Source organism: Variovorax sp. PAMC 28711, from assembly GCF_001577265.1.
In the GTDB taxonomy this organism is placed as follows: domain Bacteria; phylum Pseudomonadota; class Gammaproteobacteria; order Burkholderiales; family Burkholderiaceae_C; genus Variovorax.
This window is the reverse complement of sequence record NZ_CP014517.1, coordinates 2,758,412-2,813,366: the sequence shown is the minus strand read 5'-3', so window position 1 is coordinate 2,813,366 and position 54,955 is coordinate 2,758,412. Positions and strand designations below refer to the sequence as shown.

The following is a 54,955-nucleotide window of genomic DNA, read 5'->3' as shown; positions in this document are numbered from 1 at the left end:
CGGCCGCCTGCGGGCCGGTGTCGCCGATGTGGATGGTCCAGGCACGCACTTCCTTCACGCCGGCCGTGAAGTAGGTCTGCAAACCGAGCAGCTTGAAGGCCGCGCGGATCAGCCGGTTAAGGCCCGGTTCTTCCTGACCGATTTCGGCGAGGAACATTTTCTTGTCCTCGTCGTCCATGTCGGCCAGCTCGGCTTCGATCTTGGCGCAGATCGCCACCACCGGCGCGCCCTGCTTGTCGGCGTATTCGCGCAGGCGATCGAGGTAGGGGTTGTTCTCGAAGCCGTCTTCGGCCACGTTGCCGACGAACATCGCCGGCTTGGCGGTGATGAGGGTGAACGACTTCACCAGCGGCTGCTCTTCCTTCGTGAACACCAGCGCGCGCACCGGAATGTTCTCGTTCAGTGCGGTCTGGCACCGCTCGAGCAGCGCGACCAGCTTTTGCGCGTCCTTGTCGCCGGAGCGCGCGACCTTGGTGTGGCGGTGGAGTGCTTTTTCGACGGTGGCCAGGTCAGCCAGGCAAAGCTCGGTCTGGATCACTTCGATGTCGGAGATGGGGTCGACTTTCCCTGCCACATGAATGACGTTGTCGTCGTCGAAGCAGCGCACCACGTTCACCGTGGCGTCGGTTTCGCGGATATGCGCCAGAAACTTGTTGCCCAGGCCTTCGCCCGTGCTGGCGCCGGCCACCAGGCCCGCGATGTCGACGAACTCGACGATCGCCGGGACGATGCGTTCCGGCGAAATGATGGCCGCGAGTTGCGCAAGGCGCGGGTCGGGCACCTCCACCACGCCGGTGTTCGGCTCGATGGTGCAGAAGGGATAGTTTTCCGCTGCGATACCGGCCTTGGTCAACGCATTGAAAAGGGTGGATTTACCGACGTTGGGCAGGCCGACGATGCCGCATTGCAAACTCATGGAGGTCCTCTGGAATCAACCGGCGATTTTAGGTGCACAGGGTATTACCTAAGACGCAAACGTTTGCGCAAACGTTTGCTTTCCTGAACAATCGGCCCTCCCGGCGACAGACCGGCCGACCATTCCTCCAGGAGACACATCCATGAAGTTCACCCGCCGTACCCTGCAAAACGCCGCCGCACTGAGCCTGCTGGGCGCCCTCGCAAGCACCCCCGCGTTCGCGCAGGACAAGCCCAAAGTCGCGCTCGTCATGAAGTCGCTCGCCAACGAGTTCTTCCGCACCATGGAAGACGGCGCCAAGGCGCACCAGAAGGCGCATGCCGCCGAATACACCCTGGTGGCCAACGGCATCAAGGACGAGACCGACACCTCGGCGCAGATCAAGATGGTCGAGCAGATGATGGCGCAGAAGATCAACGCGCTGGTCATCGCACCGGCCGACTCCAAGGCGCTGGTGGCAGTCGCCAAGGCCGCCATCGACAAGGGCATCCTGGTCGTCAACATCGACAACCAGTTCGACGCCGCCGCGCTCAAGGAAAAGGGCATCCAGGTGCCGTTCGTCGGCCCCGACAACCGCGCCGGCGCCAAGCTGGTGGGCGACTACCTGGCCAAGAGCCTGAAGGCAGGTGACAAGGTCGGCATCATCGAAGGCGTTTCGACGACCTTCAACGCGCAGCAACGCACCCTCGGCTATCAGGACGCCATGAAGGCGGCCGGCGTGACGGTGGTCGGCGTGCAATCCGGGCAGTGGGAAATCGACAAGGGCAACACGGTCGCCGCCGGCATGATGCGCGAGCATCCGGACCTCAAGGCGCTGCTGGCCGGCAACGACAGCATGGCGCTGGGTGCCGTGGCCGCCGTCAAGGCCGCCGGCAAGACCGGCAAGGTGCTGGTGGTCGGCTACGACAACATCGGCGCGATCAAGCCGATGCTCGCCGATGGCCGCGTGCTCGCCACGGCCGACCAGTTCGCCGCCAAACAGGCCGTGTTCGGCATCGAGACCGCCCTGAAGGCGATCGCCGACAAGAAGCCGCAATCCTCGATGCCTGCCGAGGTCAAGACCGACGTGGTGCTGGTCACCAAGGCAACGAAGTAAGCACAGCTGATGCACGAGACCAGCGATGCCGCCGTCGGGAGCGGGCACTCACCGCCCGGCGCGGCGTTGCTGTCACTCGCCGACATCGGCAAGGATTACGCGGCACCGGTGCTCGACGGCGTGTCGATCGCACTGCAGGCCGGCGAAGTGCTGGCGCTCACTGGCGAGAACGGTGCGGGCAAGAGCACGCTGGCGAAGATCGTTTGCGGACTCGTGTCGCCCACGCGCGGACACATGAACCTGGGCGGAACTTCATTCCACCCGGCCTCGCGGCGCGATGCCGAACGACAGGGCGTGCGCATGGTGATGCAGGAGCTCGGCCTCGTGCCGACGTTGTCGGTCGCCGAGAACCTGTTGCTCGACCGCCTGCCGCACCGTGCAGGATGGGTGCGCCGACATGAACTCAACGTCCTCGCCTCGCGGCAGCTCGCCAAGATCGGCATGCAACACATCGACCCGGCCACGCCGGTCGCGCGCCTGGGCATCGGCCAGCAGCAGATGGTCGAGATCGCGCGCAACCTGCAGGACGACACCCGCGTGCTGGTGCTGGACGAGCCGACCGCGATGCTCACGCCGCGCGAAACCGATCATCTGTTCGAACAGGTCGACCTGCTGAAGGCGCGCGGTGTCGCGATCGTCTACGTCTCGCACCGACTCGAAGAACTGCAGCGCATCGCCGACCGCGTGGCGGTGCTGCGCGACGGCCGGCTGGTCGACGTGCGGCCGATGGCCGGCGTGCAGGAGGCCGAGCTCGTCCAGCGCATGGTCGGGCGCGCGGTGCACCAGCACGAAGACCGCCCGCGCCGCGTCGCCGGCCGAATCGTGATGCAGGCGCGTGGCCTCGGTCGCGCGCAGGCCGTGCGCAACATCGACCTCACGCTGCACGCCGGCGAGGTCATGGGGCTGGCCGGCCTCGTCGGCTCGGGCCGGACCGAACTGGTCCGCCTGCTGTTCGGTGCCGATCGCGCAGACCGCGGCAACATCACCCTGCACGCACAAGCCGGCACGCCGATGCGCGTCGACAAGGGCTGGCGCTCGCCGATGCAGGCGATTCGCGCTGGCATCGGCCTCGTCACGGAAGACCGCAAGTCGCAGGGCCTGCTGATGCCGCAGTCGATCCGCGTCAACGCGACGCTCAGCGATCTGGGCGCCGTATCGCACGCCGGCTGGCTGCAGCCGGCGCGCGAACGCGGCATCGCGGCGCGGCTCATCGAACGGCTGCGCATCCGCTCGCAGAGCGGCGAGCAGACCGTGTCCACCCTGAGCGGTGGCAACCAGCAGAAGGTCGTCTTCGCACGCTGGCTGCACCGTGAATGCAACGTGCTGCTGCTCGACGAGCCGACGCGCGGCGTCGACGTCGGCGCCCGCGCCGACCTGTACGCAGAGCTCGACAAGATGACCGATGCCGGCAAGGCACTGCTCATGGTGTCGAGCGACCTGCGCGAACTGATGGCGATGTGCGACCGCATCGGCGTCATGAGCGCCGGTCGGCTGGTGGCGGTGTTCGAACGCGGCCAGTGGACCGAGCAGTCTTTGCTGGCGGCCGCCTTCAGCGATGCAGCCCGCGCCGACGCACCCGCGGCGACTTCACCCGAGCCGGCCTGATCCCGAAAGCACAACGCATGAATCCCCTCCCCTCAAAAGTCGTGACCGAAGCGGTGCCAGAGACACAGACGCCCTCCGCCGGCTCTGTATTGCGCGGCCAGCTCGGCACCTACCTGGGCCTCGCGATCGTGCTGCTCGGCATGATCGCGCTGTTCGGCAGCCTGAGCGAGTACTTCCTGTCACGAGAGACTTTCGTGACCATTGCCAACGAAGTTCCGGCACTCCTGGTCATGTCGATCGGCATGACCTTCGTGCTCATCATCGCGGGCATCGACCTGTCGGTCGGCTCGGTGCTGGCGTTGAGTGCAGCGGCGACGGCCGCGGCCATCCTGCAATGGCACTGGAGCGTGCCCGCGGCCGCCGCGCTGGGCCTCGCGACCGGTCTGGCCTGCGGTGCCGTCACGGGCGCCGTGTCAGTGGCCTGGCGGCTGCCGTCCTTCATCGTGTCGCTCGGCATGCTGGAAGCCGTGCGCGGCGGCGCCTACCTCGTCACCGACTCCCGCACGCAATACGTCGGCGACGCCATCTCGGGCCTCGCGGCCCCCTGGATCGGCGGCATCTCGGCGGCCTTCGTGCTGGCGGTGGTGCTGGTCGTGATCGCCCAGGCCGTGCTGACCCGCACCGTGTTCGGCCGCTACGTCGTGGGCATCGGCACCAACGAAGAAGCGATGCGCCTGGCCGGCATCGATCCGCGCCCGATCCGCGTCATCGTCTTCGCGGTCACGGGCTTGCTCGCAGGACTGGCGGGGCTCATGCAATCGGCCCGGCTCGAAGCCGCCGACCCGAATGCCGGTGTCGGCATCGAGCTGCAGGTGATCGCCGCGGTGGTCATCGGCGGCACCAGCCTCATGGGCGGGCGCGGGTCGGTGATCAACACCTTCTTCGGCGTGCTCATCATCGCGGTGCTCGAGGCGGGCCTGGCGCAGATCGGCGCCAGCGAGCCGAGCAAACGCATCATCACCGGCTGCGTGATCGTCGTCGCAGTCGTCATCGACACGCTGCGCCAGCGACGTGCGGCTGCGGTTTAGCGAACAGGGACGCCGGCATGGCCACCATCAAGGACGTCGCTCTGCGCGCCGGGGTTTCAGTGACCACCGTATCGCACGTCGTCAACGAAACGCGGCACGTCAGCGTGCACGGACGCGAACGCGTCGAACGCGCGATCCGCGAATTGGGTTACGTGCCCAGCGCCGTGGCGCGCAGCCTCAAGAGCAACACGACCTGCACGCTCGGCATGCTGATCCCGAACAGCTCGAATCCGTACTTCGCGGAGATCGTGCGCGTGGTCGAGGACCGCTGCTTCGCGGCAGGCTACACGCTCGTGCTGTGCAACACCGACGACGAGCCGCGTCGTCAAAGCGTCTACCTGAAGGTGCTGGCCGAGCGTCGCATCGACGGGTTGATCGTGGTGTCGACCGGCGACGACGACTCGCTGGTGACGCAGTTGCACGGGCTCAGGATGCCGACCGTGCTGGTCGACCGCGAGATCGCCGACCCGACCTGCGACCTGGTCGAGACCGCCCACATGCAGGGCGGACTGCTGGCGGTGCGGCATCTGCTGTCGCTCGGGCACCGGCGCATCGGCTGCATCGGCGGCCCGGCGGGCGTGGCTCCCAGCGAACAACGCATCGAGGGCTGGCGCATGGCGCTGGCCGAATCGGGCAGCGCGCCGGCCGGCGACGCGCTGCTCTGGCGCGGCGGCTTCACCAGCCAGGGCGGCTACGAGGCGATGCACGCGATCCTGCGCACCGAAGAGGCGCCGTCGGCCGTCTTCGTGTGCAACGACCTGATGGCGATCGGCGCGCTCCGCGCCGCCCACGAAACCGGCATCCAGGTGCCCGACACACTCTCGATCGTCGGCTTCGACGACATCGAATTGTCTGCCTACACCAGCCCGCCGCTCACCACGGTCGCACAACCCAAGGCGCGCATCGGCGCACTCGCGGTCGACATGCTGCTCGAGCGCGTGACCGGACGCCGGCACGAGCCACGCAAGGTGGTGCTGCAGCCCGAACTGGTGGTGCGCGCGTCGACCGCACGCCGCGCATGAACGGGCCGCACGACACCGGGGCAGCGCGCATCGTGGTGCTGGGCAGCCTCAACATGGACCTCGTGCTGCGCGTGCCCCATGCACCGGCCGCGGGTGAAACGCTGCAGGGCCGTTCGATGACGCGCATTCCCGGCGGCAAGGGCGGTAACCAGGCCGTGAGCTGCGCGCGCCAGGGCGCCCGCGTCACGCTGGTCGGCTGCGTCGGTGCAGATGCGGACGGCGAGGCGCTGCTCCTGGCATTGCGCGAAGACCGCATCGACGTCGCGGCCGTGCGCAGCGACGCGACCGCTCCCACCGGCACCGCGCTCGTGATGGTCGACGACACCGGCCAGAACCGGATCGTCGTGATCCCCGGCGCCAACGCGCATGCAGACGCCGACGACGCGGCATGGGCAGCCCATCTTCAGTCGGCCGCATTCCTCGTCACGCAGTTCGAGACCCCGTGGCCGCAGGTGCTGCGCGCCATCGAAGCGGCCGGTCGCGCGCGCTGCAAAGTGCTGCTCAATCCATCACCGGTACGGGTGCTCGACCTCCCTGTCTGGCCACTGATCGACACGCTGGTGGTCAACGAGATCGAGGCCACCACGCTGAGCGGCATCCCGTCGGGCAGTCCGGCCGAAGCCGCTCTGGCGGGCGCCTGGTTTCGCGATCATGGCGTCACCCGCGTGGTGGTCACGCTCGGCGCGCGCGGCGCCGTCGCGATCGATGCGGCGGGCGCGCGCCACCATCCGGCGCCGCACGTTCAGGCGGTCGACACCACCGCGGCCGGCGACACCTTTCTGGGCGCGCTGGCGGTCGCCCTGGCCGACGACGCCTCGTTCGATGAAGCTGTGCGCCTCGGCATCCGCGCTGCGGCGCTCTGCATCACGCAGCCCGGCGCACAGCCTTCGATTCCCTTTCGCGAGGCCGTTCTGAGCAGCCGGCTGCCGCCTGACTGGACCCTCTTGTGAAACGCACATCCCTTTTGAATTCCGATCTGTCCCAGGTGATTGCAATGCTGGGTCACGGCGACATGATCGTGCTCGGCGACGCCGGCCTGCCGATCCCGGACGGACCGCGCCGCATTGATCTGGCCGTGAGCGCCAATGTGCCGCGACTGGGCGACGTGCTGCGCGCCGTGCTGACCGAAATGCAGGTCGAGCGCGTCCTGCTGGCCCGGGAAGCGCTTGACCCGCAGGCACCCGACAACCTGCCGGCTTGGTGTGCGGGTGAATTGCCGGTCGCGCCCGAAACCATCTCGCACGAAGAGCTGAAGCGCCTCAGCGCGCGTGCCAGGGCGGTGGTGCGCACGGGCGAGTGCACGCCTTATGCCAACCTTGTGCTGATCGCCGGCGTGACCTTCTGACGACTTGGTTTACCGCGCGGCCGCTCACTCGAAGCGGTAGTTGGCGCCGACCGACTGGCCGACCTTGAGCAGGTGCTCCACGCCGTCCAGCACGATGCAGTTCATGCCGAACGTGACCGCCCCGTCGACCTTCGGATTGGCGCGGTAGGTGCGCAGCATGTCGTTGACTTCGGGCGTCGACACCGCCGTGACCGGGTCGATGTCCGGAATCGGGCAGCGCGGGCAGGGCTTGGCCGGTCGCAGGCGCGCTTCGCCTTCGGTCGTGGCGATGTGCAGGGTCTCGACGCGGTCCTCGTCCTGCGCCTCGATGCCGGCGAGCACGATGTTCGGACGAAAGCGCGCCATGGTCACGGCACCGTGCTCGGCCGCCACCAGCTTGTCGTTGAGCTCGGCCAGCGACGCTTCGCTCGCGACCAGGAGCGGAAAGCCGTCGGAGAACTGGTTCGGCGCCTCCACGCCATCGGTCCACTTCATGTTCGACAACCGCTTGTGCTCGGGGTCGAAGCGCACCAGGCGCAGCACTTGCGGCTTGCCGGGCTCGGAGAGGAAATCGCTGAACCACTGCGCTGCGATGTCGCCCATGTCGTAGGCCGCGACCTCGTCCTTCCAGACCTTGGCGCGCACCGGCTTCTCGACGCGGTCGAACGCGATGTGCAGCGCCAGCATGCCGGGCGCGCGCAGCACCATCTCCATGTGCTTCATCGTCGGCTGGATCAGCGCCATGCGCGGCAGCTCGCGCTGGCTGACGAACTCGCCGGTCGCGTCGACCACCATCCAGGCGCGGTCGAATTCCAGGCCCGTTTCCGTCAGCAACACCTCCGGCAATTCGACGCCCGCGCAGGATTTGACGGGGTAGACAACCAGGCGCGCGATGATGGCTTGCAGGTCGAAGACGGGAGCGGTCACAGGGGATCCTTGCGTGGGTTCTGGCGGGAAGCGGCCGATTGTCCTGCACAGCGCGGCGACGCGGACCAACTCCTACAATGCCGCGATGGCCCTCCCTCCCGAAGTTTGCATTCGCGGCGCCGGCATCGTGGGTCGCACGCTGGCGCTCCTGCTGGCACGCGAACGCACCCGCGTCGCCCTTGTCGTTCCGCCCGCCGAATCCTCGAAAGAAGACGTGCGCGCCTATGCGCTCAACGCGGCGTCCCGCACCCTCCTCGAATCGCTGCGTGCCTGGCCCGACGCGGTTCACGCAACGGCGGTGCGCGAGATGCTGGTCAACGGCGACGAAGGCGGCCGGGTGCAGTTCAGCGCGCCGGGCCAGAAGGTCGATGCGCTGGCTTGGATCGTCGACGTGCCGGCGCTCGAGCGCCAACTGACCGACGCCGTGCGTTTCCAGCCCCGCATCGACGTCGTCACCGAGCCCGTCCCTGCTGCGCTGACCGTGGTGTGCGAAGGCAAGGCGAGCGCCAGTCGCGATGCGCTGGGCGTGCGCTACGAGGTCACCCGCTATCCGCAACACGCGGTCGCGTGCCGGCTGGAGGCCGATCAACCGCACGGCGAAATCGCACGCCAGTGGTTCAACGACAAGGGCGAGGTGCTCGCCCTGCTGCCGCTCGGCGGCGTCGGTGGACGCTCGCTCGCGCTGGTGTGGTCGGTCGACCAGTTCCGCGCGCCCGGGTTGTTGGCGCAGGGTGCCGATGAATTCGCAGCTGCCGTGCGCGAAGCCAGCCACGATGCGCTCGGCGTGTTCCGGCTGACCAGCGAGCGCGCCGCCTGGCCGCTCGCCCGCGCGATCGCCGACCGCTGGACCGGCGAGTCGGCGGACGGCCGCGCCTGGGCGCTGGCCGGCGATGCCGCCCACACCGTGCACCCGCTCGCGGGTCAGGGCCTCAACCTCGGCCTGGCCGACGCGAGTGCGCTCGCAGACGTGTTGAAGAACCGCGACTACTGGCGCAGCGTCGGCGATGCGCGCTTGTTGCGTCGCTATGAGCGCGCGCGCCGCGCCGACGTACTGGCGATGAGCCTGGCGACCGACGGTCTGCAGCAACTTTTTGCGCACAGCATGGATCCACTCCCGGCGCTCCGCAACTGGGGCATGCGCGGATTCGACCGCACGCGCTTCGTCAAGCAATGGATCACGAAACAGGCGATGGGCCTGCAATGACTTTCACCTCACCGACACCATGACACTCGCACGAAAACTTCTTGCCGCCGCACTCGGCGCCACTTTCCTCGCGAGCTTTCATGCCGATGCCGGCGAAGCCGAGATCCGGAAGAACCTGGCGGCGCGCATTCCGCAATTCGCGAAGATCGACGAGATCAGCAAGTCGCCGATGCCCGGGGTGTTCGAGGTGCGCATCAACGGCGCCGAAATCTTCTACACCGATGCCGACGGCAACTACCTCCTGCAAGGCAACCTGATCGACGTCAAGGCGCGCAAGAATCTCACCGAGGCGCGCGTCGAGAAGCTCAGTCAGGTGGCATTCGACAAGCTGCCACTGAACGACGCCTTCAAGATCGTGCGCGGCAACGGCAAGCGGAAGCTCGCGGTGTTCGAAGACCCCAACTGCGGCTATTGCAAGCATTTCGAACGCGACCTGACCAACGTCGACAACGTCACCGTCTACCTGTTCCTCTACCCGGTGCTCGGACCCGATTCGGGCGTGAAGTCGCGCGACATCTGGTGCAGCAAGGACCGTGCGAAAAGCTGGACCGACTGGATGACCAGCGAGGTCAAGCCTCAGACCGCTGCCAGCGGCTGCGACACCGCCGCCATCCAGCGCAACGTGGAGTTCGGCCGCAAGTACAACATCACCGGCACGCCGACGCTGATCTTCAGCGACGGCACGCGCACCCCCGGCGCGATTCCGGCCGCGCAGGTCGAAAAGCAACTCACCGCTGCAGCCAACTGATGGCGGCGCAGCGCCCTGCCCCTCGCCGCGACGACGCCGCAGGCGTCCATTACCGCGTCGACTGCGCGAACTGGCACGCCCACCTGTTCGCCGTCTCTCTGACCATCGACCGCCCGGCACCGCACCAGCGCGTCTCGCTGCCGGTGTGGATTCCGGGCAGCTACCTGGTGCGCGAGTTCGCGAAGAACCTGCAGGGCTTGCGCGCACAGCAAGGCCGTCGCCCCGTCGATGTGCAGCAACTCGACAAGCACACCTGGGAAGTCGACTGCGCGCCGGGCCAACCGCTGATGTTGCGCTACGAGGTTTGCGCTTACGACAACTCGGTGCGCACGGCCTGGCTCAATGCCGATCGCGGTTTTTTCAACGGCACCAGCCTGTGCCTGCGTGTCGAGGGACAAACCGACACGCCACACACGATCGACATCGTGGCGCCCGCCCCGGTCGCCGGCAGCGCCCGCTGGTCCTGCGCGACCGCCCTCGTGGGTTCTAAGATCGACAGGCAGGGCTTCGGAAGCTACCGTGCCGCCGACTACGACGAACTCGCTGATTCGCCGGTCGAGATGGGTTCTTTCTGGAGCGCCGAATTCGAAGCCTGCGGTATCCCGCACCGCTTCGTGGTGGCCGGTGCGGCCGCATCGTTCGACGGCGATCGGCTGATCGCCGACACCAAGGCCATCTGCGAAGCCGAAATGCGTTTCTGGCACGGCGACAAGGTCGGCAAGCGCGGCGGGCCCAAGCTGCCGTTCGACCGCTATGTCTTCATGCTGAACGCCGTCGACGACGGCTACGGGGGCCTCGAACACCGGCACTCGACGGCGCTCATCTGCACGCGACGCGACTTGCCCCAGATCGGCGTGAAGAAGCAGCCGGAGGGCTACACCACGCTCATGGGCCTCATCAGCCACGAATATTTCCACACCTGGAACGTCAAGCGGCTGCGGCCCGGCGCGTTCGCGCGCTACGACTACGGCCAGGAAAACTACACGCAGCTGCTGTGGCTCTTCGAAGGCTTCACGAGCTACTACGACGACCTGCTGCTACGACGCGCCGGACGCATCGACGATGCGACCTATCTGCGCCTGGTCAACAAGACGATCAACCAGGTGATGCAGACGCCAGGCCGCCTCGTTCAGTCAGTGGCCGACGCCAGCTTCGATGCCTGGGTCAAGTACTACCGGCAGGACGAACAGACGCCGAACGGCACTGTCAGCTACTACACCAAGGGGGCGCTGGTCGCGATGTGCTTCGACCTGACCTTGCGCCAGGAGGGCCACGGCACGCTCGACGACGTGATGCGCCTGCTGTGGACGCGCAGCAACGGCGGCCCGATCGACGAAGCCGACGTGGCGGCTGCGCTCGAGACCATCGGCGGGCGTTCCTATGCGCAGGAAATCGCGAACTGGGTCCACTCGACGCAAGAACTGCCGCTGTCGGACCTGCTGCGCGCGCATGGCGTTGCCGCGCTCGACGACCCGGCGCAGCGTGCGCAGGAACTCGGCCTGCGCGTGGCCGAATCCAGTGGCAGCGTGCAGGTGAAGGTCGTGTTGCGCGGCGGAGCGGCCGAACGCGCGGGTTTCTCGGCCAACGACGAATGGATCGGCATCGAGCTGCCGGTGCGCAAGGGCCAGCTGGTGCAGGCCTGGCGCCTCACGAAACTCGACGACCTCGCGCTCTACCTCGGCGCCCAGAAAAAGATGACGGCCATCGTCGCACGCGACCGGCGACTGCTGCGCCTGCCGCTGACGCTGCCCACGGGCGTGACCACGTGGCGGTTGTTCGCGCACGATGCGGCGAAGGTCGCGCGCTGGCTGGCTTGAACACGACGGTTTTTCTTTCCAGGAGACACACATGAACTACGAAAACATCGAAGTCCGCATCGAGGGCGGCAAGGTCGGCGTCATCACGCTGAATCGTCCGAAGGCGCTCAACGCGCTGAACGACGCGCTCATGACCGAACTGGGCGCGGCGCTCAAGGCGTTCGACGCTGACGAGGCCATCGGCTGCACCATCATCACCGGCAGCGAACGCGCGTTCGCTGCCGGCGCCGATATCGCGGCGATGGCGAAGTACAGCTTCGTCGATGCGTACAAGGGCGACTACATCACGCGCAACTGGGAAATCATTCGCACCATCCGCAAGCCCGTGATCGCCGCGGTGGCCGGCTTTGCGCTCGGTGGCGGCTGCGAGCTGGCGATGATGTGCGACTTCATCATCGCCGCCGACAACGCGAAGTTCGGGCAACCCGAAATCAAGCTGGGCGTGATCCCGGGTGCGGGTGGCACGCAGCGCCTGCCGCGCGCGGTGGGCAAGAGCAAGGCCATGGACATGGCGCTGACGGGCCGCATGATGGACGCGACCGAAGCCGAGCGCGCCGGACTCGTGAGCCGCGTCGTGCCATTCGAGAAGCTGGCCGACGAGGCGCTCGGCGCCGCGCTGGTGATTGCCGACTTCTCGCAGATCGCGGTGATGGCGGCCAAGGAATCGGTGAACCGCGCTTTCGAAAGCGGCCTCTCCGACGGCGTGATGTTCGAGCGCCGGTTGTTCCATGCGCTGTTCGCGACCGCCGACCAGAAGGAAGGCATGGACGCCTTCGTCGCCAAGCGCAAAGCCGACTTCAAGCACGCCTGAGGCACGTCGCGCCGGGTCGTCAGCGCGGCGGTTCGGTCGTTGGTTCGGGTGAAGGCGTCGGCACGGTCTCGGGTGGCGGGGCGCTTTCCGATGGCAACCCGGTCGCCGGCGGCACCGGCGACGGCACTGTCAATGGCAACGGAAGTGGCGCCACCTCCGGCGGCGGCGCCATCAACGCTTCCAGCGCATGTCGCAGCGCCTCAAGCGCACCGGCCGAGGGCCGGCCCGTGGCCGAAGGCGTGTTGCCTTCGCGCCAGCGAACCTGGTCGGACGCGATCTCGAACACCGCCAGCACCTTGCCGTTGCGCTCCAGTGTCAGGCGCCATTCGGCCCGGCCTGACAGTCGCCGGGCCTCGACGGCGGAGATCGCTGCGGAGCCCAGCAAGGGCAACAGTTCACGGGCCTCGGCACGCGACACGCTGCGCGATTCGCCGCCGCTCTGCGCAATCGTCAGCCGGGTCCACTGCGACAGCGCGGCGAAGGTCGGCGGGTCCATGGCATCGGTCCGCTCGCTCGACGCGGAAGGCGTACGCGCTGCTGCCGGCGGCACCGGTGCGGCGCGGTTGTCGGCGAGGGCACCCGGCAGCACCGAAGCCTGTTCGCGCGCGCGGTCTGGCAGCAAGCCTTGCGCGCCCGCCGTCGGTGGCGCGAGCGGTGCCGGTGCCGGCGCGGCGACGGGTGGCGGTGGGGATGGCGCAACCGCCTCTGCCACCGCCTTGGGCGTCGACGGGGGCACCTCGTCCGCGGCGCCCAGCTTCTTTTCGCGTTCGGCCTGGGCGACGGTGCTTTCGGCGCTGGGCGCCACTGGCGCTGGCGGCTCCGCCGATTTCGCCGCGGGCGTGGCAGCCGCTTCCGCCTCCGCTGGCGGCGCCGCCGGCGCAGGCACAGCCGGCGTGACTTGCGCGGCCGCGGGAGGTGGGGCGTCGGCGGGAGCTGCGGGTGCCTCGGGCGCAGCAGGAATGACTTCGCTGTCGAGCCGCGCGCCCGGCATGGGTTCGCGCTCCCACAACACAGTCACCAGCACGGCCACGACCACCGTGGCGAAGGCGGCGCTCCAGGGCATGCCGCCGCCGTCGCGCGAGCCCATGGCGGTCCAGAGCCGCTTCCACCAGGGCACGCCCAACTCGGCTTCGACCGACGACGCCATGTCGACCGCTTCTCGCGCCTTTTGCTGGATGGCCTTGCGGATGCGCCAGTCGGGCGCGACCGCGTGATCGGGCGCGTGCTCGAGCGCCCGGCGCAGCGCGGCGCCGCTGAATGTTTCCTCGGGCGTGAGCTTGTCTTCGGTCGGGTCGCTCATGCGCGCCCCCTCAGCACCGACAGATAGCGGTCCATGCAGACGCGCAGTTTTTTCAGGCCGTAGCGCAACCGGCTGCGGACGGTCTCGAAGTTGGTGTCGAGCGCATCGGCCAGGGCTTCGACGGTGAAGCCGTCCTCGTTGTGCATGAGAAATACCGCGCGCTGGTCGTCGGGCAATTCGTCCAGGCACGCGAGCAGGCGGCGGCCGGCGGCGCGCCAGAACGCTTCTTCTTCGGCCGACGGATGCGAGGCGTCCCCGAGCGACGCGCCTTCACGCAAGAGCCCGCGGCTGAACAGGTGCGCCGCGTCCATGCCGTCGCCGTCCTCGTCGTGGGCATAGAACTGAACCTCGCGGCCGCTGACCCGAAGCCGGTCCATGGCGAGGTTGTGCGCAATCGTGAAAGCCCAGGTGCGCCATGCGGCCCCCTGCGGCGAGAAGCTGGCGCGTGCGGCGACGATGCGCAGCCAGGTGTCCTGGAAAACCTCGTCGGCCTCGGCCGCCAGCCGCAGGCCGAGCAGCCGCTTCACGAAACGGTAGAGCGCCGTTTCGTGGCGCCCGTAGAGAACGTCGAAGGCGGCCGCATCGCCGCCCGCATAGGCGAGCATCAACTGGTCGTCTCCGACGGGTTCGGGATCGACGCTTCGGTCGGGGGGGGCGGCGGTCGGCGCGAGCATCGGATGATTTTCACCTGTGCTTGTACGAGCGGCGGCGGCTTGAGGGGTCGATTGATTGTTGGCCGAAGTGGAGGCTATAATCTTTGGCTCGGCTCTTTAGCTCAGTCGGTTAGAGCGATGGAATCATAATCCACAGGTCCGCGGTTCGAATCCGTGAAGAGCCACCAAACGGAAAATGCCTTGCAAGTCAACGACTTGCAAGGCATTTTGCATTTCCGGTACCGCGAAGACCGCGCGGCCACCGCGCTAGGGTTTGTCGAATCCGGTGGTGCCGAAACCGGTGGTGCCGAAGCCCGTGTTCCCGTAGCCGGTGAGCCGTCCCCCCTGATTCACCTCGGCGCCCTCGCCTTGCCGGGTCGACAGCAGGAAGACGCCGATGGTCAGCACCGCCACGACCGCGAGTGCCCACGGCCCCGCGATGTAAACGAGTGCAGCCGGCAAGAGGACGATCATCAAAAGGAAGAGGGCTCTGAACATCTCCCCAGTGTGCCTCCGAACCGCGTGAAACCGTGTGATGGAAATCACGCTCGACCCCGTCGGCAGTTCGGATCATTCGACGAAATGGCGAAAGGTGCGTCGCTCAGGCTCGACGCCTACCGCGGCAAGCGATGTCGACGCACGCGCGGAGTGCCCCGACGGCTCGAACCTGTGGCTCACGATGAATCCACTTGTCCAGATCGTCTGCACCGCGCTCGCCTTGCTGGGCTGCATCGGCGTGCTGTTGCTCGGCCAGTGCCGCACCCTGTGGCTGCCGGTGATTGCGCGCACGGCAGTCCGGGCGCGCCAGCCGCGGGTGCCGCTTCCCGCGCATGCTGCGCCATGAACGCTCCCACGATGCCCGGTGTGGAAGCAGGCGTTTGGGGCATGCAAGTGAATGTCGCATTCACCGGCCTGGGCGGCACCCGATACCATGCCGACCTGTTTCGCCAGGGCGACTGGGTGGCGCGCATCGCGATGGCCCAAGCATCGCCGAACCACGCGGCGGCGGAGCGCATCTTGTCGGAGCGGTGCCGCGACTGGATCGCGCGGCATGAGGAACGCGAGCGCACCGGCGACACCTCGTTCCAGATCTTGCGCGACTGAGTCGATCAGCTCAGCGCGACCCTCAAGCCCTTGCCTGCTCGCGCAGGCCCTCAGGCCGTTGTCCTAAGCCCTGGTCGATGCCACAGCCGCGCCGGTCGGCACCGGATGCCCCGACGCCGTTCTCGGCAGATGTTCCGCCCAGTGCAGCACCTGCAGCGTGCCGTCCGAATGCTCGGCGAGCGCCGTCAGGCTCTCGACCCAGTCGCCGTCGTTGCAGTACAGGATGCCGTCAATGTCGCGCATCTCGGCATGGTGGATGTGGCCGCACACCACGCCCTGCACGCCGCGCTTGCGGGCTTCGCGCGCCACGGCGACCTCGAAGTCGCCCACGTAGCTCACCGCCCGCTTCACCTTCTGCTTCAGGTACTTGGACAGCGACCAGTACGGCAAGCCCATGCGCGCACGCATCGAGTTAAGATGCCGGTTGAGCTTGAGCGTGAATTCGTAGAGCGAATCACCGACGTGGGCCAGCCACTTGGCGCATTGGATGACGCCGTCGAACAGGTCGCCGTGAATGATCCAGAGCTTGCGGCCGTCGGCGGTTTCGTGAATCCATTCCTCGGCCACCTCGATGCCGCCGAAGTTGTGGTTCAGGTACTTGCGCGCGAACTCGTCATGGTTGCCGGGAATGAAGATCACGCGCGTGCCGTTGCGCGCCTTGCGCAGCAGTTTCTGCACCACGTCGTTGTGCGTTTGCGGCCAGTACCAGTGCCGCTTGAGCTGCCAGCCGTCGATGATGTCGCCGACCAGAAACAGCGTCTCGCACTCGGTGTGCTTCAGGAAGTCGAGCAGCGCGCGCGCCTGGCAACCGGGCGTGCCGAGGTGCAAGTCGGAGATCCACAGCGTTCGGTAACGCTGCCGCGGCCGCGTCGCCTCGTCTGATTCAGGGAGGGCGGTGTCGCGCCATGCGCGGAGGAAAGCATCGTCGCGTTGCATGGACCCCGAGGTTCAGCGTGCGGCGTGACGGCACGATGGCAGCGCCGTGACACCCGCATGACGCTCAGCCCGCGGTGCAGCGCTGGACCTCGATCGTCGAGTGGCGGATTTCCTCGTGCATCGAGAAGCACGCGCGCACCGCATCGGCGTCGAGCGTCGGCGAGTGTGTGACGACGGTCACCGCGCAAGCGTACGCACCGCTGCCGACCCGCCACACGTGCAGGTCTGCCACCCGTGTTTCGGAATCGGCCAGCGTCGCTTCGATGCCTTCACGGATTTCGTCGGTGACCGGATGGTCCATTTCCCGGTCGAGCAACACCTTGCCGGTCTGCAACAGCAAGCCCCGGGCCCAGACCGCCACGAGCACCGCGCCGACGATGCCCATCGCCGGATCGAGCCAGGCCCAGCCATAGAGCCAGCCGCCGACCAGCGCCACGATCGCCAGCACCGAAGTGGCTGCATCGGCCAGCACATGCACGTAGGCCGACTGGAGGTTCAGGTCCTCGCCGTGCGCGTGGTGATGGTCTCCGTGGCCATGGGCGTGTCCGTGCTGCGCACCGCCAAGCAGGCGCGCGCAGACGAGATTGACGATGAGCCCCAGCACGCCGACCACGATCGCTTGGCGGTAGTGGATCGGCTCCGGCATCCAGAGGCGCTCGAGCGAGCCGACCACCATGAACGCCGCCACGCCGAGAAGGAAGAGCGCACTCGCGAAACCGCCGAGCACTTCGATCTTCCAGGTGCCGAACGCGAATCGCGAGTCGTGTGCGTAACGGCGCGCCGCGGCATACGCAAAGGCACTCAGCCCGATCGCGACAGCGTGCGAACTCATGTGCCAGCCGTCGGCCAGCAGCGCCATCGAGTTGAACCACCCGCCCGCGCCGATCTCGACCACCATGGCGACCGCGGTGATCCACATCACCAGGCGGGTGTTGCGCTCGGCGGTCGGGTTGACGTCGCCGAACTGGTGATCGTGACGCCACTCGGCGAGGTCGTGCGTGTGCATCTCAGGCTCCGAACATGTCGCCGTCCCGCGTGGGCGGCGCGACGCCGAGGTGGCGATAGGCGGCCAGCGTCGCAATGCGGCCGCGCGGGGTGCGTTGCAGGTAGCCCTGCTGGATGAGGTAGGGCTCGATCACGTCCTCGATGGTGTCGCGCTCCTCGCCGATGCTGGCCGCCACGTTGTCCAGTCCGACCGGTCCGCCGTCGAAGCGGTGGATCACGGCTTCGAGCAGCTTGCGGTCCATCAGGTCGAGACCGTGCGGATCGACGTCGAGCATCGCCAGCGCCTTGTGCGCGATGTCCACGTCGATGTGGCCGCTGCCCTTGACCTGCGCGTAGTCGCGCACGCGGCGCAGCAGCCGGTTGGCGATGCGGGGGGTGCCGCGCGAGCGCCGTGCGATCTCGAAGCCGCCGGCCTCGTCCATCGGCACGTTGAGCAGGCCCGCGCTGCGGCGCACGATGCGCGCCAGTTCTTCCGCCGTGTAGAACTCCAGCCGCGCGACGATGCCGAAGCGGTCGCGCAGCGGGTTGGTGAGCATGCCGGCCCGCGTGGTCGCGCCGACCAGCGTGAACGGCTGCAGGTCGAGCTTGATGCTGCGTGCCGCCGGCCCCTCGCCGATCATGATGTCGATCTGGTAGTCCTCCAGCGCGGGGTAGAGGATTTCCTCGACCACCGGCGACAGGCGGTGGATCTCATCGATGAAGAGCACGTCGTTGCGCTCGAGATTGGTCAACAGCGCCGCGAGGTCCTTCGGCTTTTCGAGCACCGGGCCCGAGGTCTGGCGCAGGTTCACGCCCAGTTCGGCCGCGATGATGTGGCTGAGCGTGGTCTTGCCCAGGCCGGGCGGGCCGAACAGCAGCACATGGTCGAGCGCCTCGTCGCGCTTTTTCGCCGCGCTGATGAAAATCTCGAGCTGCTCGCGCACCTTGGCCTGGCCGACGTATTCGTCGAGCAGCTTGGGGCGCAGCGCCCGCTCGATCGCCTCTTCATTGGGCGAAGCGGGCGCCGCCGACACCACGCGTTGCGGGGCCGAGGCGAAGTCGTCGGTCTGGATGGTCATGTGCCGATGGAGTTTATGCCGGTCGATCCGCGCGAGCGGCGGGCTCGCACAATCGGGGGCATCGACCGACATCGAAGAAAGAGACGCCATGACGCCCGACGACCGCGCCCTTTGCACCGCCACCGGCAGCCTGCTGCGCGGCCATGGCGCCGTCGCCGCATTGGGCCTCGCGCTCACCGGCATCGGGCTCGGCGTGCTCGCGTTGACCGGGCGCTCGCTCTCGCTGGTCGCATGCATGGGCTTCGGCGCGGTCGTGCTGATCGGCGTGCTGGAGCGCTATCTGTGGCTGCGCCTGAAGCTCGATGTCGGCCTGTTCGAGGCGCTCGCCTCGGGCGCCATCGAATCGCTGCAACGACTCGACGGCGCATTGCAACGCCTGTCGGTGCGTGACGCGGCCGAGGCGCCGCGCAACCTCGACGCGCGCGTCGCCGGCACGCGGCAGCTGATGCAGCGTCACGGCGTCGTCGTGGCGTGCCAATGCGCGATGTTCCTGCTGGCTTTGCTCACGCAAGACATGCGGTAGTCGACGGCTCGTTTGTCAAGTGTCAGACAGACGTGCCTGCGGCATGCCCCTATCGTTGAGTCACTGTCACACACAAAGGCTTCCAATGATGACCGGAGTTTTTGGAGGAGGCACCGCAGAAACGCAGCGGTCGCTTGCACGGTCGGTCGGCAAGGCCGCCTGCGTTTACGGCTATCCGCTGGTCGAATTGATGCGCATGTGCCGGCTGCAGACGATGTCGCGCTTCAACGCGATTCCGTCGGGCCGCGCACCCGTCGACACGTTGCATCACAGCGACCACCCGCCGACCGATCGGGGCGGCGAAAGGGCCGGGGGCCTCTACACCACCGCCTGGATCTATCTGGGCGACGGCCCGCGCCACCTCCATTTTCCGGCCGGCTGGCTGCATCCCGGGCATCGGCTGTGCGCCAGGCTCTACAACGCCCACACCGAGAAAATTGCCGAATTCGGCCCCGACGCCCTGGTCTGCAGCGGGGCGGATGTTCTCCTGCTGGGGCCGAGCGCCGACGTGCCCGAAACGCTCGACGGGCGAACCGCTGTCAGGGCGAGCACCGACATGGTCTGGCTTGTCGTGCGCGTCGATGGCAATGACAACGACCGAGAGGGCGCCGACGCGCTGCGCGCTGAAATCATTCTGGACGCGCCGGAAGGCACGCTGAAACAGCGCCGCCCGCCGGCCGTCGACCTCTGGGAAGGCGACGGCAGCGATGCCGTTGTCGATCTGCTGGAGAGAGGGGAATCCGCCTCAAGTGTCGCGCCGGTTTTCTACAGCAACCTGTGCCGTGCGCTGGCCCATGCCCGCGCCCGACCCGAGGACCGGCGGCTCGTCGCCAGCTTCCGGCAGGTCGGCCTGGCGCCCGGTGCCTCGCTTCACTGGGGAAGCCTGATGCCCGCGCTCCGGACGGGCCTGGTGGAGGGTTTCGAGGACGCGGCCGAATACCTCTGCATGGGCACGATCGATCGCGAGCGACAAGCGCTCGTCGATTCGACGATGCGCCTCGAAATACGCAACGATCGCGCGGCGCCCTACTTCGCGAGTGCGCGCAACGCCAGCTTGATGCCTTCACTGACCTCGACGTCCTTCGGCAGCGCCTTCAAGGCGATGGCGGCTTCCTTGTCGCTGTAGCCGAGGGCGACCAGCGCCTGGAGGATGTCGCCCTGCGCGTCGCTCGCGGCGTGGGCGGCGCCCCCTTGCAGCGCGATGTCGGCACCGAGCTTGCCCTTGAGTTCGAGCAGCAGTCGCTCGGCCGTCTTCTTGCCGATGCCGGGAATCTTCACCAGCCGACCCGCGTCCTGGAGCGTGACGACCTGGGCCAGTTCCGCCACGCTCAACCCGGACAACACGCCAAGCGCCATGCGCGGGCCGACACCCGATATCTTGATGAGTTGCCGGAACGCGGCGCGCTCTTCGGCCGTCGCGAAACCGTAGAGGATTTGCGCATCCTCGCGCACCACGAAGTGCGTGAGCAGCGACACGCGCCCGCCCGTCTGGGGGAGGTTGTAGAACGTGCTCATCGGCACATCGACTTCGTAGCCGACGCCGTTGCAGTCCACCACCACTTGCGGCGGATTGCGTTCGGCGAGGATGCCGGTCAACTTGCCTATCATTCGAGCCTTCGTTCCTTGTCTTTCGAGCCGGAATTATCCCTTTGATCATTCGCCACACTTTCAAACCCCTCAACAACACCCGTCTCGTCAACCTTTGCGGCCCGCTCGACGAGCACCTGCGCCGCATCGAAGAGGCTCTGGACGTGAAGGTCGCGCACCGGCACGAGCAATTCAAGGTCGAAGGGCCGAAGGCGAAGGCCGAGCAGGCCATCGAGGTGCTGCAGGCGCTCTACGAAATCGCCGAGCGCGCCATCGATCCGGCCGTCGTGCAACTCACGCTGGCCAGCGACTCCGGAATGACCGAGGAAGGCGAAGTCGGCCCGATGCTGGTCACCCGACGCGCCGACCTGCGCGCGCGCACCCCGACGCAAGCCACCTACCTCGAGAACATCGCGAGCCACGACATCACCTTCGGGATCGGGCCGGCCGGCACGGGCAAGACCTACCTCGCGGTGGCTTGCGCGGTCGATGCACTGGAACGGAGCGCGGTGCAGCGCATCGTACTGACCCGGCCGGCGGTCGAAGCAGGCGAGCGACTCGGTTTCCTGCCCGGCAACCTGACCGAAAAAGTCGACCCCTACCTGCGCCCGCTGTACGACGCGCTCTACGAGCTGATGGGCTACGACAAGGTCATGAAGGCCTTCGAGCGCAACGCGCTGGAAATCGCGCCGCTGGCCTTCATGCGCGGCCGCACCTTGAACAACGCCTTCGTGATCCTCGACGAAGCACAGAACACCACGCCCGCGCAGATGAAGATGTTCCTCACGCGCATCGGCTTCGGCGCCAAGGCGGTGGTCACGGGCGACGTCAGCCAGATCGATCTGCCCAAAAGCCAGCTCAGCGGCCTGATCGATGCGGAGCGCGTGTTGCGCCGCGTGAAGGGCATCGCGACGACGCATTTCACGAGTGCCGACGTGGTGCGGCATCCGCTGGTCGCGCGCATCGTCGATGCTTACGACGGGCCACGCAAGCGACGCGCCACCGGCGCCGCAGCACGCTGACATGGCACTGGCAGAACTCTCTCTCTCGCTGCAATTCGCGCGCTTCCAGGGCGTCGAGCGCCACCGCGCTGCGTTGCCGCGCCACGGCGTGACGCGCTGGATTCGCCACGCGCTCGATGCCGACGGCGAGATCACCGTGCGGATCGTGGACGCCGACGAAGGCCAGCGTCTGAACCGCGAGTTCCGCGGCAAGGATTACGCGACCAACGTACTGACTTTCGATTACGCGCAGGCGCCGCTGGTCATGGCCGACCTGGTGCTGTGTGCCCCGGTCATCGCCCGCGAGGCGAAAGAACAGCGCAAGACGCTGGTTGCGCACTACGCGCACATGGTCGTGCACGGCACGCTGCACGCCCAGGGCTGGGACCATGAAACCGGCGAGGCCGACGCCGAAGAGATGGAAGCGCGCGAGATCGAGATTCTGGCCGGGCTGGGGATTCGCAACCCGTACTGAGCGCCGTGAGTGCCGTGAACGCCGATCCGCGCGCCTACGAAAACGACAGCGGGATGGTGACCGGCCCGTCGTTCACCAGGTGCACCTGCATGTCCGCCGCGAACACGCCGGTGGCGACCGCCGGATGCACAGCGCGCGCTTTCGCGACGAACAATTCATAAAGGCGCCGGCCCTCGTCCGGCGCGGCCGCGGCCGTGAAGCTCGGCCGGTTGCCGCCGCTCACATCGGCGGCCAGCGTGAACTGGCTGACGATCAACAAGCCGCCGCCGATGTCCTGCACGCTGCGATTCATCTTCCCGGCCTCGTCGGCGAAGATGCGCAGCTTCAGGAGCTTGGTGAGCAATCGATCGGCCAGCGCATCGCTGTCGCCTCGCTCCGCGCACAGGAGCACGAGCAGGCCGGCGCCGATCGCGCCCACCGTGTCACCCGCGATGTCGACGCGTGCTTCGGCGACGCGCTGCAGCACCGCTTTCATGCGTTGGGCGCGAGTTGCACGGCGCGCGCTTCCATTCCCAGCGGCAGCAGCTGGATCGTCACGCGCAGGCCGGGGACGGCGTCCATCAACGCCTGCTCCAGCGCATCGCGCAGGCCGGCGGCGCGCTCCAGCGTCCAGTCGCCCGGCGCGTGCATGTGCAGGTCGGCAAACAACCGCTGGCCGGCGCTGCGGGTCACGAGGTCATCGAACCGCAGCTGTGCGCCGTCGGGGGACTGGGCAGCAAAACGGTCGAGCGTGGCCTGAACGGCGGCCCGTGACTCGGGCGGCAAGGCAGCGTCCATCAGCCCTTGCGACGAACGCCAGACGAGGTGCGCGCCTTCCCGCAAGATGTTGAGCGCCACCCCGATCGCCAGCACCGGGTCGAGCCAGAGCCAGCCGGTGAAATGCACGGCCACGATGCCCACGACGACGGCAACGGACGTCCAGACATCGGTCACCAGATGGCGGCCATCGGCCTCCAGCGCGATGGAACGATGCACTTTGGCCGCACGGAACAGGACCCAGGCCAGCGCCGCGTTGAAGCCCGAGCTGACGATGGACAGCAACAGGCCCCAGCCGATCTGCTCGATGGGCTGCGGCGACCTCAGTCGCACGATCGACACCCAGAGGATGGCGAGCGCCGCGCCGACAATCAGGATGCCTTCGAAGCCGGAAGAAAAGTACTCGGCCTTGTGATGACCATAGGGATGGTTCTCGTCGGCCGGGCGGGCAGCGATGGTGACCATCGCGAGCGCGAACATGGCGCTCGCGAGGTTCACGAACGATTCCATGGCGTCTGAAATCAAACCCATGGAATTTGTCACGTAACCCGCGATTCCCTTGAGGACGATTGTCACGAGCGCAACAGCAATCGATAACTGGAGCAACCTTTTGGGTGTCATGCGATCACAAAATGCAAGGGTTGCGTCGGAAGGTGGCACAGAGCTCGAATTATGGCGGGCCAGCCTTTTTTGAATGACGCTCGTACAGGGTGACTTAACATCCCCGCACCGGAAACGATGAGATCAGAGGAGCCCAGAATGAGATTCAGAACATGGACAAGCCTTTGCGGGCTGATGCTCGCAGCAGCATTCGCTTCCGCACAAAGCGCAGCACCTGCTGCAGCCGCGCCGTCGCTTTCCGAGCACGCCGGCTTCGTCAAGAACGTTCGTGGCGATGTGCAGTTGCTGAGCGCGAACGGGGCGATGCGCCCCGCGTCGGCGGGTGACGTGGTGGCGCCGATCGAGCGCATCGTGACTGGCAAGGATTCCGCTGCGAGCGTGGTGCTGCGCGACGGCACGACGCTGGTCGTGGGGCCGTCCTCCCGGCTCGACCTCAAGGAATTCAGCTTTGACGCCACCACGCAGGACGGCGGCATGGTCATCGCATTGCTGCGCGGCACGCTGCGCATGATCACCGGCCTGATCGGCAAGACCCACCCGGATGCGGTCCGCATCGAAACCCAGACCGTCACCATCGGCATCCGGGGAACCGACTTCATCGTGCAGGCAGATGCTCAATGAGGTTGTGGCACCGGTTGCCCGCCTGGGCCATCGTGGTGGCGACGCTCTTGCTGACGGCCTGCTCGACGCCCGCTACGCGGGTCGTGCTGCTGCCACAGGAAGACGGCCGTGCCTCGGCCGTGGTGGTGAGTTCCAGGGGCGGTGAAGAGCTCTTGAACAAACCCTATCAACGCGCGACCGTGCCGACAGGTGCGGCGGGTGCACCCGTTGTCGACCAGGCCGACCCGGCGCAGGTCCGTGCCGACAACAAGACACTGTTCGATCTCGCGCCGCAGCGCGCACAGCGCTACACCGTCTATTTCGACGGCGGCGGCGTGATGCTGACGACCGAGTCGCAGCGCACGATGACGGAAGCGCTGGTTGCAGCGGAATCGCGCAGCGGCGGCGACATTGTGATCACCGGCTACACCGACACGGTCGGTACGGATTTGCAGAACGATGCGTTGTCGAGCCGCCGCGCGCAGCAGGTGCGCCAGATGTTCATCGAGCGCCGCTTCCCGCCGTCACGCATCGAGGCCGTGGGCCGCGGCGAACGCGACCCTGCGGTGCCGACGGCGGACGAAACCGACGAACCACGCAATCGCCGCGTGACGGTCGAAGTCAGGTAGACAGCGTCACGCGCGCGAACTTGCGCTTGCCGACCTGAACCACGTAGGTCCCGGCCGCCAGCTTCAGGCCCTTGTCGGTGACCACCACCGAATCAATGCGAACCCCGCCGCCATCGATCAACCGGTTGCCCTCGCCGCTTGACTCCGCCAGTCCGGCTTGCTTGAGCAATTGCCCGATGCCGAGCGGCGCGCCGCCGACGCTGCGGTCCGGAATCTCGTCCGGCACGCCGCCCTTGCTGCGGTTGATGAAATCCTGCTCGGCCGCCTCGGCCGCCGCCGCGCTGTGGAAGCGGGCGGTGATTTCCTTGGCCAGCGCGACCTTCGCATCCTTCGGATTCCGGCCAGCGGCGATGTCGGCCTTGAGCGCCGCGATCTGCGCGAGGGACTGGAAGCTCAGCAGCGTGTACCACTTCCACATCAGCGTGTCTGAAATTGACAGCACCTTGGCGAACATCGTGTTGGGGTCTTCGCTGATGCCGATGTAGTTGTTCTTGCTTTTCGACATCTTCTCGACGCCGTCGAGACCTTCGAGCAACGGCATCGTGAGGATGCACTGTGGCTCCTGGCCGTACTCCTGCTGGAGATGGCGGCCGACCAGCAGGTTGAACTTCTGGTCGGTGCCGCCGAGCTCCAGGTCGCTCTTCAGCGCGACGGAGTCATAGCCCTGCATCAGCGGGTAGAGGAATTCGTGCACCGAGATCGACTGGCCCGCCTTGAACCGCTTGGTGAAGTCGTCGCGCTCCATCATTCGTGCCACTGTGTACTTGGCGGCCAGCTGGATCATCCCGCGGGCGCCGAGCGGATCGCTCCACTCGGAGTTGTATCGAATTTCCGTTTTGGCCGGGTCGAGCACCAGGCTTGCCTGCTTGTAATAAGTCTGCGCGTTCGCCTCGATTTGCTCGCGCGTGAGTGGCGGACGCGTCGAGTTGCGGCCGGAGGGGTCGCCGATGGTCGTCGTGAAGTCGCCGATCAGGAAAATGACGGTGTGGCCCAAGTCCTGCAGCTGACGCATTTTGTTCAACACGACGGTGTGGCCGATGTGGATGTCCGGTGCGGTGGGATCGAGCCCGAGCTTGATGCGCAGCGGCTGGCCGGTCGATTCCGAACGCGCCAGCTTGTTCACCCATTCGTCCTTCGGCAGCAGCTCATCAGCGCCGCGGAGGGAAATTTCGAGGGCGCGTCCTACACCATCGGACAGATCTGGGGATGTAACAAACTCGGCATTCATTGGTGTTTTTGGCTGATTTTCGTAGGGCCGAAGCTATACTCAGCCCGACTTTCCAAGCGCCGGATTCTAATCGGCGCTTCTTTCCGCACCGTGTTGCCGCCTTCGTCTCGAGGCCCTCTGCATCACGGACTCGCTGAACCTGATCTGGATTTTGACGATTGATTGACAAGATTCTCGCTGCCGAGGAGCTGCTGGCTTCCCGGGTGGCCCACACGTTCCGGACCTACCCCAAGCAGATCACCGCCGCGATCGGCGCGGTGCTGATGTGTGCCGGTGGTGGTGCGTTCGCCGTGGCGTCGCTCGGCCCCGACGCCGCCGACCTGCCCGTCAAACAAGTGCTCGAAGCGGTCAAGCCGCTGCCGGTCACCGCACAAACCGATGCGCTCGACGCCCACAGCTTCACGCTCTTCCGCAGCGAGAACACACGCGCCAGCGACACGGCCGAGGCCCTGCTGCAGCGTTTGGGCATTGCCGACCCGGCCGCTGCCGCCTTCGTTCGCGGCAACGGCGAAGCCCGCGCAGCGCTGTTCAACCGTGTCGGTCGCACCGTCACGGCCGAGGTGTCCCAAGAAAACCGCCTGCAAAAGCTCAGCGCCCGCTGGATTCCCGATGGCGATGGAGGCTTTAGGCGCGTCGTGGTCGAAAAAACGGCCACTGGTTTCGCGCTTCGCAGCGAAACCGAAACGCTAACGACAGGCAGCCGACTGGCGAGCGGCGTCGTGCGCAGTTCGCTCTTTGCAGCGACCGACGACGCCGGCATTCCCGATGCCGTGGCCAGCCAGCTGGCCGACGTCTTCTCCGGCGACGTCGACTTCCGCCAACTGCGCCGCGGCGATCGCTTCGCCGTGGTCTACGAAACTTTTGAAGCCGATGGTCAGTCGATGCGCACCGGCCGCGTGCTGTCTGCCGAGTTCGAGAGCAACGGCAAGATCCATCAGGCGCTGTGGTTCCAGGAACCGGGCAAAAAGGGCGGTTATTACCGTCCGAACGGAGATAGCCTTCGCCACGCATTCCTCACGTCGCCCGTCGAGTTCTCACGCATTTCCAGCGGTTTCGCGATGCGCATGCACCCCATCCTGAACAGCTGGCGCCAGCACAACGGCGTCGACTTCGCTGCGCCGACCGGCACGGCAGTGCGCGCCGTCGGCGACGGCACGGTGGAGTTTGCGGGCCAGCAGAGCGGCTACGGCAACATCATCATCGTCAAGCACCGGAACAACCAGGAAACGGTGTACGCCCACCTGAGCCGGGTCGACGTGAAAGTCGGCCAGAGCGTGAGCCAGAGCCAGTTCATCGGCGCCGTCGGCGCGACCGGTTGGGCCACCGGCCCGCACCTGCACTTCGAATTCCGCGTCAACGGCGAGTACACCGATCCGTCGACCATTGCGCAGCAAGACGGCGGAACACCGATTACCGCCGCGTCGCGTCCGACCTTCGAAAAGTTGGCACTCGCCACCCGCACCGAACTGGCAGCGGCGTTCTCCGTTGTCCAGGCGAGCGCCGACTGACCCAGACCCGGTTCCGCTCATGACGGAACGCTACATTGGTCTGATGTCGGGCACGTCGCTCGACGGCGTCGACGGTGTCCTCGCAGACTTCTCGGACGGCGGCATCCAGGTGCACGGTCACGCGGTGGCGCCTTTCTCGATGGCGCTTCGCACCGAACTTCTGTCTCTGAACAACCCGGGCGGCGTCGACGAGCTGCACCGCGCGGCACTGGCCGGCAGCGCGCTCGCACGCGTCTACGCGGAAGTCACGCGCGAACTGCTCGCGAAAGCCGGCGCTTCGCCCCGGGACATCATCGCTGTCGGGGCTCACGGTCAAACAGTGCGGCATCGCCCCGGCGAGTTCGACGACACCGGCTACACGCTGCAGATCAACAACCCCGCACTGCTCGCCGAACTGACCGGCATCGACGTGGTCGCGGAGTTCCGCACGCGCGATGTGGCCGCCGGAGGTCAGGGCGCACCGCTGGTGCCGGCGTTCCACCGCGCACTCTTCGCGCATCCGGACGAAGCGGTTGCCGTGCTGAACCTTGGCGGCATCTCGAACCTGAGCCTGCTCCCTGCAACGCGCAATGACGCCCAGACCATCCTCGGATTCGACTGCGGCCCCGGCAATGCGCTGATGGACCACTGGACCCAGAGTCATCTTGGCCAGTCCTACGACGCCGGCGGCGCATGGGCTGCAGGCGGGTGCGTGCTGCCCGGGTTGCTGGCGCGCCTGTGCGCCGACCCATACTTCGCCAGGCCGCCGCCCAAGAGCACCGGACGCGATCTTTTCAACCCGCCCTGGCTGATGGCGCACCTGCAGGAACACGCGCATGCCGGCACAGCCGACGTTCAAGCGACGCTGGCCGAACTGACCGCGGTCACGTGCGCGGCGGGCGTCACGCGCCATGGAAGCGACAGCAAGACGCTGATCGTTTGCGGCGGGGGCGCACTCAACGAGCACCTGATGGGGCGCCTTCGCGCCCTGCTGCCGGACGTTGAGGTCGTGTCGTCGGGCGAGCGCGGCCTGCCGCCCCAGCAGGTCGAGGCGGCGGCCTTCGCCTGGCTGGCCCGTGCCACCATCCGCCGGGAGCACGGCAACCTGGCCAGCGTGACAGGCGCCCGCGGCGGCCGCGTGCTGGGGGCGATCTACCCGGCATGAGCCCGACCAGGTTGCGAGGTCAGCCCTGCCCGGACACCTCGGGCTGCTCCGGCTGCACCGCACGCGCTTCCGGCGGCAGGTGCCAGAAGATCAAGGCCGACGCCACCGTCACCAGCCCCATGCCGGCAAACGTGGCCTGGAAGGCATGCAGCGTGTCGAGCGGCGTCGCCTTGCCGAAGAGATCGGTGAAGCCCGAAAGCACCGTGCTGGCGGCAGCGACGGCCAGGCTCATGGCCAGCATCTGCACCATCGAAAAAAGACTGTTGCCGCTGCTCGCCATGTCGGGCGAGAGATCGCGCAAGGTGACCGTGTTCATGGCCGTGAACTGAAGCGAATTGAAGGCGCCGAACGCCAGCAGCTGGACCACCAACCAGACCATCGACTGGGCGGGCGCGGCCAGCGCGAAGGTCGCCATCGAGGCGCCGACCAGGATGGTGTTGATCACCAGCACGCGCCGGTAGCCATAGCGTGTGATGAGCGGTGCGGCGGCGCGCTTCATGGCCATGCCGGCCAGCGCGATGGGCAACATCGTGAGCCCGGCGTGCAACGGCGAGAACCCCATCGACACCTGCAACAGGAGCGGCACCAGAAACGGCATGCACCCGCTGCCAAGGCGCGAGAACAGATTGCCGAGCAGGCCCACGCTGTAAGTCGGAATGCGCAGCATCTCGGGCGAAAACAGCGGCTCGGGCCGACGCGCCGCGTGCAACCAGTAAGCGACCAGGCTGGCGAAGCCGAACACCATGAGCAGCAGGACGCCGACCTGGCGCAGACCGAGTCCCGAGACGCCGTCGAGCGCGAGCGACACTGCGACCATGCCGAAGGCGAGCAGCGCGTAGCCCGTGCCGTCGAAGCGCTTCAACACGGCCGCCCGCAGGTCCGGCATGAACCTCAGCGTGGCCAGGCAGCCGCAGATGCCGACCGGCACGTTGATGAGAAAGATCCAGTGCCATGACGCGTACTGGACCAGCCAGCCACCCAGCGTGGGGCCGAGCAACGGCCCGATCAGCCCCGGAATCGCGACGAAACTCATCGCCTGCACGAACTCGCTGCGCGGCACGGTGCGCAACAGGGCCAGGCGCCCGACCGGCAGCAACAGGGCTCCGCCAGCCCCCTGGAGGATGCGGGCAGCCACCAGCTGACCGAGGCCGTGCGACGCGGCGCAGGCCAGTGAGCCGGCGACGAACAGCACGATCGCCGAAAAGAACACCCGTCGCGTGCCGAAGCGGTCGGTGATCCAGCCCGAAGCCGGAATCAGCATCGCCATCGTGAGCGCATAGGCAACGATCACCGACTGCATGCGCAGCGGACTCTCGCCCAGGCTCGCGGCCATGGCAGGCAGCGCCGTGTTGATGATCGTCGCGTCGAGCGTCTGCATGAAAAAGCCGACGGCGACCAGCCAGAGCAGGCTCTTGCGGTACGTGGGCGAAGGAACAGCGTCAGGCACGGTCATGAGAAACGGGAAAGGCAGGCAGCAAAAAGCCGCCCGGAGGCGGCTTGTCTGGACACCGTGATCAGCAGCAACTGATCAGGCCGAGAAGCTCGAACCGCAGCCGCAGGTGCTGGTCGCGTTCGGGTTCTTGATGACGAACTGGGCGCCTTGCAGATCTTCCTTGTAGTCGATCTCGGCACCCACCAGGTACTGGTAGCTCATTGCATCGATCAGCAGCGAGACACCGTTCTTGGTCATCGTGGTGTCGTCCTCGTTGGTGATCTCGTCGAAGGTAAAACCATACGAAAACCCGGAGCAGCCGCCGCCTTGCACGAACACGCGCAGCTTGAGTTCGGGGTTGCCTTCTTCGGCAATCAGATCGGCCACCTTCAGTGCGGCGCTGTCGGTAAAAAGAATCGGCTCGGGCATTTGCGGCGCGGGCGTCGGGGTCTGGATATTTTCGGCTACGGCACTCATTGAGAGGACTCCTGTGGGGTGGGCCGTGGTGCGGCCAATGGGGAATGCTACTGCACCCAACAAAAAACCGCCCGAAGGCGGCTTTTTGGCAATGCAGGCAGTAAGCCCAAAAGCGGATTAACGCTTGGAGAACTGCTTGCGGCGGCGTGCGGAGTGCAGGCCGACCTTCTTGCGCTCGACTTCACGCGCATCGCGCGTCACGAAGCCAGCCTGGCTCAACACCGGCTTGAGCGTTGCGTCGTAGTCGATCAGCGCACGGGTGATGCCGTGGCGGGCAGCGCCTGCCTGGCCGGATTCACCGCCGCCGGCGACGTTGATCATGATGTCGAACGCTTCGACGTTGTTCGTCAAGAACAGCGGTTGCTTGGCGATCATGATGGACGTTTCGCGGCCGAAATAGGCCTGGATGTCCTTGCCATTGATCGTGATCTTGCCGGTGCCTTTTTTCATGAACACGCGGGCGACGCTCGATTTGCGACGGCCGGTGCCGTTGTTCCATTCACCGATCATGATTTGGCGGCCTCACGTTGAGCGTTGGTGGACAAGCCTGCGATCTCCAGCACCTTCGGCTGTTGGGCGGTGTGCGGATGTTCCGCGCCGCCGTAGACCTTGAGCTTCTTGATCATCGCGTAGCCAAGCGGACCCTTGGGCAGCATGCCCTTGACGGCCTTTTCCAGGGCACGGCCCGGAAACTTGTTTTGCATGTCGCGGAAGTTGGTGGCACTGATGCCGCCCGGGTAGCCCGAGTGACGGTAGTACACCTTGTCGATCGACTTGGCGCCGGTGACGCGCAGCTGGGCTGCATTGATGATGACGATGAAATCACCAGTATCGACGTGAGGCGTGTAAATGGCCTTGTGTTTGCCGCGCAAACGGAGAGCAACTTCGCTGGCTACTCGTCCGAGGACCTTGTCGGTCGCGTCAATCACAAACCACTCGTGCGTCACGTCAGCGGGTTTGGCGCTGAACGTTTTGGTCATGAGTTTCTCTTTGAAAAGAGGGGTTTGCTGGGCCCTTTTACACGGTCGGCGTTCCTCTGATGGGAATCTCTTAGGTGGGATCTGACGCCCGCCGAAACGGTTGTCGTGCCTCGCCGCGGGGCCACTAAAGCGCTGCGAAGCCTTCGATTATATAAAGAAACGGCGCCAGCGGGTACCATCGACCCTATGTTCAGTTACCGCCACGCCTTCCACGCCGGCAACCACGCCGACGTGCTCAAGCACACGGTGCTGATTGCCACCCTCGAGTATTTGCTCGAAAAAGACGCCGCGCTCACCGTCGTCGACACGCACGCTGGCGCCGGCCTGTACCGGCTGGACGGCGATTACGCCGACACCAGCGGCGAGGCCGCCAACGGCGTGTTGCGGTTTTTTGCCAAGGCGAAGACCGACGTCCCGCTGGCCGACGCCATCGAGCGGTACCTTGCGGTGATCCGCGATTTCAATCCGCGTGGCGGCGCCAAGATTTATCCGGGCTCGCCCTTCATCGTCCAGCACCTGCTGCGCGATCACGACAAGCTCAAGCTCTACGAACTCCATCCGACCGACGCCAAGACGCTGGACGCGAACATCGCCCAGCTCGATGCCGGCCGGCAGATCGCGGTGCTGCGCGAAGACGGTTTTTTGAGCGCCACCAAGTTCCTACCGCCGCCGTCGCGCCGTGCGCTGGTCCTGATGGACCCGAGCTACGAAATCAAGAGCGACTACGGGCGCGTGCTCGACTTCGCGGGCGAGGCCCTCAAACGCTTCGCCACCGGCACCTACGCGGTCTGGTACCCCATCATTCCGCGGCCCGAGGCGCACGACTTGCCGCGCCGCCTGAAAACGATGGCGACCAAGGCCGGCAAGTCGTGGCTGCACGCCACACTCACCGTCAAGTCGAGCAAGGTCATCACCGAACCGACCGGAGAAGTGAAGCGGCCGGGATTGCCGGCGAGCGGCATGTTCCTGATCAACCCGCCGCACACGCTGAAGGCGAAGCTGGCGGAGGCGCTGCCCCAGTTGGTAGAACGCCTGGCTCAGGACCGCAACGCCAGCTTTTCACTGGACGCGGGCGGCTGACGTTCAGCGACGGCGCTTCGGCGCGGCCTGACGCGCGCTCCGCTTCGGCGCAGAAGCCGGCTCTGCTGCCATCGGCGCGGCGTCCAGATTCGCCACCGCCCCGCCGCAACGCTGGTCCTTGCGGTCGATCACCGACAACGCCACCTGCTTGATGCCCATCGCGATCAGGCCGATCTGGTCGGCCGCAGCGCGGCTCAGGTCGATGACGCGCCCCTGCGCATAAGGCCCGCGATCGTTGATCCGCACCAGCACTTCCTTGCCGTTGACCAGGCTGCGCACGCAGACGCGCGTGTTGAAGGGCAGCGTCTTGTGGGCCGCGGTGAAGGCGCCCATGTCGAAACGCTCGCCGTTGGCCGTCTTCTTCTGATGGAACTGGATGCCGTACCAGGAAGCGCCGCCCCGCTCGAACACATCGCGCGAGGCACCGTCGCCGGGCACGCCATCGTCGGGGGGCAGGTCGTCGCTGCCAGTGCCCGGCACGCTGAGGTCGTAATTGACGCCTGGCACCAGGGAGCGCGGTGCGGCCCCCGCCGGCACCGCGAGTCCGCGTGCGAGCGGACTCAGTCGGGCGATCGACACCTTGTCGGCGGCATCGGGCGCCGCGCCGTCAACAGGAGCGGGCGGCGTGGTGCAAGCTGCTAGCGCACAGCACAGCCCGCTCACCAGCGCGGCGCGCAGCCCTTTCACCCCAGGCGCTCCAGCACCCCCAGCGTCGCTTGCGCCTGGTTCATCGTGTAGAAATGCAGGGCCGGGGCGCCACCCGCGCGCAGACGCTGGCAGAGGTCGGTCACCACATCAAGCCCGAAGGCCTTGATCGAGGCGATGTCGTCGCCATAAGACTGCAGGCGCAACCGGATCCAGCGCGGGATCTCTGCGCCGCACGCGTCAGAAAAGCGCATCAGCTGGGTCGAGCTGATGATCGGCATGACGCCCGGCACCACCGGCACATCGAGCCCCAGCTTGCGGCTCTCGTTGACAAAGCGGAAGTACGCCTCAGCGCTGAAAAAATACTGCGTGATGGCCGAATCGGCGCCAGCGCGCACCTTGGCGGCGTACGCCTGCAAGTCGGCTTCCGGCGACTTCGCCTGGGGGTGCACTTCGGGGTAGCAGGCCACCTCGATGTGGAAATCGCGTCCGGTCTCGTCGCGAATGAACCGGACGAGATCGCTTGCATAGTGGAACTCGCCGCCGATGCCGTAGCCGCTCGGCAGGTCGCCCCGAAGCGCGACAATGCGCTTCACGCCCATGGCCTTCAGTTCGGCCAGCTGCGTGCGCACCGTTGCCTTGGTGGCGCCGATGCATGAAAAGTGGCTGGCCGCGTCGACCTCCTCTTCGAGGATTTCGCGCACCGCGTTGAACGTGCCGTCGTGCGTGGAGCCGCCGGCGCCGTAGGTGACCGAGCAAAACTCGGGCTTGTGCACATAGAGCTGCTGGCGCACTGCGCGCAGCTTGACCGCGCCTTCAGGCGTCTTGGTCGGAAAAAATTCAAAGCTGAGCGGCAGACCCATCACTGGCTCCCGGGGGCACCGTCCTGGCGAACGGCATGAATGAAAAACTCGTGGTTGCCGTCGCCCCCTTCGATCGGGCTGTCGAACCATCGCACCACGCGAAGTTGCAACGCAGCGCAGGCCTCGCGCAAACGCGTTTCGACGATGGCGTACATCGCCTCGTCGCGCACGATACCGCCTTTGCCGACCTGGCCCGGCTGCAGTTCGAACTGTGGCTTGACCAGCATGAGCAAATCGCCGCCGGCCGACAAAAACGGCACGACCGCGGGCAGCACCAGCGTCTGTGAGATGAACGACAGGTCGCCGACGATCAGGTCGAAGCGCGGCTCGAAATCCAGATCCAGCGTCGCCGGATCGTCCGCCTCGTCGACGCTGGCGGCGAGCAGATCCACCGCGGTCAACGCGCGTGCATTGACCTTTTCGATCGCGCTGACGCGCTCGTCGTCTCGCAGCCGCTGGTGCAGCTGGCCATGCCCGACATCGACCCCGACCACATGCGCAGCGCCATGCTGCAGCAGGCAATCGGTGAAGCCGCCAGTCGACTGGCCGATGTCCAGGCATTGCTTGCCGGTCGGGTCGATGCCCGCGCGCTTCAACGCGCCTTCGAGCTTCAGCCCACCGCGCGACACATAGCGCGATTCGCCCGCATCGAGCAGTTCCAGCTCTGCGGTTTCGGGCAGGTCATCGCGGTTCTTGACCACGCTTCGCCATGCGTCGGCCGTGCCCGCATCGCGCCAACGCAACCCCCCGGCGATGAGCCGGACCGCCTGCGAACGCGATGCGGCCAGGCCGCGCTCCACCAACAATTGATCAGCGCGCATGAGCGCGGCGCCGGGCCGTCCCAAGCAAGCTCGCACCGGAGTGCGAAGCACGAAGGTTTTTCACTTCGCTTCGATCAGTAGCGGTAGGTGTCGGCCTTGTACGGGCCTTGCTTAGGCACGCCGATGTAGGCGGCCTGTGCGTCCGACAGTTCGGTCAGCATCGCGCCGACCTTCTTCAGGTGCAGGCGGGCCACCTTCTCGTCGAGGTGCTTGGGCAACACATACACCTTGCCCGACTCGTAGGCGTCCGGCTTGGTGAAGAGCTCGATCTGCGCGATGGTCTGGTTCGCGAACGACGACGACATCACAAAACTCGGGTGGCCGGTGCCGCAGCCCAGGTTCACCAGGCGGCCCTTGGCCAGCAGGATGATCTTCTTGCCGTCGGGGAACGTGATGTGATCGACCTGCGGCTTGATCTCTTCCCACTCGTACTTCTCGATCGACGCGACGTCGATCTCGTTGTCGAAGTGACCGATGTTGCAAACGATCGCCTGGTCCTTCATGGCGGCCATGTGGTCGTGCGTGATGACCGACAGGTTGCCGGTGGCCGACACGAAGATGTCGGCCTTGTCGGCGGCGTACTCCATCGTCACGACCTTGTAGCCTTCCATCGCGGCCTGCAGTGCATTGATCGGGTCGACCTCGGTCACCCACACCTGTGCCGACAGCGCGCGCAGCGCCTGGGCCGAGCCCTTGCCCACGTCACCGTAGCCGGCCACGACCGCCACCTTGCCGGCGATCATCACGTCGGTCGCACGCTTGATCGCATCGACCAGCGATTCGCGGCAACCGTACAGGTTGTCGAACTTGCTCTTGGTGACCGAATCGTTCACGTTGATGGCGCGGAACATCAGCGTGCCCTTGGCCGACATCTCGTTCAGGCGCAGCACGCCGGTGGTCGTCTCTTCGGTCACACCGATGATCTCGGCCGACTTGCGGCTGTACCAGGTGTTGTCGACGGCCAGCTTGGCCTTGATCGCTGCGTACAGGATGCGTTCTTCGTCGCTGGTCGGGTTGGCCAGCGCGCTCGGGTCTTTTTCAGCCTTCTTGCCCAGATGCATCAGCAACGTGGCATCGCCGCCGTCGTCCAGGATCATGTTCGGGCCTTCGCCCTTCGAACCCTTGGGGCCAAAGTCGAAGATGGCATGGGTGTAGTCCCAGTAGTCGGTCAGCGTTTCGCCCTTGATGGCGAACACCGGCGTGCCGGCGGCGGCGATGGCCGCGGCGGCGTGGTCCTGCGTCGAGAAGATGTTGCACGAGGCCCAGCGCACGTCGGCGCCCAGCGCCTGCAGCGTCTCGATGAGCACCGCGGTCTGGATGGTCATGTGCAGCGAACCCGTGATGCGCGCGCCCTTGAGCGACTGCGCCTTGGCGAATTCCTGGCGAATGGCCATCAGGCCGGGCATTTCGGTTTCCGCGATGCGGATTTCCTTGCGGCCCCAGGCGGCGAGGGACAGGTCGGCGATCGCCTGATCGGGGGAAACGATGGGGGTGGGCTTGAGAACAGCGCTCATGAGGAACTCCAACAAAACGAGTTTGAAAGGTGCCGCTGTCAGGGAAAGTCGTCCGGAAATCAATCGACTCACCGCGGGAACAGCGGATGAGCGTGGTTGCGAAGGTGTCCGAGCCTCACGCCTATGTCGGCGCTGCAACGCTCCTCGGACCGGCGATTTTAGCTGACACCCCGGATGCGCGCCAAAGGCGTAGATTGACCCCATGAACCAACCTACGAAATTGCTGCGCGCAACATTCCTTGCCGCCACCCTCGCCAGCGCCACCACGTTGCCTCTCCTTGCCCTGGCACAAAACGCGGCGCCGTCGCCCATGGTGAGGATCCGCGGCACCGTGGTGTTCGCCGACGCGCGGCAGGTCATCGTCAAGGACCGAGGCGGCGAAGTGGTCTCGCTGGCACGCGTTCCGGACATGCCGGTCTCCGAGGTGTTTGCGATCAAGCTCGCCGACATCAAGCAGGGCAGCTTCATTGGCACGGCCGCGATGCCGCAGGCCGACGGCTCACAGAAGGCGCTCGAGGTGCTGGTGTTCCCCGAAGCCGCGCGCGGCACCGGCGAAGGCCATTTTCCGTGGGACCTGCAGCCACAGAGCACCATGACCAATGCGACCGTGGCCGACCTCGCCGCTGCCACGTCCGACGGGCGCGGCGGCCAGCAAATGCGACTGAGCTACAAGGGCGGCGAGAAGACGCTCTTTGTGCCGCGCGGCACGCCGGTGGTCACGTTCCGTCCGGGCACCGATGCGCTGCTCGTGCCCGGCGCCAAGGTGCTGGTCAACGCGCAAGAGCGCAACGGCACACCGACCGCTCTGCGCGTGCTGGCGGGCCGCAACGGCTTCACGCCGCCGATGTGAGCTGAATCCGAGGGAAATCCCGCGCGGGATTTCGTCGGTGCGGCGTATCGTGGCGACGGACTTTTCGTCGCTACCTTCAACCTCCAGGAGACACCGCACCATGGCCACTGCCAAGAAAGCCGCCCCGAAGACCACCGCCAGCAGCAGCAAGGGCGCCAGCGCCGACGCGATGTTCAACCCGCTGAAAGGAATGACCGAGCGCCTGCAGAACCTCAACCTCACCGACGGCGCCGGCAAGATGCTCGACAGCGGGCGCAAGGACCTGCAGGCGCTGATGCAGGCCAACGAGAAGTCCTACCAGGGCCTGCAGACGGTGGTGCAGCGCCAGACCGAGATGATCAAGAACGCCATCACCGAATGGCAATCGGCCGCGCAATCGATGCCCGGCCAGAACCCGAAAGAGAATCTCGCCAAGCTCGACGAGCTGGGCCGTGCCTCGTTCCAGCGCGCTGTGGACGATATCAAGGAGCTGGCCACGCTGGCGGCCCAATCGCAGAAGGACGCCTTCGAAGTGGTGCGCGGGCGCATCCAGTCGAACGTCGACGAGGTGACCAAGCTGCTGCAGCGCAAATGAGCCCCGAAGGGCATTGAGCGCCGGTGCGCCAGCCGCTGCAGGGCCGCCTTCTAAAATCGGGCGATTCCCTGTAGCAGATTGCGCACCTTGTCTTTTCTCTCCGAAACCCGCCGCCGTCGCACCTTCGCGATCATTTCCCACCCCGACGCCGGCAAGACCACGCTGACCGAGAAGCTGCTGCTGTTCTCGGGCGCGATCCAGATCGCCGGCTCCGTCAAGGCGCGCAAGGCGACGCGCCATGCGACCTCGGACTGGATGGAAATCGAAAAGCAGCGCGGCATCTCGGTCGCCTCGTCGGTCATGCAGATGCTGTACCGCGACCATGTGATCAATCTGCTCGACACGCCCGGCCACAAGGACTTTTCGGAAGACACGTACCGCGTGCTGACCGCGGTCGACTCGGCGCTGATGGTGATCGACGCGGCCAACGGCGTCGAAGCGCAGACGCGACGGCTGATCGAGGTCTGCCGGCAACGCGACACACCGATCATCACCTTCGTCAACAAGATGGACCGCGAGGTGCGCGAGCCGCTGGACATCATGGACGAGATCGAGCGCGAGCTCGGCATGCCCTGCGTGCCGATGACCTGGCCGGTCGGCCAAGGCAAATCGTTCGGCGGCATCATGAACCTGCGCACGCAGACCATGACGGTGTTCGACTCGGGCAAGGAGCGGCTGCCGCAGGAGTTCGAGACGATTGCACTCGACAACCGCGCAGAGTTGCTCAAGCGTTTCGGCCATGAGTTCGAGACCGCCGAGCAGAGCATGGAGCTCGCGGCCGGCGCCTCGCCGACCTGGGACCGCGAGGCCTTCCTCGCCGGCAAGCAGACGCCGGTGTTCTTCGGGTCGGGCGTCAACAATTTCGGCGTGATGGAAGTGCTCGATGCACTCGTCGACCTCGCGCCGTCGCCGCAGTCGCGCACCAGCACCACGCTGGTCAATCGCCAACCGGTGGTGAAGGAGATCCAGCCGGAAGACAAGGACTTCGCCGGTGTCGTGTTCAAGGTACAGGCCAACATGGACCCGTCGCACCGTGACCGCATCGCCTTCGTGCGCATGGCGTCGGGCAAGTACACGCCGGGCATGAAACTCAAGGTGCAGCGCACCGCCAAGGAGCTGCGCCCGACCAGCGTCGTCACCTTCATGAGCCAGCGCCGCGAGGCGGTCGAAGAAGCGTATGCGGGCGACATCGTCGGCTTCACCACACACGGCGGCGTGCAGCTCGGCGACACCATCACCGACGGCGCCAACCTCCAGTTCACCGGCCTGCCCTTCTTCGCGCCCGAACTGTTCATGACCGTGATCCTGAAGAACCCGCTGCGCACCAAGCAGTTGCAGCAGGGGCTGGCGCAACTCGGCGAAGAAGGTGCAATCCAGGTGTTCCGTCCCGAGATCGGCGGCCCGATGCTGCTCGGCGCGGTCGGTCAGCTGCAATTCGAAGTGGTGCAGCACCGCCTGAAGGGCGAGTACGACTGCGACGTCCGTCTCGAAAGCTGCCAGTACACCGGCGCGCGCTGGATCACCGCCGACACGCCTGCCGAGTTGCGCGACTTCGTCAACGCGTACCCGGCGCGCATGGCGCTGGACGCGGCCAACACGCTGGCGTACCTCTGCACCTCGCCGTACGACGTGCGCCTCGCGCAGGAGCGCTTTCCGAAGATCCATTTCCATCCGCTGCGCGAGCACGCAGGCCTCGCGCTGCAGACGGCCGGCTGATGGACGGACGGATGCGCCCGCTCGCGGAATGGCCCGCCGAAGCGCGGCGCGGCCTCGTCGGCGTCTTCACCGACATCGACGACACGCTCACCAGCGTCGGCGCCATCACCCCCGACGCGTTGCAGGCGCTGGTCGATCTGAAGGCCGCAGGCCTGCATGTCGTGGCGATCACCGGTCGACCGGTCGGCTGGAGCGAGCCGTTCGCGGCCGCGTGGCCGGTCGACTCGATCGTCGCGGAGAACGGCGCCGTGGCGCTGACCGCCGCGAACGGCGCGCTGTCCAAACGCTACCAGCAGGACGCGGACACGCGCGTCGTCAACTTCGCGCGCATGCAGCGGGCGCTCTCGCGCGTCGAGCGTGAAGTGCCCGGCGCGGTGCGCGCCACCGATTCAGCGGGCCGCGAGTGCGACATCGCGATCGACCACAGTGAGTTCGTCCACCTGGACCAATCGCAGATCGCGGCCGTGGTGGCGCTGATGCGCGACGAAGGCCTGCACGCGACGGTGAGCAGCATCCACATCAACGGCTGGTACGGCGCGCACAACAAGCGCGAGGGCGCGCGCTGGATCGTGCGCGAACTGTGGGGCCGCGCGCTCGACGCCGAGATGGACCGCTGGGCGTATGTGGGCGATTCGACCAACGACCAGCTCATGTTCCAGCACTTTGCGCACAGCATCGGCGTGGCCAACATCGCGCGCTTCGTGCCGCAGCTGGCGCATCTGCCGAGCTACGTGACGCCAAGCGAGCGCGGCGCGGGATTCGCCGAAGCGGCGCGGGCGATCCTGGCCGCGCGCTGACCTCGCCTCAGCGCGCCGGCGACGCCCGGCCGGCGTTGCGCAGCGCGAACCATTGCAGCACCGCGCCGATGCTGCCGAGCACGAGCAACACCAGGGCATAGCCGCGCACCGTCTGCAACAAGCCGAACGGTGCGATCAACAGCCCGGCGGCCATGGCCGGGACGCTGAACGCGAGGTAGCTCATGACGTAGATCGAGGCGAACAGCTCCGCCCGCTCATGCGAATCGGCCAGCGGCGCCAGGATCTGGATCTGCGCCGAGAACGCCGTGCCGAAGCCGACGCCGCCCACCGCTGCGCCGATGAAGAACAAGAGGAGCGACGCGTTCGAGAAAGACGCCGTCATCGCGCCGATGCCGAAGACGATCACTGTCATGCCGAAGGCGCCGGCGCGCGCCGGACCGAAGCGCGACAAGAGCATCGGTGCGAGCGCGCCAAAACCGAACAAGGTGGCGATGGCCGAGCCATTGACGACACCGTCGTGCACGCCGAACACGTCGCGCAACAAGGACGGCACCAGGGAGAGGAACAGTCCGCCCAGCGCCCAGGTCGTCACCAGCGCAGGCGCGGCGCGCAGGAACGGGCCGCGAGCCCGCACCGGCACGGCCATCCGCGGCACCAGCGAACGCCATGCGCCCGGGCGCGGTGCAGCGGTTTCAGGCACGAACAGCACACCGACCGCACCCAGCACCACGACCGCGGCAAGGGTGCCGAACACCAGCGGCACCGCATGGCCGACCAGCTTGACGGTGATGCCGGTCAGCAGCGCGCCGACCGCCAGCCCGGCGAGCGGCGACACGCTGCTGATGAGCGCGCCGAGCCGCTTCTGCGACGTTGGCGCGGCCTCGACCACCGCCGCGGTGAGGGCACCGCTGGCCAGCCCTGTCGCGATGCCCTGCACCACCCGCGCCGCGATCAGGCCGCCGATGCCGCGCGCCCACAGGAACATCAGCATGGCGAGCGTCTGCATGAACAGCGCCACCAGCATCACCGGGCGTCGGCCGATGTGATCCGACAGCGACCCCGCGACCAGCAGCGACAGCAGCAACGCAATCGCGTAGATCGCGAAAGCGACCGTCAGCAGCGACGACGAAAAGCCCCACTGCTGCTGGAACACGATGAACAGCGGCGACGGCGCGCTGGCCGCCATGAAATAGGCGAAGAGCACGGTCGCCAGCAGCGGGAATGCGGCGGCGGGCGGCAGGCGCCGGCGCTGGCTAGGAACCGGGTCCAGGACTACTGCCCCTTCGCCAGCCCCAGCTTCTCGATGACCACCTTCTCGCGCGCCACGGTGTCCTTGGCGAACTGCGTGTACTGCGCCGAGCTCTTGTAGTCGGGCAGCATGTCGTACTTGCCGAGCGCAGACACGTAGCTCGGCTCTTCCATGGCCTGCTTGAAGGCGTCGTGCAGCTTCTTAACGACTTCGGGCGGTGTGCCCTTGGGCGCGCCGATGCCGAAAGGGGAGTTCTGCACGATGTCGTAGCCCAGCTCTTTCAGCGTGGGCGCATCGGGGAACTTGGCCAGGCGCTTGTCGCCCCAGGTGTTGAGCACGCGCAGCTTGCCGGCTTCGACCAGCGTGGCGAAGCCGGTGCTGTCGGCGCCCGCCATGAGCTGCCCGCTCTGCAGCGCGAGCATCAGGTCGGCGCTGCCTTTGTACGGGATGTGCTGAAGCTCGATGCCGGCCTTCTGCGCGACCAGCTCGGTCGTGAGGTGCGGGCTGGTCAGCGTGCCGGTCGACCCATAGCTGAGCTTGCCGGGATTGGCCTTGGCGTAGGCGACGAAATCGGCCCAGTTCTTGAACGGGCTGTTGGCAGGCACCACGATGCCGAACGCATAGCCGGTGACGTTGATGACGTAGCTGATGTCGTTGATCGGGTCCCAATTGATCTTGGTGGTGTAGCCGAGGCGGAATACGCCGAGCGGGATTTGCGCGACGGTGTAGCCGTCGGGCTGCGAGGTCTGCAGCGCCTGCGCCGGCAGCGTGCCGCCCGCGCCGGGCTTGTTGTCGATGATCACCGGCTGGCCGAGGATTTTCGAGGCGTTTTCGGCGAGCTGACGCATCGTGATGTCGGTCGGTCCGCCGGCGGGGAAGGCGATCACGAGTTTGACGGGCTTGGCCGGAAAAGCCTGCGCGAATGCGGTGAGCGGCAGCGCGGCAGTCAGGGCACAAAGCGCCGTGGCGCGCAGCAGCTGGGAACGGGAAAACATGCGGGAAGACTCCTGGAGTTCGGAAAAAGGATCGACCGGCGATTGGGCCCGGTCAGCTCGCGGTCAGCAATCCGTAGTGTCCCGTGCTTTTGTCAGCGCGCAGCCTGCATGAAGCCTTCGAGCACGTTGACGGCGTTCACGCCGACTTCGGTGACCGCGTAGCCGCCCTCGAACACGAACACCGTCGGCAAGCCGGCGCGCGCCAGGGCGTCGCCGATGGCGAGGTAGTCCGCGCTCTGCAAGGTGAAGCCGGCGATCGGGTCGCCCGCAAAGGTGTCGAGCCCGAGCGAGATGACCAGCGCGTCCGCACCGAACGCGGCAATGCCCTGGAGCGCCGTGCCGAGTGCCGCACGCCATGCCGCGAAGCCGGTGCCGCGTGGCAGCGGCAGGTTGCGGTTGAAGCCAAGCCCCGCGCCAGCGCCGTCTTCGTCTGCATAGCCGAGGTAGTAAGGGTATTCGGTGTGCGGATCGCCATGCAGGCTCGTCACCTGCACGTCGGCGCGCTCGTAGAAGAGGGCCTGCGTGCCGTTGCCGTGGTGGTAGTCGATGTCGAGCACCGCGACGCGCGCCATGCCGGCATCGCGCAAGGTCTGCGCCGCAATGGCGGCGTTGTTGAGAAAGCAGTAGCCGCCGAAGAAATCGGCGCCGGCGTGGTGCCCGGGCGGCCGCGTCAGCGCGAACGCGGCGCGCTCCCCGGCCACCAGGCTTCGTGCCGCCGCGATGGCGCAGCCCGCGCCCGCATGCGCAGCCGTCCAGGTGCCAGCGGTGAGCGGACTGCCCGCGTCGTACGAGAAAAGCCCCATGCGAGCCGCGAAGCTCGCCGGCAGCACGTCGCTGCGAAAAGTGCGGATCGGCCAGTACGACGGGAACGCATCGCGTTGCGCATTGGCCGGGTCGAGCGCCACCCACTCGTCCCATGCGCCGCGCAGGAAGTCGACGTAGCGTGGCGCATGCACCCGCGCGATCACCCCGTCGTCGAACGCCGTCGGCGTCTCGACCGTGCCCAGCGCGCGCCGCTTCAGTTCGTCGAGCACGAAATCGGCGCGCGCCGGAACTTCGAAGCACGGCACCAGTTCGCCGCGGAACATTTCGAGCTTGCCGTGGTGCAGGGCGTGGCGGTCGTTGTAGAAGGTGTGCATGTCAGCCTGCGGCTTCCGCCAACGCCTCCGCCTGCCGCAGCACCAGTTCGACTGCAGCATCCTGCTGATCCGGCGGGTACTTGTACTTTCTGAGGATCCGCCGCACCAGAAGCCGCAGCTTGGCGCGCACGCTTTCGCGTTTCGACCAGTCCACGCTCAGGTTCTGTCGGAGGCTCTCGGTGAGCTCGTGCGCGATCTTCTTGAGCACTTCGTCGGTGAGTTGGAGCACTGCCGACTCGTTGCTGGCCAACGCGTCATAGAAACGCACCTCGTCTTCGGTCAACCCCAGTGTTTCGCCACGCGACGCCGCTTCGCGAAACTTCTTCGCCATCGCGACCAGTTCCTCCATCACCTGCGCGGTCTCGATGGAGCGGTTCTGGTAGCGCTTGATCACATCCGCGAGCAGCTCCGAAAACTTGCGGTCCTGCACGATGTTGCCGGCGAAGCGGCTCTTGATCTCGCCTTCGAGCAGCCGCTCCAGCAGTTCCACCGCCAGATTGCGTTCCGGCAGCCTGGCCACCTGCGCCAGGAAGTCGTCGTCGAGCAAACCGATGTTGGGCTTGTCGAGTCCCACGGCGTCGAAGATGTCGACCACGCTCTCCGACACCACGGCCGAGCCGATGATCTGGCGAATCGCCATCTCGCGCTGTTCGTCCGTTCGTTTCTTCGCCGTGAGTTCTTTCTTGGTCAGGATCACCTTCACGCCCTGGAAGAAAGCGACCTCTTCGCGTACGGCCTTCGCCTCGTCGAGCGTGCAACACAGCGTGAAGGCCTTGCTCATGGCCAGCGCCACATCGGCGAAGCGCCTCTTGCCGTCCTTGATGCCGAGCACATGGTTCGCCGCACCCGCCAGCGTCTTGTGGCCGCCCGTGAGAAAGCCGCCGTAGTCGAAGCCGTGCAACATGGCACGCAGCACATCGATCTTCTCCGCGAGCAGGCTGTAGGCCTCGTGCGCATCGACCGTCGGCCGGCCACGGCCCTGGCTGGCGGTGTACTCCTTCATGGCGGCCTTCAGCTCGTTGCCGATGCCGATGTAGTCCACCACCAACCCGCCCTGCTTGTTGCTGAAGACCCGATTCACCCGTGCGATCGCCTGCATCAGGTTGTGGCCCTTCATCGGCTTGTCGACGTAGAGCGTGTGCACGCAGGGCGCGTCGAAGCCGGTCAGCCACATGTCCCGCACGATCACCATCCGCAGCGGATCGGCCGGGTCCTTGAAGCGCTTTTCGAGCCGCTTCTTTACCTGCGCGCTGTAGATGTGCGGACGCAGCAGCGCCTTGTCGCTGGCGGAGCCCGTCATCACGATCTTGATGGCGCCGTGTTCCGGATCGACGTCGTGCCACTCGGGGCGCAGCCTGACGATCTCGTCGTAGAGGTGCACGCAGATGTCGCGGCTCATCGCGACCACCATCGCCTTGCCGGTCTGCGCCTTGTTGCGCTCCTCGAAGTGCGCCACCAGGTCGGCCGCCACGCTCGTCACCCGCGGCCCGGCACCCACCACTTTTTCCAGCGCCGCCCATTTGCTCTTGAGCCGGCTCTGGTCGCTTTCTTCTTCGTCTTCGGCCAGCTCGTCGACCTCTTCGTCGATCTGTGCGAGATCGGTTTCATTCAGCCGCAGCTTGGCCAGACGCGACTCGTAGTAGATCGCCACGGTGGCGCCGTCTTCGCGCGCCTGCTGCATGTCGTACACGTGGATGTAGTCGCCGAACACGGCCCGGGTGTCGCGGTCTTCGCTGCTCACCGGCGTGCCGGTGAAGGCCACGAAGGTCGCATGCGGCAACGCGTCGCGCAGGTGCTGCGCGTAGCCGACCTGGTAGCGCGCCACAGTGCCCGCGCCATACGTTGGCGGCGCAAAGGCCACGTGGTGCGGCGTCGGCGCTCCGTCGCCGGTCGCAAGCGGTGCCGATGGCGACCGCCGCGTCTTCAACTTCGCCTCGAAGCCGTATTGCGTGCGGTGCGCTTCATCGGCAATGACCACGATGTTGTGCCGCGCCGACAGCTCGGGGAAGCTGTCTTCGTCTTCGCCCGGCATGAACTTCTGGATGGTCGCGAAGACGATGCCGCCGGACGGCCGATTCGCTAACAGCGTGCGCAACTCCTGCCGGGTGCGCGCCTGCACCGGCTGCTCGCGCAGCAGGTCCTGCGCCAGGCTGAACACGCCGAAGAGCTGGCCGTCGAGGTCGTTGCGATCGGTGATCACCACGATGGTCGGGTTGGCCATCGCCGGCTCCTGCATCACGCGTGCGGCGAAGCAGGTCATGGTGATGCTCTTGCCGCTGCCCTGCGTGTGCCACACCACGCCGCCCTTGCCCTGCACGCCGCTCGCGGCATCGGGACGGGAAGCGGCCACCACCTGCGCAATGGCCGCGCGCACCGCGTGGAACTGGTGGTAGCCGGCGATCTTCTTGACCAGCGTGCCGTCGTCCTCGAACAGCACGAAGTAGCGCAGGTAGTCGAGCAGGTACGCCGGCGCCAGCACACCGCGCACCAGCGTCTGCAGCTCGTTGAACCCGCCCAGCGGGTCGAGCGTGACGCCGTCGATGGTGCGCCACGCCATGAAGCGCTCGCCATTGGCCGAGAGCGAACCCAGCAAGGCCTCGGTGCCGTCCGAGATCACCAGCAATTCGTTGTACTGAAAGACGTCGGGGATCTGTTCCTTGTACGTCTGCAACTGGTCGTAGGCCTTCCAGACGTCGGCATTGGGGTCGGCCGGATTCTTGATCTCGAGCAGCACCAGCGGCAAGCCGTTGACGAACAGCACGATGTCGGGCCGCCGCGTGTGGTGCGGCCCGCGGATGCTGAACTGGTTGACCGCCAGCCACTCGTTGCCAGACCCTTCGCCGGAAGCATCCGCCCAATCCACCAGCCGCACGAAATCGCCGCGCGTCTCGCCGTCCTTCTGGTACTGCACCGGCACGCCCGTCACCAGCAGCTTGTGGAACTGACGGTTGGCAGACAGCAGCACCGGCGTGCCGAGCGCCAGCACCTGCTTGAGCGCGTCGTCCTGCGCCGCAGCCGGCACGTCGGGGTTCAACCGGTCGATGGCCGCGCGCAAGCGATCTGCCAGCACCACCTGCCGGTAGCTCGCCCGCTCCGGCGTCGGGCCGTCATGCGCGATGTCGGGGCCGTAGCGGTGCGTGTAGCCCACGTCGAACAGCCAGGCGAGCGCTTCCTGTTCGAGTTGGTCTTCGGTCATGGCGTCAATCCGTCAGCAGCGCGATATAGCGCTGATAGCTGAAGTTGCGATTCGTCTTCTGCCCCGTGCGCTCGGCCACGATGCCGAGGTCTTCGAGCACCTTGACCGCTGCAGTCGCCGTCGGGAAGCTCGTCTGCAACTGCTGGCGCACACGCTCGATGGTGAAGCGCGGCATCAGCGGCAGCATTTCGAACAGGCGGTAACTGGCCGGTCCGGCCTTCGGCGATTCGAGCAAGCGGCGTCGGTCGGCCGTGACCAGGCTGGCCAGCGCCACCACCCCGCGCTCGGCCTGCTGCGCCGACTCGGTCACGCCCTCCAGAAAGAAGGCCAGCCAGCCCTCCCAATCGCCATCGGTGCGCACGCGCGCGAGGCGCCGGTAGTACTCCGCCTGGTGCTGCTTCAAGTAGCCGCTCAGGTACATCAACGGCTCCGGCAACAAGCCCCACGATTCCAGCAGCGCGGCAATCAGCAGACGACCGATGCGGCCGTTGCCATCCAGAAACGGATGAATCGTCTCGAACTGCACATGCACCAGCGCAATGCGCACCAGCGGCGGCAGTGTGGGTGCCTTGTCGTGGATGAAGCGCTCCAGCGCGCCGAGCAGCACCGGCACCTGGTCGGCCGGCGGCGGCACAAACACCGCATTGCCCGGCCGCGTGCCGCCGATCCAGTTCTGCGACTTGCGCAGTTCGCCCGGCTGCTTGCCCGCGCCGCGTGCGCCATCGAGCAGCAGGCGGTGCGACTCGCACAGCAGCCGAATGCTGATGGGCAAGCCCGTGGGGTTGGCCAGGTTGTCGCGCACAAGACGGAAGGCGCGCAGGTAGTTGGCGACCTCCTCCACATCGTCGGTGTTGGTCACGGCCAGCCCAGCCTCTTCGTCGAACAAATCGACCAGCGTCGCCTGGGTGCCCTCGATCTGCGAGGTGAGCAGCGCCTCCTTGCGAACGGCGCTGTAGAGCAGCCAGTCGACCGACGGCACCAAACCCGACACGCCGGACAGACGGGCGAGCGCCAGTTCGGCATGGCGATTGCGCTCGACGAACGACTCCGCCGCCAGCGCCGGTTTGCTCGGCGGCAGCGCATGCGGCACGAACGCCTGAACGGCTTCGCTCAGCGTGGTCGTGGTGACGTAGGTGCCGGTGCTGCGCATGAGATGAACGCGGGTTTGAATGCCTTGACTGAGAATTAAAGCATTCTTTAATTGGATGCGCTACCGTTAAAGCGCTTTTGCGGACGTCCGGCTCGCATTAAAACCCCATTCGCATACAAAATTACTTGCGATTTTGCGATTGCAGTGCAAAATCAATAGACATTTTGTTTGAATGCCATGTTGATCGAGTTTCGCGTCACAAACTTCCGCAGCCTGCGCGACGAACAGGTGCTCAGTCTCGTAGCGTCCAAAGACAAGACGCTGCAGGACACGCACACCGCAGCCACGGGCCTGAAAGCAGCGCCGCACGTGCTGCGCAGTGCCGTTATCTATGGCGCGAACGCCAGCGGCAAGTCCAACCTGATCAAGGCCTTGCAGTACATGCGTGGCGTCGTGGCCGAGTCGGCCACGATCCAACCGAACCAGTCCTTCGCGGTTCAGGCGTTCCGTCTGGATCAGGCGTCCGGTGAAGCGCCAACCGAGTTTGAAATCACCTTTCTTGTGGACGGCATCCGCTACCAGTACGGCTTTGCCATGACACGGCAGCGAGTCGTCAGCGAGCATTTGCTGGTTTACAAGACCTCCAAGCCGCAGCGCTGGTTCGACCGTCGCTTCGATGTCGAAACAGGCAAGGACATCTACGAGTTCGGCACCGGCCTCAAGGGCGCGAAGAACCTCTGGGAAGGCGCCACCCGGCCCAACGCGCTGTTCCTTTCGATGGCCGTGCAGCTCAACAGCGATGTTCTGCGTCCCGTGTTCGATTGGCTCATCAACGAGTTGGTGATCTTCAATGAGCGGGCTGCACTCAACCCGCAGATTTCCATCCAGATGCTCAAAGAGCCCGACGGACGCCGGCGGCTCTGCGATTTCCTGTCTTCGGCCGACATCAGCATCGACAACATTGAAGTTGTCTCGCGCAAAGTCCCCGCGCAAACGGTGCACTTCGACATGAAGGCGGGAAAAACCGAGGTGCGCAACGAAGAGCAAGACCAGGATCACCTGCAGTTCTTTCATGCCACACCGCAGGGCAAAGCCACATTCGAACTGATGGACGAATCCAGCGGCACGCGCAACCTGCTGTTCATCGCGGGGCCGGTGCTGGACATCCTCGAAAAGGGGCGGACGCTGGTCATCGACGAACTCGACACCAGCCTTCACCCCATTCTCGTGCGCGAACTGGTGCGCCTGTTCCACCGCCCCGAGGTCAACACCGGCGGCGCCCAACTGATCTTCACGACGCACGACACGTCCTTGCTCGACGCGCCCGACCTGTTCCGGCGCGATCAGGTCTGGTTCGTTGAGAAAGACGCCGACCAGGCTTCCGCGCTGGTCGCGCTCTCCGAGTTCAGCCCCCGCAAGAACGAGGCACTCGAACGCGGCTACCTCATGGGCCGCTATGGCGGTGTCCCGTTTCTGCGCGACGCACTGGCGGTGCAGCCCTGATGGCGCGCGACCGCGCCCCGCAGGAGCGCCAGAAGGAGCAGCTCCAACGCAAGATCGGTCGTCGCGCCAGTTACGACCGCATCCTGATTGTTTCGGAGGGAAGCAAAACCGAGCCCAACTACTTCAACGAAATTCGCACCGCGCACCGCTTGCACACGGCCAACGTGCAGGTGCGGTCCAGCGAGTTGGGTACGGCGCCGATCCAGGTGGTGCAGCACGCCAAAAGCCTGTTCGAGCAAGGTGATCGACACCGAAAAATCCAGTCTCGCGCGTTCGAGCAGGTCTACGCCGTGTTCGACCGAGACGACCATCCAAGCAATGTCGAAGCATTGCGTCTGGCCGAGTCGTTGGACGGCAAGCTGAAGAACGACGAAAAGCAAATGGTGCGCTTTCGCGCCATCGCCTCGGTGCCCAGCTTCGAGCTGTGGCTGCTGCTGCACTACCAGGACATTCAGGCGCCCATGCACCGTGACGAGGTGATGAGGCGCCTAAAGCAACACATTCCCGGCTACGAGAAGGGCGCGTCGCGCACCTTCGCGAGCACGAGCGACCGCCTTGACGTGGCCATCGCACGAGCGGATGCGCTCGCACGCCGATTCACCGCGGACGACGCCCCCGAGCCCTACACGGCCATCCATGAATTGGTCGGGCTGCTGACGAAGCTGCGCGCTTGATCGGGCCATGCAGGCCGAGCGCTTGACCGCTCAACTGGGCTGAGCTTCGATGTCCGTCACGGCTTCCGGCAGTCGTAGCTGCCCGGAGATCAGACGGGGGAGCAGGGTGTCGCGGAGGGCGGCGAGGGTTTGGGCAGTTTGAGTGGCCGCTTTCATGTGCGCGAACAACGGCTCGACGACTTCTGTAAAACGCAGTGCGACATCTTCCGTCGGGACGACGACGGGGTAGTCGGCCAAGTCCGACCAATTGACCCGTGGCATCTTCGCGCCGTTCGACAGCCGTTCTGCGTAGCCAACCAACGCATCGCTGAAAAGCTGCATCGCCACAAAGCCCTTGAATGCAGGTTTGATTGCCTGACACACCAAGACATCCGTGGAGCAGACGCCATCAAACGGCGCGATGACGACCTTGTGGAAGTAGGGACGGAGCTTTCCGAAAAGAACATCACCTTCACGGAAAGCGGCTTTGGCGCTTTCCAGCCCATCCGCAGTCGCCCACTCGACAAGGCTCAACGACTTTCGCGGCATGTGCTCCAAACCGACATAGTGCAGCCCCGCGTGAAGCTCCGACGGTTGAAGTTGCTTCCGAACCGTTCGTGCCACTTCGCCGAGGTGGCCGCTGCGCCACCCCTTCGGCACCAACCCCAACTCCGACTCCCCGAACCCATCCGGAAACAGCGCCGCCGTGGCCTCGTCCATGCCTTCGGGGGCGCGGCATGCCATCTTGGCGCGCACGGGGTCGAAGTCGACGAACCACGATTTGAACAGCGCCTGGGCGATGGCTTCGAGCGTGGCGTTGGTTTCGCGCAGGAGGGTGATGCGGTCGTCGAGAGCTTGAAGCACATCAACGATCTCGTTCTGCTCGGCCCTCCCGGGCACCAGTACAGGGATGGAGTAGATGAAATTGCGATTAAGAGATGGTTGCGCACTCCCAGAGTTGTAGCCCGCGAGAGCAAGCGTCTGCAGGAGGTAGTAGGCGAATCGCGGATGGTTGCCAAGAAAATCCGTTACGTACAGGCAGGTGTTGTGCGGCCAATAGTCCACGTCTGAGAAATGAACTCGCCCAACAGAAGCACCGCTACGGCCAATCACCACACCTGGACCAGCAGCCAGAGACTCAGCATGAGTGCCGTTCTGGCCGGCCGATCCCATTACCGGAAACAGCCCAGGCCGCTGCTCCGCTGCAGTCAGGTCGTGCCCTCGCTGCAGCCGGACGAACTCACCAAGAGTGCGCTTCGCCCACTCAGAACTCATACCCCAGCCCCCCCAGCTTCTTCCGGATCAGCGCATCCAGTTCCGCGCCCTTCGCCATCTGCTCGCCCAGCGTCTCGGTGAGCTTCTGCATCTTCTCGGCGAAGGCTTCGTCGTCGTCCTCGACCGCTTCGGCGCCGACGTAGCGGCCCGGCGTCAGCACATGGCCGTGCTGGGCAATCTCTTCCAGCTTTACGCTGCGGCAGAAGCCGGCCACGTCTTCATACGCGGGCGCTGATGCATCGCCGCGCCAGGCGGCCACGGTGTTCGCGATGCGATCGATCACCGCATCGGTCAGCTCGCACTGCACGCGGCTGATCATGGTGGCGAGCTTGCGGGCGTCGATGAAGAGCACTTCGCCTTTGCGCGCGGGCGCTTTCTTCTTCGCCAGGAACCACAGGCACGCGGGGATCTGCGTGTTGAAGAACAACTGGCCGGGCAGCGCGACCATGACTTCGACCACGTCGGCCTCGACCATCGCGGCGCGGATCTGCGCCTCGCCGTTCTGGCTGCTGCTCATGCTGCCGTTGGCCAGCACGATGCCGGCGCGGCCGGTGTCGGGCTTCAGGTGGTGCAGCATGTGCTGCAGCCAGGCGTAGTTGGCGTTGCCTTGCGGCGGGTCGCCGTACACCCAGCGCGCGTCGCCTTCCAGGCTGCCGTGCCACCAATCGCTGATGTTGAAGGGCGGGTTGGCCAGCACGAAGTCGGCCCGCAGGTCTTTGTGCTGGTCGCGCACGAAAGTATCGGCCGGCTCCTTTCCCAGGTCGAAGTCGAGACCACGAATGGCCATGTTCATCGCGGCCAGGCGCCAGGTGGTGGGGTTGGCCTCTTGCCCGTAGATCGACACGTCGCCGCGCTTGCCGCCGTGCGCCTCGATGAATTCTTCGCTCTGCACGAACATGCCGCCCGAGCCGCAACACGGGTCGTACACCTTGCCGTGGTGCGGCGCGAGCACGGCGACCAAGGTCTTGACGATGCTGCGCGGCGTGTAGAACTGGCCGCCGCGCTTGCCTTCGGCGTTGGCGAACATGCCGAGGAAGTATTCGTACACCTGCCCGAGCACGTCACGCGCCTGGGCGGCATCGACGCCGAAGCCGATGGTCGACACCAGGTCGATCAGCTCGCCGAGCTTGCCGTCGGGCAACTGCGCGCGGGCGTAGCGCTTGTCGAGGATGCCTTTGAGGCTCGGGTTCTCGGCCTCGATGAGCGTGAGCGCCTCGTCGATGCGCTTGCCGATGTCGGGCTGCTTGGCGGCGGCGCGGATGCTCTCCCAGCGCGCGGCCTCGGGCACCCAGAAGACGTTGGCAGCGCGGTAGTAGTCGCGCTGCTCCAGTTCGGCGGCCAGGTCATCGGCCGTGGCATCGGCAAAGTGGTACTCGTCGGCCGGGTCGGCAAAACGCGTGACCAGCTCGGCCCGGCGTGCGGCGAAGGTGTCGGAGATGTACTTGACGAAGATGAGGCCGAGCACCAGGTGCTTGTACTCGGCGGCATCCATGTTGGCGCGCAGCTTGTCGGCGGTGGCCCAGAGCGCCTTTTTGAAGGTATCGATCATCGGCGGCGAGCGTAGCAGGCACTGCATCGTGCTCGATACGGTCAACCCGCGGCACTCGCTGCCGCCCCGAGCATCTCAGCGCTGTTGCCGCCGCCGTGGTTGCGCCGGCTCGGCGCCCAGCCCCAGCGGGTTGAACGGCCGGCCGTTGACCGTGATGGCGCCTGCGGCGTATTTCAGCTCGGCAGTGACATCGGCGGCGCCCTCGACCAGCCACCCCTGGGCAGTGAAGTTTCCGAGCAGCGCCTTGGCCGAGGCGATCGATTCGGCCGGCTTGTCGCCCGCGCCCGCGAAAAGCGGCACCCACGATTTCGGCATCTTCATCGAGGCGTTGCCCTCAATCTGTTGCGCCAGCGCGAGCATGAGAAAGGCTGGCGGCAGATCGGCGGGCGCGGGCGCCGCGCCGGTGGGCAGCGTGACACCGAGGCTGAACTCGCCCGTCTCGACACCGATGGTCGCCTTCAGTCTGCTGCGAAACGAGGGCCCGGCTTGCACCACTGCGTTCAGCGCCTGCGCGATGGCGGCACTCTGCGCGTCGGTCGGCGCTTCGGCCGCCGGTGTTGCCGACGCTTTGAACAGCGCCTGCTCCAGCGCTTTCAGTGCCTCGCCATTGAGTTGCGTCAAGGCCATCGCGTAATCGAAACGGTCGATCGGTTTGCCCGCCAGGGTGCCGCGACCGGTGGCGGTTTGCTCGACGTCGAACAGCGCTCCGGTGGCGCGGGTGGTGCTGGCGAGCTGGACGCCGTCGAGTTCGAACATCGCCTTCGGCGCATCTCCGCGGGCCATGCTGAGGTGCTTGATCGTGCCGGAAGAGGTCCCGGCGCCGAACGCGGCCGTTCCGTTCACGGGCACCTCGGAATCGAAGCGGGCGGTCATGCCCTCGATCTGCAAACGGACGGCATCGCGAGTGCGCGCACCGGCGGCTTCGTCGGCATCGGTTTTGGGCGCTGCTTCGATGCTCAGCTGCGGCCAGTCGAAATTGCCTTCGACATGCCGGCCGTCGCCCGCACCATTGAAGCGGAAGTCGAGTTGTTGCCACTTGGCCCGACTCGCGCCGTCGGCGAATTCGCCCGCCGGCAGCACGAAGGTCCCGTCGTAGCCGCCGCCGAAATGGACCACGGTGCGCAGGCGCGGCGGCTCGACTTTGTCGAACACTGCGCGCTGTGCCGGCGTCCCGGCGTCGATCTTGCCCAGACGCGACGCGATCAGTGCGATGGCAGGCCACCAGCCGGCCAGGGGGCCGTGCTGGATGTGGTTGTCGATGGTGATGACCAGCGGCTTTTGCAGCGCTGGCGGCGTGGGCGGCGCAGCTTGCGCATCGGGGTCCGCTTCCGCTTCGGCCGTGGGTGGCGAGGGAACGGTCAGGGTGATCTGCGCCTCGGAGGTGAACATACCGCGCTGGTAGCTGCGCGTGATCTGGGTGCCAGGCTGCAGCGACCCGATGGCGGACAGTTGCTGGTCGAGTGCTGCGTTGTAGCGTGACTCGATCTGCCCGCCCAGCCAGTGGCTGGTGCCGGCGTAGGCCAGCCCCGCGACGAGGACAACGGCGACAACAGGAACGACAGGTTTTGATTTGCGCATGGCTCGAGCTTAGTTGAAAGCTGCGTGCCAGATGCTATCGAAACAATAGCTGTATGCGCCCGTCCCACGGGCGCTACAGCCCTTTTTGCTTGAATTTTTCTCAGCGCGCCAGCACCGGCGCCAGCGCCACGCCAGTGTGCGTCCCCAGCCGCACCACTTCTTCCGGCGGTGCCGCGGCCACGATGCGCCCGCCGGCGTTGCCGCCTTCGGGGCCGAGGTCGAGGATCCAGTCGGCTTCGGCGATCACGTCGAGGTCGTGCTCGATCACCACCACGCTGTGGCCGCCGTTCACCAGCCGGTGCAGCACATGAATGAGCTTCTCGACGTCGGCCATGTGCAGGCCGACGGTCGGCTCGTCGAGCACGTACAGCGTATGCGGCGGCTTCTGGCCG

The 54,955-nt window shown here is 66.2% G+C and carries 56 protein-coding genes, 1 tRNA gene and 1 riboswitch (2 of these 58 cut by a window edge); of the genes, 28 read left to right on the top strand and 29 right to left on the bottom strand.

Annotated features, from left to right (window positions below):
• Positions 1-916: the 5' portion of a redox-regulated ATPase YchF gene (gene ychF / locus AX767_RS13650; RefSeq protein ID WP_068631839.1), read on the bottom strand. Its footprint begins 176 nt before the window's first position; 916 of the gene's 1,092 nt are visible here — the first part of the coding sequence; its start codon is at positions 914-916; the stop codon falls past the left edge of the window.
• 142 nt (positions 917-1,058) lie between these two features.
• Between ychF and AX767_RS13645 the strand changes: the two genes are divergently transcribed.
• The 6 genes from AX767_RS13645 to rbsD are packed head-to-tail and all read left to right on the top strand — an operon-like array spanning position 1,059 to position 7,012.
• Positions 1,059-2,012 carry a substrate-binding domain-containing protein gene (locus AX767_RS13645; RefSeq protein WP_068631838.1) on the top strand — a complete coding sequence of 318 codons (954 nt, stop codon included), beginning with the start codon at positions 1,059-1,061 and terminating at the stop codon, positions 2,010-2,012.
• A gap of 9 nt (positions 2,013-2,021) precedes the next feature.
• Positions 2,022-3,617, top strand: a complete 1,596-nt coding sequence (locus AX767_RS13640; RefSeq protein ID WP_068631837.1) for a sugar ABC transporter ATP-binding protein — start codon at positions 2,022-2,024, stop codon at positions 3,615-3,617.
• Between the two features lie 17 nt (positions 3,618-3,634).
• The gene (locus AX767_RS13635; protein ID WP_156481042.1) at positions 3,635-4,645 is read left to right on the top strand and encodes an ABC transporter permease; all 1,011 of its coding nucleotides are present in this window, start codon (positions 3,635-3,637) and stop codon (positions 4,643-4,645) included.
• Between the two features lie 17 nt (positions 4,646-4,662).
• Positions 4,663-5,667 (top strand): LacI family DNA-binding transcriptional regulator, encoded by a 1,005-nt coding sequence (locus AX767_RS13630; protein WP_068631835.1) that lies wholly within the window; start codon positions 4,663-4,665, stop codon positions 5,665-5,667.
• Positions 5,664-6,617 (top strand): ribokinase, encoded by a 954-nt coding sequence (gene rbsK / locus AX767_RS13625; protein WP_068631834.1) that lies wholly within the window; start codon positions 5,664-5,666, stop codon positions 6,615-6,617. The genes AX767_RS13630 and rbsK overlap by 4 nt, the downstream gene beginning before the upstream one ends.
• Positions 6,614-7,012 carry a D-ribose pyranase gene (gene rbsD, locus AX767_RS13620; protein WP_068631833.1) on the top strand — a complete coding sequence of 133 codons (399 nt, stop codon included), beginning with the start codon at positions 6,614-6,616 and terminating at the stop codon, positions 7,010-7,012. The genes rbsK and rbsD overlap by 4 nt, the downstream gene beginning before the upstream one ends.
• Before the next feature lie 24 nt (positions 7,013-7,036).
• Here the strand turns inward: rbsD and AX767_RS13615 are convergent, their stop codons facing one another.
• A complete protein-coding gene (locus AX767_RS13615) occupies positions 7,037-7,918 on the bottom strand; it encodes an MOSC domain-containing protein (RefSeq protein WP_068631832.1) in 882 nt (293 codons plus the stop codon).
• 85 nt (positions 7,919-8,003) lie between these two features.
• Between AX767_RS13615 and AX767_RS13610 the strand changes: the two genes are divergently transcribed.
• From AX767_RS13610 to AX767_RS13595, 4 genes are read left to right on the top strand one after another with little or no spacing between them, the layout of a single operon-like run.
• Positions 8,004-9,122 (top strand): FAD-dependent monooxygenase, encoded by a 1,119-nt coding sequence (locus tag AX767_RS13610; RefSeq protein WP_068631831.1) that lies wholly within the window; start codon positions 8,004-8,006, stop codon positions 9,120-9,122.
• A gap of 19 nt (positions 9,123-9,141) precedes the next feature.
• Positions 9,142-9,870, top strand: a complete 729-nt coding sequence (locus AX767_RS13605; RefSeq protein WP_068631830.1) for a DsbC family protein — start codon at positions 9,142-9,144, stop codon at positions 9,868-9,870.
• Positions 9,870-11,687 carry a M61 family metallopeptidase gene (locus AX767_RS13600; protein ID WP_068631829.1) on the top strand — a complete coding sequence of 606 codons (1,818 nt, stop codon included), beginning with the start codon at positions 9,870-9,872 and terminating at the stop codon, positions 11,685-11,687. Before AX767_RS13605 ends, AX767_RS13600 begins: the two co-directional genes overlap by 1 nt.
• A gap of 31 nt (positions 11,688-11,718) precedes the next feature.
• Positions 11,719-12,498 carry an enoyl-CoA hydratase gene (locus tag AX767_RS13595; RefSeq protein WP_068631828.1) on the top strand — a complete coding sequence of 260 codons (780 nt, stop codon included), beginning with the start codon at positions 11,719-11,721 and terminating at the stop codon, positions 12,496-12,498.
• Positions 12,499-12,517: 19 nt separating this feature from the next.
• On the opposite strand, the gene AX767_RS13590 is transcribed toward AX767_RS13595, so the two are convergent.
• Positions 12,518-13,798: a hypothetical protein gene (locus tag AX767_RS13590; protein WP_068631827.1), complete on the bottom strand. Its 1,281-nt coding sequence runs from the start codon at positions 13,796-13,798 to the stop codon at positions 12,518-12,520.
• Positions 13,795-14,472, bottom strand: coding sequence for a sigma-70 family RNA polymerase sigma factor (locus tag AX767_RS13585; RefSeq protein ID WP_068631826.1), 678 nt, complete (start codon positions 14,470-14,472; stop codon positions 13,795-13,797). Before AX767_RS13585 ends, AX767_RS13590 begins: the two co-directional genes overlap by 4 nt.
• 90 nt (positions 14,473-14,562) lie before the next feature.
• Between AX767_RS13585 and AX767_RS13580 the strand changes: the two genes are divergently transcribed.
• Positions 14,563-14,639, top strand: a tRNA-Met gene (locus AX767_RS13580).
• A gap of 79 nt (positions 14,640-14,718) precedes the next feature.
• On the opposite strand, the gene AX767_RS13575 is transcribed toward AX767_RS13580, so the two are convergent.
• Complete coding sequence (locus tag AX767_RS13575) at positions 14,719-14,925, bottom strand: hypothetical protein (protein ID WP_068631825.1); 207 nt, start codon at positions 14,923-14,925, stop codon at positions 14,719-14,721.
• A gap of 61 nt (positions 14,926-14,986) precedes the next feature.
• Between AX767_RS13575 and AX767_RS13570 the strand changes: the two genes are divergently transcribed.
• The gene (locus tag AX767_RS13570) at positions 14,987-15,295 is read left to right on the top strand and encodes a hypothetical protein (RefSeq protein ID WP_068631824.1); all 309 of its coding nucleotides are present in this window, start codon (positions 14,987-14,989) and stop codon (positions 15,293-15,295) included.
• Complete coding sequence (locus AX767_RS13565; protein WP_068631823.1) at positions 15,292-15,555, top strand: hypothetical protein; 264 nt, start codon at positions 15,292-15,294, stop codon at positions 15,553-15,555. Before AX767_RS13570 ends, AX767_RS13565 begins: the two co-directional genes overlap by 4 nt.
• Positions 15,556-15,618: 63 nt before the next feature.
• Here the strand turns inward: AX767_RS13565 and AX767_RS13560 are convergent, their stop codons facing one another.
• From AX767_RS13560 to ruvB, 3 genes are all read right to left on the bottom strand, one after another.
• Positions 15,619-16,491: a UDP-2,3-diacylglucosamine diphosphatase gene (locus tag AX767_RS13560; protein ID WP_068631822.1), complete on the bottom strand. Its 873-nt coding sequence runs from the start codon at positions 16,489-16,491 to the stop codon at positions 15,619-15,621.
• A 64-nt stretch (positions 16,492-16,555) separates the two neighbouring features.
• Positions 16,556-17,497, bottom strand: a complete 942-nt coding sequence (gene dmeF, locus AX767_RS13555) for a CDF family Co(II)/Ni(II) efflux transporter DmeF (protein WP_068631821.1) — start codon at positions 17,495-17,497, stop codon at positions 16,556-16,558.
• A gap of 1 nt (position 17,498) precedes the next feature.
• A complete protein-coding gene (gene ruvB / locus AX767_RS13550) occupies positions 17,499-18,554 on the bottom strand; it encodes a Holliday junction branch migration DNA helicase RuvB (RefSeq protein ID WP_068631820.1) in 1,056 nt (351 codons plus the stop codon).
• Between the two features lie 88 nt (positions 18,555-18,642).
• Here ruvB and AX767_RS13545 point away from each other — a divergent pair, with 88 nt between their 5' ends.
• Positions 18,643-19,077 (top strand): hypothetical protein, encoded by a 435-nt coding sequence (locus tag AX767_RS13545; RefSeq protein WP_068631819.1) that lies wholly within the window; start codon positions 18,643-18,645, stop codon positions 19,075-19,077.
• Positions 19,078-19,162: 85 nt separating this feature from the next.
• A complete protein-coding gene (locus AX767_RS13540) occupies positions 19,163-20,203 on the top strand; it encodes a DUF1254 domain-containing protein (protein ID WP_068631818.1) in 1,041 nt (346 codons plus the stop codon).
• Here the strand turns inward: AX767_RS13540 and ruvA are convergent.
• The gene (ruvA, locus tag AX767_RS13535) at positions 20,104-20,685 is read right to left on the bottom strand and encodes a Holliday junction branch migration protein RuvA (RefSeq protein ID WP_068631817.1); all 582 of its coding nucleotides are present in this window, start codon (positions 20,683-20,685) and stop codon (positions 20,104-20,106) included. The genes AX767_RS13540 and ruvA overlap by 100 nt on opposite strands.
• 41 nt (positions 20,686-20,726) lie before the next feature.
• On the opposite strand from ruvA, the gene AX767_RS13530 reads away from it, so the two are divergent.
• Positions 20,727-21,686, top strand: coding sequence for a PhoH family protein (locus tag AX767_RS13530; protein WP_068631816.1), 960 nt, complete (start codon positions 20,727-20,729; stop codon positions 21,684-21,686).
• Position 21,687: 1 nt separating this feature from the next.
• Positions 21,688-22,140, top strand: coding sequence for an rRNA maturation RNase YbeY (gene ybeY / locus AX767_RS13525; RefSeq protein ID WP_068631815.1), 453 nt, complete (start codon positions 21,688-21,690; stop codon positions 22,138-22,140).
• A gap of 34 nt (positions 22,141-22,174) precedes the next feature.
• Here ybeY and dtd read toward each other — a convergent pair whose 3' ends face one another.
• Both dtd and AX767_RS13515 read right to left on the bottom strand, forming a co-directional pair.
• Positions 22,175-22,615 (bottom strand): D-aminoacyl-tRNA deacylase, encoded by a 441-nt coding sequence (dtd, locus tag AX767_RS13520; RefSeq protein WP_068631814.1) that lies wholly within the window; start codon positions 22,613-22,615, stop codon positions 22,175-22,177.
• Positions 22,612-23,517, bottom strand: coding sequence for a cation diffusion facilitator family transporter (locus AX767_RS13515; RefSeq protein ID WP_068631813.1), 906 nt, complete (start codon positions 23,515-23,517; stop codon positions 22,612-22,614). The genes dtd and AX767_RS13515 overlap by 4 nt, the downstream gene beginning before the upstream one ends.
• 138 nt (positions 23,518-23,655) lie before the next feature.
• Here AX767_RS13515 and AX767_RS13510 point away from each other — a divergent pair, with 138 nt between their 5' ends.
• Both AX767_RS13510 and AX767_RS13505 read left to right on the top strand, forming a co-directional pair.
• The gene (locus AX767_RS13510) at positions 23,656-24,138 is read left to right on the top strand and encodes a FecR family protein (protein ID WP_068631812.1); all 483 of its coding nucleotides are present in this window, start codon (positions 23,656-23,658) and stop codon (positions 24,136-24,138) included.
• Complete coding sequence (locus AX767_RS13505; RefSeq protein WP_068631811.1) at positions 24,135-24,746, top strand: OmpA family protein; 612 nt, start codon at positions 24,135-24,137, stop codon at positions 24,744-24,746. Before AX767_RS13510 ends, AX767_RS13505 begins: the two co-directional genes overlap by 4 nt.
• Here AX767_RS13505 and tyrS read toward each other — a convergent pair.
• Positions 24,739-25,974: a tyrosine--tRNA ligase gene (gene tyrS, locus AX767_RS13500; protein WP_068631810.1), complete on the bottom strand. Its 1,236-nt coding sequence runs from the start codon at positions 25,972-25,974 to the stop codon at positions 24,739-24,741. The genes AX767_RS13505 and tyrS overlap by 8 nt on opposite strands.
• A gap of 158 nt (positions 25,975-26,132) precedes the next feature.
• Here tyrS and AX767_RS13495 point away from each other — a divergent pair, with 158 nt between their 5' ends.
• Together AX767_RS13495 and AX767_RS13490 are read left to right on the top strand one after the other, a co-directional pair.
• The gene (locus AX767_RS13495; protein ID WP_068631809.1) at positions 26,133-27,482 is read left to right on the top strand and encodes a M23 family metallopeptidase; all 1,350 of its coding nucleotides are present in this window, start codon (positions 26,133-26,135) and stop codon (positions 27,480-27,482) included.
• A 19-nt stretch (positions 27,483-27,501) separates the two neighbouring features.
• Positions 27,502-28,626: an anhydro-N-acetylmuramic acid kinase gene (locus AX767_RS13490; RefSeq protein ID WP_068631808.1), complete on the top strand. Its 1,125-nt coding sequence runs from the start codon at positions 27,502-27,504 to the stop codon at positions 28,624-28,626.
• Positions 28,627-28,645: 19 nt separating this feature from the next.
• Here AX767_RS13490 and mdtD read toward each other — a convergent pair whose 3' ends face one another.
• From mdtD to rplM, 4 genes are all read right to left on the bottom strand, one after another.
• Positions 28,646-30,079: a multidrug transporter subunit MdtD gene (gene mdtD, locus AX767_RS13485; RefSeq protein ID WP_068631807.1), complete on the bottom strand. Its 1,434-nt coding sequence runs from the start codon at positions 30,077-30,079 to the stop codon at positions 28,646-28,648.
• Between the two features lie 75 nt (positions 30,080-30,154).
• Positions 30,155-30,535 carry an iron-sulfur cluster insertion protein ErpA gene (erpA, locus tag AX767_RS13480; protein WP_068631806.1) on the bottom strand — a complete coding sequence of 127 codons (381 nt, stop codon included), beginning with the start codon at positions 30,533-30,535 and terminating at the stop codon, positions 30,155-30,157.
• Between the two features lie 117 nt (positions 30,536-30,652).
• Positions 30,653-31,045 carry a 30S ribosomal protein S9 gene (rpsI, locus tag AX767_RS13475; RefSeq protein ID WP_068631805.1) on the bottom strand — a complete coding sequence of 131 codons (393 nt, stop codon included), beginning with the start codon at positions 31,043-31,045 and terminating at the stop codon, positions 30,653-30,655.
• A complete protein-coding gene (rplM, locus tag AX767_RS13470; RefSeq protein WP_068631804.1) occupies positions 31,042-31,515 on the bottom strand; it encodes a 50S ribosomal protein L13 in 474 nt (157 codons plus the stop codon). Before rplM ends, rpsI begins: the two co-directional genes overlap by 4 nt.
• 186 nt (positions 31,516-31,701) lie before the next feature.
• On the opposite strand from rplM, the gene AX767_RS13465 reads away from it, so the two are divergent.
• Positions 31,702-32,595: a 23S rRNA (adenine(2030)-N(6))-methyltransferase RlmJ gene (locus tag AX767_RS13465; protein WP_068631803.1), complete on the top strand. Its 894-nt coding sequence runs from the start codon at positions 31,702-31,704 to the stop codon at positions 32,593-32,595.
• Between the two features lie 3 nt (positions 32,596-32,598).
• Here AX767_RS13465 and AX767_RS13460 read toward each other — a convergent pair whose 3' ends face one another.
• The 4 genes from AX767_RS13460 to ahcY all read right to left on the bottom strand — a co-directional run bounded on the left by AX767_RS13460 (position 32,599) and on the right by ahcY (position 36,438).
• Positions 32,599-33,282, bottom strand: a complete 684-nt coding sequence (locus AX767_RS13460; RefSeq protein WP_237288458.1) for a septal ring lytic transglycosylase RlpA family protein — start codon at positions 33,280-33,282, stop codon at positions 32,599-32,601.
• A complete protein-coding gene (gene metF, locus AX767_RS13455; protein ID WP_068631802.1) occupies positions 33,279-34,103 on the bottom strand; it encodes a methylenetetrahydrofolate reductase [NAD(P)H] in 825 nt (274 codons plus the stop codon). The genes AX767_RS13460 and metF overlap by 4 nt, the downstream gene beginning before the upstream one ends.
• Entirely contained in the window at positions 34,103-34,924 is an 822-nt protein-coding gene (locus AX767_RS13450) for a TlyA family RNA methyltransferase (RefSeq protein ID WP_068633695.1), read from the bottom strand. Before AX767_RS13450 ends, metF begins: the two co-directional genes overlap by 1 nt.
• A gap of 74 nt (positions 34,925-34,998) precedes the next feature.
• The gene (gene ahcY / locus AX767_RS13445) at positions 34,999-36,438 is read right to left on the bottom strand and encodes an adenosylhomocysteinase (RefSeq protein ID WP_068631801.1); all 1,440 of its coding nucleotides are present in this window, start codon (positions 36,436-36,438) and stop codon (positions 34,999-35,001) included.
• Positions 36,439-36,519: 81 nt separating this feature from the next.
• A riboswitch (S-adenosyl-L-homocysteine riboswitch) is annotated at positions 36,520-36,590 on the bottom strand.
• 50 nt (positions 36,591-36,640) lie between these two features.
• Between ahcY and AX767_RS13440 the strand changes: the two genes are divergently transcribed.
• From AX767_RS13440 to AX767_RS13425, 4 genes are all read left to right on the top strand, one after another.
• Positions 36,641-37,288, top strand: a complete 648-nt coding sequence (locus AX767_RS13440) for a hypothetical protein (RefSeq protein WP_068631800.1) — start codon at positions 36,641-36,643, stop codon at positions 37,286-37,288.
• A gap of 100 nt (positions 37,289-37,388) precedes the next feature.
• Positions 37,389-37,862 (top strand): TIGR01841 family phasin, encoded by a 474-nt coding sequence (phaP, locus tag AX767_RS13435; protein WP_068631799.1) that lies wholly within the window; start codon positions 37,389-37,391, stop codon positions 37,860-37,862.
• An 87-nt stretch (positions 37,863-37,949) separates the two neighbouring features.
• Positions 37,950-39,578 (top strand): peptide chain release factor 3, encoded by a 1,629-nt coding sequence (locus AX767_RS13430; protein WP_068633691.1) that lies wholly within the window; start codon positions 37,950-37,952, stop codon positions 39,576-39,578.
• Between the two features lie 11 nt (positions 39,579-39,589).
• Positions 39,590-40,375, top strand: a complete 786-nt coding sequence (locus AX767_RS13425; protein ID WP_068633694.1) for an HAD family hydrolase — start codon at positions 39,590-39,592, stop codon at positions 40,373-40,375.
• 7 nt (positions 40,376-40,382) lie between these two features.
• Here AX767_RS13425 and AX767_RS13420 read toward each other — a convergent pair whose 3' ends face one another.
• From AX767_RS13420 to AX767_RS13400, 5 genes are all read right to left on the bottom strand, one after another.
• Positions 40,383-41,540 (bottom strand): MFS transporter, encoded by a 1,158-nt coding sequence (locus tag AX767_RS13420; protein WP_237288457.1) that lies wholly within the window; start codon positions 41,538-41,540, stop codon positions 40,383-40,385.
• Between the two features lie 68 nt (positions 41,541-41,608).
• A complete protein-coding gene (locus AX767_RS13415) occupies positions 41,609-42,580 on the bottom strand; it encodes a tripartite tricarboxylate transporter substrate binding protein (protein ID WP_068631797.1) in 972 nt (323 codons plus the stop codon).
• Between the two features lie 92 nt (positions 42,581-42,672).
• Positions 42,673-43,719: a histone deacetylase family protein gene (locus AX767_RS13410; protein ID WP_068631796.1), complete on the bottom strand. Its 1,047-nt coding sequence runs from the start codon at positions 43,717-43,719 to the stop codon at positions 42,673-42,675.
• Between the two features lies 1 nt (position 43,720).
• Positions 43,721-46,915 (bottom strand): type I restriction endonuclease subunit R, encoded by a 3,195-nt coding sequence (locus AX767_RS13405; protein ID WP_068631795.1) that lies wholly within the window; start codon positions 46,913-46,915, stop codon positions 43,721-43,723.
• Between the two features lie 4 nt (positions 46,916-46,919).
• Entirely contained in the window at positions 46,920-48,065 is a 1,146-nt protein-coding gene (locus tag AX767_RS13400; protein ID WP_068631794.1) for a Fic family protein, read from the bottom strand.
• Positions 48,066-48,242: 177 nt separating this feature from the next.
• Between AX767_RS13400 and AX767_RS13395 the strand changes: the two genes are divergently transcribed.
• Positions 48,243-49,508, top strand: coding sequence for an AAA family ATPase (locus AX767_RS13395; RefSeq protein ID WP_068633689.1), 1,266 nt, complete (start codon positions 48,243-48,245; stop codon positions 49,506-49,508).
• A complete protein-coding gene (locus AX767_RS13390) occupies positions 49,508-50,182 on the top strand; it encodes an RloB family protein (RefSeq protein WP_068631793.1) in 675 nt (224 codons plus the stop codon). Before AX767_RS13395 ends, AX767_RS13390 begins: the two co-directional genes overlap by 1 nt.
• Before the next feature lie 30 nt (positions 50,183-50,212).
• On the opposite strand, the gene AX767_RS13385 is transcribed toward AX767_RS13390, so the two are convergent.
• The 4 genes from AX767_RS13385 to uvrA form a co-directional block, all read right to left on the bottom strand.
• A complete protein-coding gene (locus AX767_RS13385; RefSeq protein ID WP_068631792.1) occupies positions 50,213-51,436 on the bottom strand; it encodes a restriction endonuclease subunit S in 1,224 nt (407 codons plus the stop codon).
• Positions 51,426-52,985, bottom strand: coding sequence for a class I SAM-dependent DNA methyltransferase (locus tag AX767_RS13380; RefSeq protein ID WP_068631791.1), 1,560 nt, complete (start codon positions 52,983-52,985; stop codon positions 51,426-51,428). The genes AX767_RS13385 and AX767_RS13380 overlap by 11 nt, the downstream gene beginning before the upstream one ends.
• A 75-nt stretch (positions 52,986-53,060) precedes the next feature.
• Positions 53,061-54,563 (bottom strand): YdgA family protein, encoded by a 1,503-nt coding sequence (locus tag AX767_RS13375; RefSeq protein ID WP_068631790.1) that lies wholly within the window; start codon positions 54,561-54,563, stop codon positions 53,061-53,063.
• Positions 54,564-54,663: 100 nt separating this feature from the next.
• Positions 54,664-54,955: the end of an excinuclease ABC subunit UvrA gene (gene uvrA / locus AX767_RS13370; RefSeq protein ID WP_068631789.1), read on the bottom strand. The gene runs 5,453 nt beyond the window's last position; the window shows 292 of its 5,745 coding nt (coding positions 5,454-5,745); its start codon lies off the right edge, out of view; it ends in the stop codon at positions 54,664-54,666.

Excerpts from the sequence above, each read along its gene's own strand:
- AX767_RS13585 (WP_068631826.1), bottom strand. The coding sequence starts at position 14,472 with ATGCTCGCGCCGACCGCCGCCCCCCCCGACCGAAGCGTCGATCCCGAA.
- AX767_RS13630 (WP_068631835.1), top strand. The coding sequence starts at position 4,663 with ATGGCCACCATCAAGGACGTCGCTCTGCGCGCCGGGGTTTCAGTGACC.
- AX767_RS13635 (WP_156481042.1), top strand. The coding sequence starts at position 3,635 with ATGAATCCCCTCCCCTCAAAAGTCGTGACCGAAGCGGTGCCAGAGACA.
- AX767_RS13380 (WP_068631791.1), bottom strand. The coding sequence starts at position 52,985 with ATGATCGATACCTTCAAAAAGGCGCTCTGGGCCACCGCCGACAAGCTG.
- AX767_RS13565 (WP_068631823.1), top strand. The coding sequence starts at position 15,292 with ATGAACGCTCCCACGATGCCCGGTGTGGAAGCAGGCGTTTGGGGCATG.
- AX767_RS13560 (WP_068631822.1), bottom strand. The coding sequence starts at position 16,491 with ATGCAACGCGACGATGCTTTCCTCCGCGCATGGCGCGACACCGCCCTC.
- AX767_RS13465 (WP_068631803.1), top strand. The coding sequence starts at position 31,702 with ATGTTCAGTTACCGCCACGCCTTCCACGCCGGCAACCACGCCGACGTG.
- ruvB (WP_068631820.1), bottom strand. The coding sequence starts at position 18,554 with ATGACCATCCAGACCGACGACTTCGCCTCGGCCCCGCAACGCGTGGTG.
- AX767_RS13570 (WP_068631824.1), top strand. The coding sequence starts at position 14,987 with ATGGAAATCACGCTCGACCCCGTCGGCAGTTCGGATCATTCGACGAAA.
- AX767_RS13490 (WP_068631808.1), top strand. The coding sequence starts at position 27,502 with ATGACGGAACGCTACATTGGTCTGATGTCGGGCACGTCGCTCGACGGC.
- AX767_RS13595 (WP_068631828.1), top strand. The coding sequence starts at position 11,719 with ATGAACTACGAAAACATCGAAGTCCGCATCGAGGGCGGCAAGGTCGGC.
- erpA (WP_068631806.1), bottom strand. The coding sequence starts at position 30,535 with ATGAGTGCCGTAGCCGAAAATATCCAGACCCCGACGCCCGCGCCGCAA.
- rbsK (WP_068631834.1), top strand. The coding sequence starts at position 5,664 with ATGAACGGGCCGCACGACACCGGGGCAGCGCGCATCGTGGTGCTGGGC.
- ruvA (WP_068631817.1), bottom strand. The coding sequence starts at position 20,685 with ATGATAGGCAAGTTGACCGGCATCCTCGCCGAACGCAATCCGCCGCAA.
- AX767_RS13450 (WP_068633695.1), bottom strand. The coding sequence starts at position 34,924 with ATGCGCGCTGATCAATTGTTGGTGGAGCGCGGCCTGGCCGCATCGCGT.
- AX767_RS13640 (WP_068631837.1), top strand. The coding sequence starts at position 2,022 with ATGCACGAGACCAGCGATGCCGCCGTCGGGAGCGGGCACTCACCGCCC.
- AX767_RS13610 (WP_068631831.1), top strand. The coding sequence starts at position 8,004 with ATGGCCCTCCCTCCCGAAGTTTGCATTCGCGGCGCCGGCATCGTGGGT.
- AX767_RS13405 (WP_068631795.1), bottom strand. The coding sequence starts at position 46,915 with ATGACCGAAGACCAACTCGAACAGGAAGCGCTCGCCTGGCTGTTCGAC.
- dtd (WP_068631814.1), bottom strand. The coding sequence starts at position 22,615 with ATGAAAGCGGTGCTGCAGCGCGTCGCCGAAGCACGCGTCGACATCGCG.
- ybeY (WP_068631815.1), top strand. The coding sequence starts at position 21,688 with ATGGCACTGGCAGAACTCTCTCTCTCGCTGCAATTCGCGCGCTTCCAG.
- AX767_RS13400 (WP_068631794.1), bottom strand. The coding sequence starts at position 48,065 with ATGCGCAGCACCGGCACCTACGTCACCACGACCACGCTGAGCGAAGCC.
- dmeF (WP_068631821.1), bottom strand. The coding sequence starts at position 17,497 with ATGCACACGCACGACCTCGCCGAGTGGCGTCACGATCACCAGTTCGGC.
- AX767_RS13440 (WP_068631800.1), top strand. The coding sequence starts at position 36,641 with ATGAACCAACCTACGAAATTGCTGCGCGCAACATTCCTTGCCGCCACC.
- AX767_RS13605 (WP_068631830.1), top strand. The coding sequence starts at position 9,142 with ATGACACTCGCACGAAAACTTCTTGCCGCCGCACTCGGCGCCACTTTC.
- ahcY (WP_068631801.1), bottom strand. The coding sequence starts at position 36,438 with ATGAGCGCTGTTCTCAAGCCCACCCCCATCGTTTCCCCCGATCAGGCG.
- AX767_RS13410 (WP_068631796.1), bottom strand. The coding sequence starts at position 43,719 with ATGCACACCTTCTACAACGACCGCCACGCCCTGCACCACGGCAAGCTC.
- phaP (WP_068631799.1), top strand. The coding sequence starts at position 37,389 with ATGGCCACTGCCAAGAAAGCCGCCCCGAAGACCACCGCCAGCAGCAGC.
- AX767_RS13590 (WP_068631827.1), bottom strand. The coding sequence starts at position 13,798 with ATGAGCGACCCGACCGAAGACAAGCTCACGCCCGAGGAAACATTCAGC.
- rplM (WP_068631804.1), bottom strand. The coding sequence starts at position 31,515 with ATGACCAAAACGTTCAGCGCCAAACCCGCTGACGTGACGCACGAGTGG.
- AX767_RS13375 (WP_068631790.1), bottom strand. The coding sequence starts at position 54,563 with ATGCGCAAATCAAAACCTGTCGTTCCTGTTGTCGCCGTTGTCCTCGTC.
- tyrS (WP_068631810.1), bottom strand. The coding sequence starts at position 25,974 with ATGAATGCCGAGTTTGTTACATCCCCAGATCTGTCCGATGGTGTAGGA.
- AX767_RS13385 (WP_068631792.1), bottom strand. The coding sequence starts at position 51,436 with ATGAGTTCTGAGTGGGCGAAGCGCACTCTTGGTGAGTTCGTCCGGCTG.
- AX767_RS13395 (WP_068633689.1), top strand. The coding sequence starts at position 48,243 with ATGTTGATCGAGTTTCGCGTCACAAACTTCCGCAGCCTGCGCGACGAA.
- rpsI (WP_068631805.1), bottom strand. The coding sequence starts at position 31,045 with ATGATCGGTGAATGGAACAACGGCACCGGCCGTCGCAAATCGAGCGTC.
- AX767_RS13575 (WP_068631825.1), bottom strand. The coding sequence starts at position 14,925 with ATGATCGTCCTCTTGCCGGCTGCACTCGTTTACATCGCGGGGCCGTGG.
- AX767_RS13540 (WP_068631818.1), top strand. The coding sequence starts at position 19,163 with ATGATGACCGGAGTTTTTGGAGGAGGCACCGCAGAAACGCAGCGGTCG.
- AX767_RS13505 (WP_068631811.1), top strand. The coding sequence starts at position 24,135 with ATGAGGTTGTGGCACCGGTTGCCCGCCTGGGCCATCGTGGTGGCGACG.
- mdtD (WP_068631807.1), bottom strand. The coding sequence starts at position 30,079 with ATGACCGTGCCTGACGCTGTTCCTTCGCCCACGTACCGCAAGAGCCTG.
- AX767_RS13510 (WP_068631812.1), top strand. The coding sequence starts at position 23,656 with ATGAGATTCAGAACATGGACAAGCCTTTGCGGGCTGATGCTCGCAGCA.
- metF (WP_068631802.1), bottom strand. The coding sequence starts at position 34,103 with ATGGGTCTGCCGCTCAGCTTTGAATTTTTTCCGACCAAGACGCCTGAA.
- AX767_RS13645 (WP_068631838.1), top strand. The coding sequence starts at position 1,059 with ATGAAGTTCACCCGCCGTACCCTGCAAAACGCCGCCGCACTGAGCCTG.
- AX767_RS13415 (WP_068631797.1), bottom strand. The coding sequence starts at position 42,580 with ATGTTTTCCCGTTCCCAGCTGCTGCGCGCCACGGCGCTTTGTGCCCTG.
- AX767_RS13390 (WP_068631793.1), top strand. The coding sequence starts at position 49,508 with ATGGCGCGCGACCGCGCCCCGCAGGAGCGCCAGAAGGAGCAGCTCCAA.
- AX767_RS13600 (WP_068631829.1), top strand. The coding sequence starts at position 9,870 with ATGGCGGCGCAGCGCCCTGCCCCTCGCCGCGACGACGCCGCAGGCGTC.
- AX767_RS13425 (WP_068633694.1), top strand. The coding sequence starts at position 39,590 with ATGCGCCCGCTCGCGGAATGGCCCGCCGAAGCGCGGCGCGGCCTCGTC.
- AX767_RS13545 (WP_068631819.1), top strand. The coding sequence starts at position 18,643 with ATGACGCCCGACGACCGCGCCCTTTGCACCGCCACCGGCAGCCTGCTG.
- AX767_RS13515 (WP_068631813.1), bottom strand. The coding sequence starts at position 23,517 with ATGACACCCAAAAGGTTGCTCCAGTTATCGATTGCTGTTGCGCTCGTG.